50 protein-coding genes (2 of these 50 running past the window's edge) are annotated in these 57671 nt (G+C 49.4%); 18 read left to right on the top strand and 32 right to left on the bottom strand.

Annotation, left to right across the window (positions count from 1 at the left end):
- Positions 1-505, top strand: partial view of a YcnI family copper-binding membrane protein gene (locus tag SB847_RS17270; RefSeq protein WP_007410287.1) — the 3' portion only. The gene continues 107 nt to the left of window position 1, outside the view; 505 of the gene's 612 nt are visible here — the last part of the coding sequence; the start codon falls outside the window, past its left edge; the stop codon is at positions 503-505.
- A 45-nt stretch (positions 506-550) separates the two neighbouring features.
- Here the strand turns inward: SB847_RS17270 and gdh are convergent, their stop codons facing one another.
- From gdh to gabT, 4 genes are all read right to left on the bottom strand, one after another.
- Entirely contained in the window at positions 551-1336 is a 786-nt protein-coding gene (gene gdh / locus SB847_RS17265; protein ID WP_410564640.1) for a glucose 1-dehydrogenase, read from the bottom strand.
- A 20-nt stretch (positions 1337-1356) separates the two neighbouring features.
- Positions 1357-2220: a RhaT/GlcU family sugar-proton symporter gene (locus SB847_RS17260; protein WP_003156317.1), complete on the bottom strand. Its 864-nt coding sequence runs from the start codon at positions 2218-2220 to the stop codon at positions 1357-1359.
- A 154-nt stretch (positions 2221-2374) separates the two neighbouring features.
- A complete protein-coding gene (gene gabD / locus SB847_RS17255) occupies positions 2375-3763 on the bottom strand; it encodes a succinate-semialdehyde dehydrogenase (protein ID WP_101669996.1) in 1389 nt (462 codons plus the stop codon).
- Positions 3764-3868: 105 nt separating this feature from the next.
- Positions 3869-5176, bottom strand: a complete 1308-nt coding sequence (gene gabT / locus SB847_RS17250) for a 4-aminobutyrate--2-oxoglutarate transaminase (RefSeq protein WP_349553297.1) — start codon at positions 5174-5176, stop codon at positions 3869-3871.
- A 107-nt stretch (positions 5177-5283) separates the two neighbouring features.
- On the opposite strand from gabT, the gene gabR reads away from it, so the two are divergent.
- Entirely contained in the window at positions 5284-6693 is a 1410-nt protein-coding gene (gabR, locus tag SB847_RS17245) for a MocR-like transcriptional regulator GabR (RefSeq protein WP_130571613.1), read from the top strand.
- Between the two features lie 27 nt (positions 6694-6720).
- Here gabR and SB847_RS17240 read toward each other — a convergent pair whose 3' ends face one another.
- On the bottom strand, positions 6721-7035 hold the full coding sequence (locus SB847_RS17240; RefSeq protein WP_012116810.1) for an ArsR/SmtB family transcription factor: 315 nt from the start codon (positions 7033-7035) through the stop codon (positions 6721-6723).
- 141 nt (positions 7036-7176) lie between these two features.
- Here SB847_RS17240 and SB847_RS17235 point away from each other — a divergent pair, with 141 nt between their 5' ends.
- The 4 genes from SB847_RS17235 to SB847_RS17220 all read left to right on the top strand — a co-directional run bounded on the left by SB847_RS17235 (position 7177) and on the right by SB847_RS17220 (position 10705).
- Complete coding sequence (locus SB847_RS17235; protein WP_032872892.1) at positions 7177-7464, top strand: putative quinol monooxygenase; 288 nt, start codon at positions 7177-7179, stop codon at positions 7462-7464.
- 16 nt (positions 7465-7480) lie between these two features.
- On the top strand, positions 7481-8227 hold the full coding sequence (gene nfsA / locus SB847_RS17230; RefSeq protein WP_410564634.1) for an oxygen-insensitive NADPH nitroreductase: 747 nt from the start codon (positions 7481-7483) through the stop codon (positions 8225-8227).
- A gap of 160 nt (positions 8228-8387) precedes the next feature.
- Positions 8388-9263 (top strand): TetR/AcrR family transcriptional regulator, encoded by an 876-nt coding sequence (locus SB847_RS17225; protein ID WP_012116807.1) that lies wholly within the window; start codon positions 8388-8390, stop codon positions 9261-9263.
- 17 nt (positions 9264-9280) lie between these two features.
- Positions 9281-10705: an MDR family MFS transporter gene (locus SB847_RS17220; RefSeq protein WP_007609408.1), complete on the top strand. Its 1425-nt coding sequence runs from the start codon at positions 9281-9283 to the stop codon at positions 10703-10705.
- 41 nt (positions 10706-10746) lie between these two features.
- Here SB847_RS17220 and SB847_RS17215 read toward each other — a convergent pair whose 3' ends face one another.
- From SB847_RS17215 to SB847_RS17200, 4 genes are read right to left on the bottom strand one after another with little or no spacing between them, the layout of a single operon-like run.
- Positions 10747-11691, bottom strand: coding sequence for a siderophore ABC transporter substrate-binding protein (locus tag SB847_RS17215; protein ID WP_003156329.1), 945 nt, complete (start codon positions 11689-11691; stop codon positions 10747-10749).
- Between the two features lie 21 nt (positions 11692-11712).
- On the bottom strand, positions 11713-12471 hold the full coding sequence (locus SB847_RS17210) for an iron ABC transporter ATP-binding protein (protein ID WP_410578180.1): 759 nt from the start codon (positions 12469-12471) through the stop codon (positions 11713-11715).
- Positions 12465-13412: an iron chelate uptake ABC transporter family permease subunit gene (locus SB847_RS17205; protein ID WP_014416905.1), complete on the bottom strand. Its 948-nt coding sequence runs from the start codon at positions 13410-13412 to the stop codon at positions 12465-12467. The genes SB847_RS17210 and SB847_RS17205 overlap by 7 nt, the downstream gene beginning before the upstream one ends.
- Entirely contained in the window at positions 13402-14355 is a 954-nt protein-coding gene (locus tag SB847_RS17200; RefSeq protein ID WP_032872883.1) for an ABC transporter permease, read from the bottom strand. Before SB847_RS17200 ends, SB847_RS17205 begins: the two co-directional genes overlap by 11 nt.
- A gap of 412 nt (positions 14356-14767) precedes the next feature.
- Between SB847_RS17200 and SB847_RS17195 the strand changes: the two genes are divergently transcribed.
- Together SB847_RS17195 and SB847_RS17190 are read left to right on the top strand one after the other, a co-directional pair.
- A complete protein-coding gene (locus tag SB847_RS17195) occupies positions 14768-16132 on the top strand; it encodes an aspartate kinase (RefSeq protein ID WP_007609394.1) in 1365 nt (454 codons plus the stop codon).
- 79 nt (positions 16133-16211) lie between these two features.
- A complete protein-coding gene (locus SB847_RS17190) occupies positions 16212-16322 on the top strand; it encodes a YjcZ family sporulation protein (RefSeq protein ID WP_369719092.1) in 111 nt (36 codons plus the stop codon).
- Between the two features lie 148 nt (positions 16323-16470).
- Here SB847_RS17190 and phrC read toward each other — a convergent pair whose 3' ends face one another.
- The 4 genes from phrC to yclJ all read right to left on the bottom strand — a co-directional run bounded on the left by phrC (position 16471) and on the right by yclJ (position 19978).
- The gene (gene phrC, locus SB847_RS17185; protein WP_003156334.1) at positions 16471-16590 is read right to left on the bottom strand and encodes a phosphatase RapC inhibitor PhrC; all 120 of its coding nucleotides are present in this window, start codon (positions 16588-16590) and stop codon (positions 16471-16473) included.
- The gene (locus SB847_RS17180; RefSeq protein WP_007410270.1) at positions 16574-17722 is read right to left on the bottom strand and encodes a Rap family tetratricopeptide repeat protein; all 1149 of its coding nucleotides are present in this window, start codon (positions 17720-17722) and stop codon (positions 16574-16576) included. Before SB847_RS17180 ends, phrC begins: the two co-directional genes overlap by 17 nt.
- A gap of 158 nt (positions 17723-17880) precedes the next feature.
- Positions 17881-19308, bottom strand: coding sequence for a two-component system sensor histidine kinase YclK (gene yclK / locus SB847_RS17175; protein WP_410564626.1), 1428 nt, complete (start codon positions 19306-19308; stop codon positions 17881-17883).
- A complete protein-coding gene (yclJ, locus tag SB847_RS17170; protein ID WP_007609386.1) occupies positions 19295-19978 on the bottom strand; it encodes a two-component system response regulator YclJ in 684 nt (227 codons plus the stop codon). The genes yclK and yclJ overlap by 14 nt, the downstream gene beginning before the upstream one ends.
- A gap of 212 nt (positions 19979-20190) precedes the next feature.
- On the opposite strand from yclJ, the gene SB847_RS17165 reads away from it, so the two are divergent.
- The gene (locus SB847_RS17165) at positions 20191-21621 is read left to right on the top strand and encodes an ABC transporter permease (RefSeq protein WP_410578178.1); all 1431 of its coding nucleotides are present in this window, start codon (positions 20191-20193) and stop codon (positions 21619-21621) included.
- Between the two features lie 14 nt (positions 21622-21635).
- The gene (locus SB847_RS17160) at positions 21636-22319 is read left to right on the top strand and encodes an ABC transporter ATP-binding protein (RefSeq protein ID WP_410564623.1); all 684 of its coding nucleotides are present in this window, start codon (positions 21636-21638) and stop codon (positions 22317-22319) included.
- 103 nt (positions 22320-22422) lie between these two features.
- Here SB847_RS17160 and SB847_RS17155 read toward each other — a convergent pair whose 3' ends face one another.
- The 10 genes from SB847_RS17155 to gerKA form a co-directional block, all read right to left on the bottom strand.
- Entirely contained in the window at positions 22423-23769 is a 1347-nt protein-coding gene (locus SB847_RS17155; RefSeq protein ID WP_410578176.1) for an MmgE/PrpD family protein, read from the bottom strand.
- Positions 23766-24917, bottom strand: coding sequence for a M20 peptidase aminoacylase family protein (locus tag SB847_RS17150; RefSeq protein WP_410564619.1), 1152 nt, complete (start codon positions 24915-24917; stop codon positions 23766-23768). Before SB847_RS17150 ends, SB847_RS17155 begins: the two co-directional genes overlap by 4 nt.
- 17 nt (positions 24918-24934) lie before the next feature.
- On the bottom strand, positions 24935-25684 hold the full coding sequence (locus tag SB847_RS17145; RefSeq protein ID WP_007609376.1) for an amino acid ABC transporter ATP-binding protein: 750 nt from the start codon (positions 25682-25684) through the stop codon (positions 24935-24937).
- Between the two features lie 13 nt (positions 25685-25697).
- The gene (locus tag SB847_RS17140; protein ID WP_007410261.1) at positions 25698-26372 is read right to left on the bottom strand and encodes an amino acid ABC transporter permease; all 675 of its coding nucleotides are present in this window, start codon (positions 26370-26372) and stop codon (positions 25698-25700) included.
- A gap of 22 nt (positions 26373-26394) precedes the next feature.
- Positions 26395-27186, bottom strand: coding sequence for an amino acid ABC transporter substrate-binding protein (locus SB847_RS17135; RefSeq protein WP_410578174.1), 792 nt, complete (start codon positions 27184-27186; stop codon positions 26395-26397).
- Positions 27187-27214: 28 nt separating this feature from the next.
- A complete protein-coding gene (locus tag SB847_RS17130) occupies positions 27215-27706 on the bottom strand; it encodes a GNAT family N-acetyltransferase (protein ID WP_003156352.1) in 492 nt (163 codons plus the stop codon).
- Between the two features lie 13 nt (positions 27707-27719).
- A complete protein-coding gene (locus SB847_RS17125) occupies positions 27720-29045 on the bottom strand; it encodes an LLM class flavin-dependent oxidoreductase (protein WP_029326230.1) in 1326 nt (441 codons plus the stop codon).
- Between the two features lie 167 nt (positions 29046-29212).
- Positions 29213-30331, bottom strand: coding sequence for an endospore germination permease GerKB (gene gerKB, locus SB847_RS17120; RefSeq protein ID WP_101669985.1), 1119 nt, complete (start codon positions 30329-30331; stop codon positions 29213-29215).
- Between the two features lie 24 nt (positions 30332-30355).
- The gene (locus SB847_RS17115; protein WP_082998966.1) at positions 30356-31582 is read right to left on the bottom strand and encodes a Ger(x)C family spore germination protein; all 1227 of its coding nucleotides are present in this window, start codon (positions 31580-31582) and stop codon (positions 30356-30358) included.
- Positions 31569-33209 carry a spore germination protein GerKA gene (gene gerKA / locus SB847_RS17110; protein ID WP_101669984.1) on the bottom strand — a complete coding sequence of 547 codons (1641 nt, stop codon included), beginning with the start codon at positions 33207-33209 and terminating at the stop codon, positions 31569-31571. Before gerKA ends, SB847_RS17115 begins: the two co-directional genes overlap by 14 nt.
- Positions 33210-33330: 121 nt before the next feature.
- Between gerKA and SB847_RS17105 the strand changes: the two genes are divergently transcribed.
- Complete coding sequence (locus SB847_RS17105) at positions 33331-33552, top strand: YczF family membrane protein (RefSeq protein ID WP_032872857.1); 222 nt, start codon at positions 33331-33333, stop codon at positions 33550-33552.
- A gap of 92 nt (positions 33553-33644) precedes the next feature.
- On the opposite strand, the gene SB847_RS17100 is transcribed toward SB847_RS17105, so the two are convergent.
- Positions 33645-35390 carry a right-handed parallel beta-helix repeat-containing protein gene (locus SB847_RS17100; RefSeq protein ID WP_101669983.1) on the bottom strand — a complete coding sequence of 582 codons (1746 nt, stop codon included), beginning with the start codon at positions 35388-35390 and terminating at the stop codon, positions 33645-33647.
- Between the two features lie 278 nt (positions 35391-35668).
- On the opposite strand from SB847_RS17100, the gene SB847_RS17095 reads away from it, so the two are divergent.
- Complete coding sequence (locus SB847_RS17095) at positions 35669-37147, top strand: peptide MFS transporter (RefSeq protein ID WP_032872853.1); 1479 nt, start codon at positions 35669-35671, stop codon at positions 37145-37147.
- Positions 37148-37189: 42 nt separating this feature from the next.
- Here SB847_RS17095 and SB847_RS17090 read toward each other — a convergent pair whose 3' ends face one another.
- Genes SB847_RS17090 through SB847_RS17075 form a run of 4 tightly spaced genes read right to left on the bottom strand, consistent with a single transcriptional unit; the run spans position 37190 to position 39934 of the window.
- On the bottom strand, positions 37190-37651 hold the full coding sequence (locus SB847_RS17090; protein WP_410564607.1) for a pyridoxamine 5'-phosphate oxidase family protein: 462 nt from the start codon (positions 37649-37651) through the stop codon (positions 37190-37192).
- Positions 37651-37878, bottom strand: a complete 228-nt coding sequence (locus SB847_RS17085) for a non-oxidative hydroxyarylic acid decarboxylases subunit D (protein ID WP_007410250.1) — start codon at positions 37876-37878, stop codon at positions 37651-37653. Before SB847_RS17085 ends, SB847_RS17090 begins: the two co-directional genes overlap by 1 nt.
- 17 nt (positions 37879-37895) lie before the next feature.
- Complete coding sequence (gene bsdC, locus SB847_RS17080; protein WP_007609358.1) at positions 37896-39317, bottom strand: phenolic acid decarboxylase BsdC; 1422 nt, start codon at positions 39315-39317, stop codon at positions 37896-37898.
- Positions 39318-39319: 2 nt separating this feature from the next.
- Positions 39320-39934 carry a non-oxidative hydroxyarylic acid decarboxylases subunit B gene (locus tag SB847_RS17075; protein WP_087920750.1) on the bottom strand — a complete coding sequence of 205 codons (615 nt, stop codon included), beginning with the start codon at positions 39932-39934 and terminating at the stop codon, positions 39320-39322.
- 93 nt (positions 39935-40027) lie between these two features.
- Here SB847_RS17075 and bsdA point away from each other — a divergent pair, with 93 nt between their 5' ends.
- From bsdA to SB847_RS17045, 6 genes are all read left to right on the top strand, one after another.
- Positions 40028-40900: a transcriptional regulator BsdA gene (gene bsdA / locus SB847_RS17070; RefSeq protein WP_032872848.1), complete on the top strand. Its 873-nt coding sequence runs from the start codon at positions 40028-40030 to the stop codon at positions 40898-40900.
- A gap of 129 nt (positions 40901-41029) precedes the next feature.
- Positions 41030-41827 carry a cystine ABC transporter substrate-binding lipoprotein TcyA gene (gene tcyA, locus SB847_RS17065; RefSeq protein WP_003156373.1) on the top strand — a complete coding sequence of 266 codons (798 nt, stop codon included), beginning with the start codon at positions 41030-41032 and terminating at the stop codon, positions 41825-41827.
- Positions 41814-42518, top strand: coding sequence for an amino acid ABC transporter permease (locus tag SB847_RS17060; RefSeq protein ID WP_101669981.1), 705 nt, complete (start codon positions 41814-41816; stop codon positions 42516-42518). The genes tcyA and SB847_RS17060 overlap by 14 nt, the downstream gene beginning before the upstream one ends.
- Positions 42519-42530: 12 nt before the next feature.
- Positions 42531-43274, top strand: a complete 744-nt coding sequence (gene tcyC / locus SB847_RS17055) for a cystine ABC transporter ATP-binding protein TcyC (protein WP_007609342.1) — start codon at positions 42531-42533, stop codon at positions 43272-43274.
- A 117-nt stretch (positions 43275-43391) separates the two neighbouring features.
- Positions 43392-44003: a YczE/YyaS/YitT family protein gene (locus SB847_RS17050; protein ID WP_023356699.1), complete on the top strand. Its 612-nt coding sequence runs from the start codon at positions 43392-43394 to the stop codon at positions 44001-44003.
- A 98-nt stretch (positions 44004-44101) separates the two neighbouring features.
- Entirely contained in the window at positions 44102-44776 is a 675-nt protein-coding gene (locus SB847_RS17045; RefSeq protein WP_007410244.1) for a 4'-phosphopantetheinyl transferase family protein, read from the top strand.
- 35 nt (positions 44777-44811) lie between these two features.
- On the opposite strand, the gene SB847_RS17040 is transcribed toward SB847_RS17045, so the two are convergent.
- The 4 genes from SB847_RS17040 to srfAB form a co-directional block, all read right to left on the bottom strand.
- On the bottom strand, positions 44812-46122 hold the full coding sequence (locus tag SB847_RS17040) for an aminotransferase class I/II-fold pyridoxal phosphate-dependent enzyme (RefSeq protein ID WP_101669980.1): 1311 nt from the start codon (positions 46120-46122) through the stop codon (positions 44812-44814).
- Between the two features lie 121 nt (positions 46123-46243).
- Positions 46244-46975: a surfactin biosynthesis thioesterase SrfAD gene (gene srfAD / locus SB847_RS17035; RefSeq protein ID WP_410564595.1), complete on the bottom strand. Its 732-nt coding sequence runs from the start codon at positions 46973-46975 to the stop codon at positions 46244-46246.
- 19 nt (positions 46976-46994) lie between these two features.
- Positions 46995-50831, bottom strand: coding sequence for a surfactin non-ribosomal peptide synthetase SrfAC (srfAC, locus tag SB847_RS17030; protein ID WP_410564593.1), 3837 nt, complete (start codon positions 50829-50831; stop codon positions 46995-46997).
- A 34-nt stretch (positions 50832-50865) separates the two neighbouring features.
- A protein-coding gene (gene srfAB, locus SB847_RS17025; protein ID WP_410564591.1) for a surfactin non-ribosomal peptide synthetase SrfAB crosses the window boundary here: on the bottom strand, positions 50866-57671 show its 3' portion. Its footprint extends 3955 nt past the window's final position; 6806 of the gene's 10761 nt are visible here — the last part of the coding sequence; the start codon falls outside the window, past its right edge — the gene reads right to left on this strand; the stop codon is at positions 50866-50868.

The raw sequence follows: 57671 nt of genomic DNA, 5'->3' as shown, positions 1-57671 counted from the left end.
GGCCGGTTCTTGGGAAACGTACACGATGAAAGTGCCTGTGGAAAAGAATGAGCCGACAACGAAAGTCGTGCTGAAAATGCCCGCCGGCGTTGAATTTCAGCAATATCAGCCGATTCCGGGCTGGAAAACATCCGTATCCAAACATGATGACAAAGCGGTCTCCGTCACTTGGGAAGCAAAGGACGGCGGCATTCAGCCCGGCCAATTCCAGCAGTTCACGTTCGTTGCGAAAAATCCTGAAAAGAGCGGAGATGCCGCTTGGGACGCTTACCAATATTACAAAGACGGCAGCATTGTAGAATGGACGGGTGATGAGAAAGCCGACACGCCCCACTCGATTACGAAAATCACGAAATCAGCCAGCGTGACGGATGCGCACGGAGCTGAACAGTCAAACGAAGAAAGCAAATCCGGCGTATCAGCGCTTGATATTGCGGCCATCGTTCTGTCAGCTGCGGCGATTATCCTTTCCATCGCGGCGCTTGTAAAGAAAAAACGCGCGTAAGCAAAAAGCGATCCGGCTCTAAAGAGCCTGCGATCGCTTTTTTTCTTATCCGCGGCCTGCCTGGAATGACGGATATTTGGTCATTCCTCCGTCAGCAAACAGCGTAATGCCGGTCACGTAGCTTGATTCCTTCGACGCAAGCCAGACGGCGACAGCCGCGATTTCTTCCGGCTCACCGATATATCCCATCGGAATCATGCTTTCCACATCTTTTCTCTGAACGGGATCCGCAAATTTTTCCGCGTTGATCGGCGTATTGATGGCTCCCGGTCCGATATTGTTAACACGGATGCGTTTCGGCGCGTACTCAAGCGCCAGCGTTTCCGTCATCAATTTGATACCGCCTTTACTCGCCGCGTAGTGAACAAACAGCGGCCATGGAATCATTTCATGTACGCTTGACATGTTAATGACGTTTCCTTGAATATCATTCTCTACGTAATATTTAATGGCTTCGCGGCTTCCTAAGAAAGCGCCGGTCAGATTGGTATTGATGACTTTGTTCCAGTCTTTAAGCGGCATTTCATGCGACTGAACCGGATTTTCCATGCCGGCGTTATTGATCATGACATCCAATGTGCCGAATTCCCTCACCGCGGTCTGCACGATGTTTTTGACATCTTCTTCTTTTGTGACGTCTCCTTGAACGATGACCGCTTCGCCTCCCGCTTTTTGAATCTCTTCTTTAACGATTTGGGCGTCTTTTTCATTACTATAGTAGTTAACCACGACTTTCGCCTGCTCCTGTCCGAAGCGGATCGCCATCGCTTTTCCTAATCCTGATGAAGCTCCCGTAATGGCAACGACTTTTCCCTTTAAATCCGTGTACATGTTCAAACCTCCTGCATATGTTATGAATTTGATTTCGCAACGCCTAAGAATACCGCGGCCACAATGATCAGGATAATCCCGATGGCAATCGCGACCAGCTGACGCTTCGTTTTGCTCTCACGGAGAATGAAGATTCCGCCGAGCGTGCTGATGACGATCCCCATTTGAGAGAGGGAAAAACTTGTCGCAACTCCGACGCGCGGCTGTGAGATGAACAGAAACATATTCCCGAGCGCCCAGATGATTCCCGGCAGAATGTTCTTGAGGGCGTACTTATTAAACGGTTTATGCTTGTACGTCAGGAGCAGTCCGCCGATGACCATCCCGATCGCCTGCGGCAGTAGCGCTGACCATCCGGATACGCCGAACAGCCGGGCCACAACGACATAGACCAAATAACCGAGCGTGGAGATCAGCAGGATGACAATGCCTTTTTTTAAGTTTCCCGGTTCTCCGTCCGCCCGCCCCTTTTTATCTTCTAAAGATGTGAGCACAATCCCGATGATGATAAAAATAAGGGCGAGAATACCCAGCGTAATCGCGATCGGGGTTGACCATTCTTTGAATACGATCACACCGAACAAAGAAGTCGAGACGAGCTGCATTCCCGTTGATATCGGCATCGTTTTTGAAACGCCCATCAGCTGTATGCTTTTAAGCTGATTGCTTTGGCCGAGCGACCAAAACAGCCCCGAGATGATGCCGACAATAAAAATGCGCCCAGACAGCACCGGGTGGACAAACAGATACAGCACAAACGAAACGATGAGCGCCCCGATTGTCGTTCCCAGCGTCTGGCTGTAAGGCCCGCCGCCTAATTTGACGTTAAATAACACGATGCTCCCCCAAAATAAAGCCGGGAGAAGAGCCAGTAATATATCCATGATGGCGACCTTCTTTCAATCGTATTTGCTGTTATTTTGTCTGGAATCGAACCGATTATTCCCGCAAGATCAAAAAAGCCTGCCGGCGATATTCACCGGCAGACCGCTCAATAAAAACAGCCCCGCTTAGTAGCGGGGCTTTCTTTTCGGCTCATTAAAGTCCGATAGACATGTATTTGGTTTCCAGGTACGGTTCAATGCCTTCCGTACCGCCTTCACGGCCGATGCCGCTTTCTTTCATTCCTCCGAACGGCGCTTGAACCGCGGACGGACCGCCGTCATTCCAGCCGATGATGCCGTATTCAAGCTGTTCAGAAATATAGATGCCGCGGCGGTAGTTTTCTGTGAAGAAATAAGCCGCAAGCCCGAACGGCGTATCGTTCGCAAGCTTGATCGCTTCATCAATATCTGAGAACGTAACGATCGGCGCAACCGGGCCGAATGTTTCTTCATGCATGATGTTCATGGATGTATCTACATTTGAAAGCACGGTCGGCGTCACGAAATAGCATCCTTTTTCATCGTTTTGGTCATACGTTCCGCCCGTGAGCACTTTTGCGCCTTTTTCCACGGCGTCATTAATTTGGCCGACGATTTTATCGAAGCCTTTTTTGTTGATGACAGGGCCGACGTTTACGCCTTTTTCAAGACCGTTTCCGACTTTGAGTTTCGCAGCTTCTTCACTCAGTTTTTTCGCAAACTCGTCTTTTACGGATTCGTGTACGATCAGCCGGTTCGCACAGACGCAGGTTTGGCCGGCGTTTCTGAATTTAGAGGCCATTGTTTGGGCTACCGCCAGATCAAGATCAGCGTCTTCATCCACGATCAGCGGCGCATGTCCGCCAAGCTCCATTGACATATGTTTTACGGTGTCGGCGCTGTTTTTCATCAGGATTTTGCCGACAGGCGTTGAGCCAGTAAAGGTAATTTTACGGATTTTCGGGCTGCTGGTAAAGACGTTTCCGATTTCGGCTCCGTCACCGATCACCACTTGCAGCACGTCCTTCGGAATTCCCGCTTCATATGCGAGACGCGCAAGGGCGTAAGCGGAAAGCGGCGTATCCTCCGCCGGTTTGATGATGAACGTACAGCCTGCTGCCAAAGCGGGCGCGGCTTTTCTTGTAATCATCGCATTCGGGAAATTCCACGGCGTGATCGCGGCTACCGGGCCGACCGCCTGACGGGTGACGACAATCCGTTTGCCCGTTGTCGGCGCAGGTACGGTTCTGCCGTAAATCCGTTTTGCTTCTTCGGCGAACCATTCAATATAGCCGGCGCCGTATAAAACTTCTCCGACCGCTTCTTCGTACGGTTTGCCGTTTTCTTTCGTAATTAATTCCGCAAGTTCTTCTTTATGTTCAACAATCAGCTCATACCATTTTCTCAAAAGTGAGGCACGTTCTCCCGCTGATGTTTTGGACCATGATTGAAACGCTTGATGTGAACGTTCAATCGCTTTTTCAACATCTTCGGCCGTCTGCTGAGGGATGCTTTCGATCGCCTCTCCCGTTGCCGGATTGTACACTGTTAATTGTTCTGGCATATTGAACATTCCTTTCTCTGCTATAGTAAAGCCATTGAATGCTTGTTGATGTATCTCATACTTTCATGATAGCAGACACATCCGCCGGCATTCCAATAATTGAACTCACAGAGCTGCTTCGATAATAGAAAGGCCTTCTCTGAGCTGCTCATCCGTCACGACAAGCGGCGTCAGGAATCTGATAATGTTGCCGTTTATGCCGGCCGTCAGCAGCAGCAGTCCGTTCTCGTTCGCCGTTTTAGCGATCGCCGCGGCTTTTGCTTTGTCCGGTTCCCGCGTGTCCGGATCTTTGACAATTTCGATGGCCGCCATCGCGCCGAGTCTGCGCACTTCTCCGATGCAGGCATGCTCTTTTTTCCACTCGAGCGCTTGATGCTCGATGATCCGGCCGATCTCCTCGGAACGCTGATTCAGCCCTTCTTCTTCAATAATATCCAAGACCGCAAGCGCAGCCGCACAGCCGAGCGGGCTTCCCGCATATGTGCCTCCAAGTTCCCCCGGCGCGGCGGCATCAAGCATTTCCGCCCGGCCGATGACGCCGCTCAGCGGCAATCCGGCCGCAAGTGATTTGGATACGGTGATCAAATCCGGAACGGCTCCGAAATGTTCAATCGCAAAATACGTTCCCGTTCTGGCAAAACCGGTCTGAATCTCATCCGCTACAAAAACAATGCCGTGTTTTTTACAAAAAGCGGCGACGTGCTGGACGAAACGTTTTGACGGAATGATGAAGCCGCCTTCTCCCTGAACCGGCTCCATTACGACACAGGCGACGGTTTCCGGTGCAACTGCAGCGATAAAGAAATCCTCAAAAGCGCTGATGATAAAGTCGTCATACTGCTCGTCGCTCATGCCGGCCGGCTTTTGATAATAGTAAGGAAACGGCGCCTGATACACCTCTGAGGCAAATGGGCCGAAACCGAATTTATAAGGCTTCACCTTGCTCGTCATGCTCATCGTCATGTTCGTGCGGCCGTGGAACCCTCTTGTAAATGACACGACAGCCTGGCGCTTCGTATATTTTCTGGCGATTTTCACGGCGTTTTCCACCGCTTCCGCCCCCGAATTGAGAAAAATCGCTTTTTTCGCATGATCTCCCGGCGCAAGGGCGCAAAGTTTTTCGGCCAGCTCAATATAAGACGGATACATCATAACGTTAAAACCCGGGTGAATCAGATCCTCCGCCTGTTTCTTCACGGCCTCCACCACTTTCGGATGGGAATGGCCGACATTCAGCGTCCCGATCGCTCCGGCAAAATCAATGAATCGTCTGCCATCCAAATCGTACAAAAGCGCCCCTTCCCCTTTTACCGCCATGCCGCGGTTTCCATTGCCGACCCCCTTGGAAACGAATTGATCCCGTTTTTGCTGCCACTGGGCAGTTGTCACTTCCGATGATGCTGTTCGACTCATAGATTCCATCCCCCTGCATTGTTTTCTTATCATTCTGACTTCTTTTTGGTATGATGAAAAGTACCAAAATCAATTTATCCATGGTATCAGAAAGGAGCAGGGTCTGGATGCTGACGATTTCCATTGATCATTCGGAAACGGCCGATTATATCTATCAGCAGATCTATCAGCACATAAAAGCGGCCGTTTTGAAGCGCAGCCTGATGCCTCACACAAAAGTGCCGTCTAAACGGGAGCTTGCCGAGACGCTGAAGGTCAGCGTGAATTCAGTGAATTCAGCTTATCAGCAGCTGCTTTCGGAAGGTTATTTATATGCGGTCGAAAGAAAAGGTTTTTTCGTGGAGGAAATTGATACGGTTTATCATGAAGAGGCGCCTTCGCTCCTATTGCCTGATGATTTGAAAGAGCGGGAGCCGGATAAGAGCGGCTGGATTTCGTTTTCTCATATGAGCGTGGATACGGCGCATTTCCCCCTGAAAAGCTGGTTCCGCTGTGAGCATAAAGCAGCCGCCCGTTCATTTCATACACTCGGAGAACTCGTCCATCCGCAAGGTTTATATGAAGTCCGTGAAACAATTTCGCGCCTTATTTCCCTGACAAGGGGCGTTACATGCCGCCCGGAACAAATCGTGCTCGGAGCGGGCACGCAAATGCTGGTGCAGCTGCTGACGGAACTGCTGCCAAAAGACGCGCTCTACGCCATGGAGAACCCGGGATATATGAGGATGTACCGGCTGCTGCAAAACCTCGGGAAAAAGACAGCAACGATCGGCCTTGATGAGAAAGGCATGTCCATGGCCGAAATCGAAAAGCGCCGGCCCTCTGTATTGATCACCACGCCTTCCCATCAATTCCCCTCAGGCGTGATCATGCCGGCTTCCCGGCGGATTCAGCTTTTAAACTGGGCCGCCGAACAGAACGGCCGCTTCATCATTGAAGATGATTATGACAGTGAATTTAAATATGACGCCGATACGATACCGGCGCTTCAAAGCCTTGATCGGTTTCAAAATGTCATCTACATGGGGACCTTTTCAAAATCCCTTTTCCCAGGTCTGCGCATCAGCTATATGGTTCTGCCGCCCGGGCTTTTGCGGACGTTCAAAGAGAGAACGTATGACCTGCATACGTGCAGTACGCTTGCCCAGCTCGCGCTGAAAGAATTTATCGATTCAGGTGAATATCAGAAACATATTAAAAAGATGAAGCAGCATTATAAGAACATGCGGGAACGCCTCATTTCGGCTTTGGAAGAAACATTCGGAGAAAGAATAAGTGTAAAGGGCGCCAATGCGGGGCTTCATTTTGTCACGGAGTTTGACTGCGCCCGTTCAGAAAAAGAGATATTGGCACGGGCGGATGCAGAACAGCTCGATCTGTTTGCGATGAGCCGGTTCCGTCTGAAAGCGGGAGGCGATTCAAACAAACCGCAGCTTATCCTGGGGTTCGCCCGTCTGAAGGAGAGCGATATTCAAGAAGGCGTCCTCAGGCTTTACCGGGCAGTTTTCGGCGCATAAAAAAACCCCCGGAATTCGGGGACTTATTTACCAGCGGTCCGGTTCTGTCTGCAAAATCGCCTCCAGCAGGCCGGGAAACGCCGCTTGTAAATCATCTTTGCGCAGGGAATAATAACGGTGCTTCCCGTCTATGCGCACTTGGGCGATCCCCGCTTCCCGCAGCACTTTGAAGTGATGGGACAGCGTTGATTTAGCGACCCGGACATCAGCGCAGGTTCCGCACGTTTTTTCTGTTGTTTCCGCCAATTGTTTGACCAGCTCTAAGCGGAGCGGATCACTCAGAGCATGAAGAACCTTTGTCAGCTGTAAGCGTTCGGTTTCAGGATGGTTTGGAATGTTCATGAGTCAAATGTAACACATAAAAGCGGCGGGTGACAATTTAGGCGGTGAGGGTTTTTCCTTTACCTTTCGCAATGAAACATGTTACATTTAGTTCGATAATATTCGAACTATAACAAATTAACCCAATCAGGAGGAATAACAATGATCGTCTTACAGGCTTACATGAAAGTAAAAGCGGATAAACGCGAGGAATTTTTAGGAGAAGCGCAATCACTTCTTCAGCATTCACGCGCGGAAGAAGGAAATGTGCAATACGATCTTTTCGAAAAAGTCGGTGAGGAGAATACATTCGTCATGCTTGAACAATGGAAAGATGAAGAAGCAATGAAATTCCATAACGCAACTGACCATTTCCAAGGATTCGTGGCAAAAGCAAAAGAAGTGCTGAGTGCGCCGCTTGACGTCGTCCGCACAGAACTGTCAGAGTAACGAAAGGATGAATGACATGAACGAAGTCCTTCAATTATTAACAGACCACCGTTCCATCCGCAGCTACACAGATGAACCTGTATCAGATGAACAGCTGGATCTTATCATCCAAGCCGCTCAGGCAGCGCCGACTTCCATTAACGGTCAGCAATTTACCGTTATTGCGGTGAAAGATAAGGAACGGAAGAAAAAAATATCCGAATTGGCGGGCGGCCAGCCTTGGATTGACCAAGCGCCGGTTTTCCTTTTATTCTGCGCTGATTTTAACCGCGCCAAAATTGCACTTGAAGAATATAATGATACACAGCTTGAGATCACGAACGGTTTAGAGTCCGTTCTAGTCGGAGCCGTAGATGTCGGGATTGCGCTGGGTACGGCAACGGCTGCGGCTGAATCAATGGGACTCGGCACTGTGCCGATCGGCGCCGTGCGCGGCAAGCCGGACGAACTCATTGAATTGCTGAAACTTCCGAAATACGTTTTCCCGGTTTCCGGTCTCGTCATCGGCCATCCGGCAGACCGCTCCGCGAAAAAACCGCGTCTGCCGCAAGCAGCCGTTCTGCATCATGAAACGTATCAAGAAGAAGATTTAAGAACCCATATCGAGGCCTATGACAAGCAGATGTCCGAATACATGAAAAAACGCACCGACGGACAGGAAACAAGAAACTGGTCACAAGGCATCACTTCCTACTATAAGCAGGTTTATTATCCTCACATTCGTGAAATGCTTGAAAAACAAGGATTTAAGACGGATAAATAAACGTATCAGCCTGCCGGAACACTCCGGCAGGTTTTTTCTATTTCTCAAACAAAAGCGTTGACACTATGTAAAAATTTTTGTTAATATTTTCATCATATACTCATTGGTTTTCTGTGAACCGATGGGTTTTCTATTGTGACGAAAGAAGGAATCTGGGCTTATGAATGATAAGAAAACGGATATTCTGCTGGCGGCAAGGAAGCTTTTTTCCGGGAAAAGCTTTTCGTCAGTTTCGATGCAGGCGATCGCAGAGGAGTGCAAAGTCTCCAAAGCGTCTTTATATAAGCTGTTTGAATCAAAGGAAGACCTGCTCCTGGAGCTGCTCGATTTTAACCAGAAACAGATGGTAGCCGCCGCTTCATTATTGAATGAAGAAACAAGCCTCTCCCCTGAGGAACGGTTTGCCAAAAAACTGATGGCTGAGCTTGAAGGCTTCAGGCGCAATCAGCAGTTTTTTAATATGCTGATGTACGGAAGCCCCTCTTCCATTAATGAGCGGGTAAAACGGCATATCCACAGAGCCCGCTCCACCTTTATCTGCTGGCATCGCGATTCACTGATTCAGACGTACGGCGAAGACATTATTCCTTATGTATGGGAGCTGGTGATCGTCCTGCAGGGGCTCCTGAGAGAATGCATCACGCTGATTAAGCTGGAAAAAGAACCGCTCGCCCTGGAGCCGCTCACGGAGTTTATCATCCGCCATCTCAATCTTATCGTCGAAAACAGGACAACCGAAACCGCATTGCCTCAGGAGATGATTGACCTTTATATCGCCTCCGCTTCCTCATTTGAGCCGAAAGACAAAAACGTATTGCTGGCTGAAAGCCTGAAGGAACTGAAAGAAGCGGTCTCAGCCCTTCCGGAGGAAAAATATGACGCCGCAGGACTCGCTTCCGCGGCGGCTATGCTGGAGAAAGAATCAGCGGACAAACAGCCGCGGGATTTTCTTATAAAAGCGCTCATCGGTTATTTGGAGCAGGCCGGACCGCTGCACCAGCCGCTTGCAGCCGTTAAAACATTGCTCAAACTATAAAGAAAGAAGGAATCAGCTTGAATAAGAGTATTGAAACTGCACCATACAAACGCTCTGTCATTGTCGGGATTCTTTTGGCGGGAGCGTTCGTCGCCATTTTGAACCAGACACTGCTTATTACGGCGCTGCCGCACATTATGAATGACTTCAATATAGACGCCAACAAAGCACAATGGCTGACAACATCGTTTATGCTGACGAACGGGATTTTGATTCCGATTACTGCATTTTTAATAGAGAAATTTACGAGCCGCACCCTCTTGATTTCCGCCATGAGTATTTTCACGGCGGGCACCATTGTCGGCGCATTCGCCCCGAATTTTCCGGTGCTCTTAACGGCCCGGATTATTCAGGCGGCCGGCGCCGGGATTATGCTGCCTCTCATGCAGACGGTATTTCTCACGATTTTCCCGATGGAAAAGCGCGGCCGCGCCATGGGTATGGTCGGCTTGGTTATTTCGTTCGCGCCGGCGATCGGCCCGACGCTTTCCGGATGGGCGGTCGAAGCATTCTCTTGGCGGTCTTTGTTTTATATTATCTTCCCGATCGCGGTCATCGATTTGCTTTTAGCGATTATTCTGATGAAAAACGTCACGACATTACGAGAAACACAGATTGATATTTTATCCGTGATCTTATCGACCCTCGGATTCGGCGGTCTGCTTTACGGCTTCTCAAGCGCCGGTTCATCAGGGTGGACCAGTGCTGAAGTGCTGACTTCGCTGCTTGTCGGAGCGGTCGCGCTGATTTTCTTTATCGCAAGACAGATGAAGCTCAAAAAACCGATGCTGGAATTCCGCGTGTTTTCTTTCGGGATTTTCAGCCTGACCACCCTGCTCGGAACGCTTGTCTTCGCGCTGCTGATCGGAACGGAAACCATTCTCCCGCTTTACACGCAAAAAGTCCGGGGCGTATCCGCGTTTGATACCGGATTAATGCTTTTGCCGGGCGCGATTGTGATGGGAATGATGTCTCCGTTTATCGGCCGGGTGTTTGACAGAATCGGCGGAAAAGGCCTTGCGATGACCGGATTCTTCATCATCCTGCTCACGTCCCTGCCGTTTATGAATCTGACAGACTCGACGTCTCTCATTTGGATTGTCGTCGTTTATACCGCGCGGCTTTTGGGAACAGCGATGATTATGATGCCGGTGACGACAGCGGGAATCAACGCCCTGCCGCGCCACTTAATTCCGCACGGCACAGCCATGAACAATACCGTCCGCCAAGTCGGGGGTTCTATCGGTACGGCGCTTTTAGTTTCCGTGATGAGCAGCCAGGCCGCACACGCCAATGCGTCAACTCCGGGAAACGCCGCCCTGCACGGTATGAATGCGGCATTTGTCGTAGCCGCCTGCATCGCGCTGGCCGGCTTCCTCTTATCTTTTACATTAAAGAAAAAACCGCGTCAGCCCGAGCAGCAGCAGGCGGTTACGCGGTAAACCAAAAAGAACCCGATCACATATGTGACCGGGTTCTTTTTTTACTTCTCAATTCCGTCTTTTACTTCTTTCACCATCTGCGCCATGGATTCCAGGCCGCCTCCTGATAAATACCATGTAGCTGAATCAAGGTAGACAACATGGTTGTTTTTCACAGCTTTCACCGATTTTACATAATCATTTTCAACCACTTGTTTTGTTGAAGATTTTGTGCCGATCGCTGTTCCGCGGTCAACGACAAACATGTAATCAGGGTTTGTTTTGGCGATATATTCATAGGAAATGCTTTGTCCGTGCAGTGAGGCTTCGATGTTTTTGTCAGCCGGTTTGACGCCGAACACATCATGAATGAAGCCGTATCTTGATTTAGATCCGAACGCGCTGATTTTGCCGTCGTTCGCCATCACCACTAACCCGTTTTTATCCGTGCTGCTTGTCTTTTTCTTCAGATCGGCAATGGATTTGTCAATTTTCGCAAGCTTATCTTTCACTTCATTTTCTTTGTTGAAGATTTTGCCGATCACTTCGGTGTTTTGCTTGAATCTGTCAACGTAGTTTGTATAGTCATCATCAAGATAAATCGTCGGCGCGATTTTTGAGAACTCTTTATAAGAATCAGATTGTCTGTGAGCGATAATGATTAAATCCGGATCAATATCCGCGACTTTTTCAAAATCCGGTTCTTTTAAACCGCCGGTATTGGCGTATTTATCACTATTATATGAAGATAAGTATTTTGGAAGGTTTTGTTTCGGAAGTCCCGCCACGTGATCCTGTAAACCGAGTTCATCCATCGTGTCCAGCATTCCGAAGTTGAATACGACGACTTTTTTCGGATTCTTCGGCACTTTGACTCCTTCTTTGTTCAGATCATCTTTGATTGTGATTGTTTCTTTTGATTTGCCTGATGTTTTGTCCCCGTTTCCGCATGCAGAAACAACAAAAATCGTAACGAGCGCAATGAATAGCAATGCGAATTTTTTCATGATTTTCACCTCATCTGGTTTTTAAGAAAAGTACACACCGATCCGCTGACTGTCAATCTCTTGAATCGGGATGGTCATATCATAAATATCTTCAAGCACGGAGGTTTCAATGATCTCCTCCGCCGGCCCTTCTTTGACGATCCGTCCGTTTTTCAGTGCGACGATATGGTCTGAATACACGGATGCGAAGTTGATATCGTGAATCACTACGACGACCGTTTTTCCGAAGTCTTCCACAAGCCGCTTCAACAGCTTCATCATTTCAACGGAATGCTTCATATCTAAATTGTTCAGCGGCTCATCGAGAAAAATATAGTCCGTATCCTGAGCGATGATCATCGCGATAAACGCCCTCTGACACTGGCCTCCGCTGAGCTGATCGAGGTATTTATCCTTTAAATCATCCAGCTTCATATAACTGAGGGCCTGGTTGATATGCACCCAATCTTCATCCGTCAGTTTCCCTTGGGAATACGGAAATCTGCCGAAGCTGACCAGGTCTTTAATTGTCAGTCTGATATTGATTTGGTTCGTCTGCTTCAAGATGCTGATTTTTTTCGCCAGATCGTTGCTTTTGCAGGCCCCGATCTCTTGCCCGTCGACCGTGATTTCCCCGGAATCCGTCTTAATCAGCCGGCTCATGATAGACAGCAGCGTACTTTTTCCCGCGCCGTTCGGACCGATAAATGAGGTGAGCCTGCCCTTTTGAATGGATAGAGACGTTTTCTCAAGGACGGTTTTCCCTCCGTATTGTTTGATTACATTTTTGACCTCTACCATGATTTATTCTCCTTTAACAGCAGATAGATAAAATAAATCCCGCCGGCAAAATTAATGATGACGCTCAGCGTCGTGGAAAATGTGAACACTTTCTCCACGACGAACTGGCCCCCGACGAGCGCGACGATGCTGATCAGGACAGAACCCGCGATTAAATACGTGTGCCTGTAGGTTTTTAAAAACTCTCTCGCCAGATTGACGACAAGCAGTCCTAAAAACATAATCGGCCCGACAAGAGCCGTAGAGACAGACACAAGAATGGCGACGACAATGAGCATCTGTTTCACAAGCTTATCGTAATCAATCCCAAGGTTGACGGCGTGCTCCCTGCCGAGCGACAGCACGTCAAAAAACCGCGTGAACCGCCAGACATAAATGCCTGTCAGAAGAAAGACAGCACCGGCAAACCATAAAAGATCGGTGTTGATATTGTTAAAGCTGGCAAACATTTTGTCCTGAACAACCTGGAACTCATTCGGATCAATCAGCATCTGCATAAAGGATGACAGACTGTTGAACAGCGTGCCGAACACGACGCCGACAAGCAGAAGGAAAAACACGTTCCGCCCCTCGCCTTTAAACATGAGCTGATACAAAACGAGTGACAAGAGCACCATCAGCCCGACGGAGATGACGAAATTAAGATTTTTGTTCATCATGACGATATTCATTGAACCGAACAGGAACACGATGACGGTCTGAATGAGCATATACAGGGAATCGAGGCCTAAAATGCCCGGTGTCAGTATGCGGTTATTTGTAATCGTCTGGAAGATGACCGTTGAAAACGCGATCGCTCCTCCGGTGAGCATCATGGCAAGCACTTTGAAGCATCGTCTCGGCAGGGAGTATTCCCAATTGCCCAGTCCGTAGAACAGGAAGAATCCGATACATATCATGGCGAGCGCCGCCAGCAGCGTAATTTTTTTATTATGACTCATATGCTTTTCTCCTTAACAGCATATACAGGAAGATGCCGCTGCCGATAACACCGACCATCAGGCCGATGGAAATTTCGTACGGGAAGATGATCACCCTTCCCAAAATGTCGCAAAACAGCACAAAAACAGCGCCCAGCAGAGCGGTGTGAGGCAGGCTGCTCCTCAGGTTGTCCCCTTTGTAAATCGACACCATATTGGGAATGATCAAACCGAGAAACGGCAGCATCCCGACGGTCAGGATCACCAGTGAAGCGATGAGCGACACGATAATCAGACCGATATTGACGACGCGTTTGTATTTCAGGCCGAGATTGACGGAAAAGCTCTCTCCCATTCCCGCCACCGTAAATTTATCCGCATACACATAAGCGATGATCACCAGCGGGATACTCAGATATAAAAGCTCATACCGGCCTTTGACGACCAGTGAGAAATCCCCCTGCAGCCAGGACGACAGGTTTTGGATCAGGTCGTATTTATATGCGATAAACGTGGCGACTGAACTGACGATATTCCCAAGCATTAAACCGACGAGAGGAATAAAAATCGCATCATTAAACTTGATTCTCTCGAGGATTTTCATGAACAGGAAATTTCCCGCCAACGCGAAAACGAAAGCGATAGACATTTTCACAAGCGGACTGGCTGATGTAAAAAGCATTAATGAAATCAAAATTCCGAGCCTTGCCCAGTCCATCGTTCCCGCAGTCGTCGGCGATACAAATTTATTCCGGCTGATCTGCTGCATGATTAATCCGCAGATGCTCAGGCTCATGCCGGCGATGATAATGCTCACCAAACGCGGCAGCCGGCTGTCAAACAATGTACCTGCCTGTTCTTTATTTAAATGAAAAATATCCAGCGGCGACAAATCTTCTACACCGATAAATATAGAAGTACACGCCAAAACCGCCAGTAGCAAAAGTAAGTAACGTAGCTTCATGCTGCCTCCCTGCACCCATCACAAACGGTATGACTGATTGCCAAACAACTCCCATATACCCCACTCGTAATGATTATCATTATCAACGACAATTATAATCTTATCATCTTTCCAAGCGCAGTCAATACAGTTTTGCTTTCAAAAGCGGTCATCCGCGGGCCGTACACTAAATTGTCTTACAATCAGTCTATCAAGAATTTGCAAGATATTCTATAACCTTCATTTGGCTGCTTATCATTTTTTACACATGATGACACGCTTGAGGGAAACAAATCTGACAAACAGCGGAAAAATTCCTCCATGAAAATACAAATGTTCTCCCCACGCAGAAAAATCCTTGATTTACATGTTTGAAAGAGAGATAATAAAAATTAAATTTGTGAGAAAATTTAAATATTAGGGGATGTAAATCATGAAAGTTGTAAAATTCGGAGGCAGCTCCCTTGCGTCAGGAGCCCAACTTGAGAAAGTGTTTCAAATCGTGACGGCTGATCCCGCGCGGAAAGCCGTCGTCGTATCGGCACCGGGAAAACGCTTCTCGGACGATACAAAGGTGACGGATCTGTTAATCCGCTGTGCGGAGCATTATTTGCAAAAAGGTGCAGCGCCCGAGCTTGCCGAAACGGTCATTGAACGGTACGCAGCCATCGCGCGTGAGCTGAATCTGGATTTCTCTATTATAGAGAGAATCCGCAGTGACCTATTCGCTCTCTTAAACAGCTGTAAAACCAATCCCGAACAATATATGGATGCGGTGAAAGCGAGCGGCGAGGACAACAACGCGAAGCTGATCGCAGCCTACTTCCGGCGGCAGGGCGTGAAAGCGGAATACGTAAGTCCGAAAGAAGCGGGGCTGTTTGTGACGAATGAACCCGGAAGCGCGCAGGTGCTCCCTGAGTCTTATGATCATTTGTACCGCCTGAGAAACCGGGAAGGCTTGATCATTTTTCCGGGATTTTTCGGTTACACGAAGGAGCATGAGATTGTGACGTTTTCCCGGAGCGGTTCTGATATTACCGGCTCCATTCTCGCCAGCGGCTTAAAAGCCGACTTGTACGAAAACTTTACTGATGTGGACGCCGTCTATTCCGTCAACCCGTCAATCGTGCGGCATCCGAAAGAAATTAACGAACTGACGTATCGGGAAATGCGTGAACTCTCCTATGCCGGATTTTCCGTTTTTCATGATGAAGCGCTGATTCCCGCATTTCGGGCCGGCATCCCCGTTCAGATTAAGAATACGAATAATCCGGATGCGAAAGGAACACGCGTCGTCAGCAGCCGTGACAACACGAATGGGCCAGTCATCGGCATCGCAAGCGACACGGGCTTTTGCAGCATTTACATAAGCAAATATTTAATGAACCGGGAAATCGGTTTCGGCCGCAAAGCCCTTCACATTTTGGAGGAAGAAGGATTGACGTATGAACACGTTCCATCCGGCATTGACGACATCACGATCATCCTCCGGCACAATCAGATGGACTCAGAACTGGAACACAGGCTCGTCACCCGTCTGAAGCAGGAACTTCAAGCAGATGAGGTCACAGTCAGGCATAATCTGGCGCTGATTATGGTCGTCGGGGAAGCGATGCGCCATAATGTCGGCACAACCGCCAGGGCATCCAAAGCACTGTCGGAAGCCGGCGTCAACATCGAGATGATCAATCAAGGGTCATCGGAAGTCAGCATGATGTTCGGAGTGAAAGAAGAACAGGAAAGACACGCGGTGCGGGCACTGTATGACGAATTTTTTGCCGGAGTCTTACTCTCATAGGACACCGCCTCTTTTTTCTCTTGTCCACTAATATCCCTTACAAAGCAGCTTCTTTTACATATTGTATGGTATAGACAATATGGAGGTGAAGCTCATGTCAGGATATTCTGGAATCAGCTCTTTCGCTTTGATCGTTGTTTTATTTATCCTGTTGGTTATTGTAGGTACTGCCTATGTTGGCGGTTTCTAAGCATCGCTCCGTCTATATGAGGACGCTGCAGGTTTTGACCTGCGGCGTTTTCTTTTGTTTTCCGCCGCTGTCCGAGTCCGGCCGCGCAAAAAAAGACTGCCGGGAACATTCCCATGCAGTCTTTTCCTTTGTTCAGGCTATTTTCTTCTCACGTCATTCCTCTTTCAGCTACATGGAATTCAGCCTGATCTGTCTGGCCTGCTCCTGTCACTGTAAAAATCGCGGCGGCTGCTAAACAAATAACAAACCATTTAGATTTCAATTTCATACAAACCCTCACTCCTTTGTATTTGTTTCCTTGCCTCTTCGACTTTCAGAAAATAGTCAGAAGAAATCTTAAAGCAATTTTGTTCATAGTAATATTTAGCTGCTTCTAGTGCTAAATCCTCTATATCGGCGTATAAATTTTTATCTTCCAGGTAACGGAAACACGCGCTGATTGTTTCCTCATCCGGTTTCGCCTGATACAGAGCCTGCAGCCATTCGAATTTTACCGTGTAAACGGGATCGTCTGTTTCTTTAGCATATTCATATCCCCGCTTGTGATATTCCGACGCTTTTTCTTTTTTTCCGAGTTTAAAGTAAATGAGTGTGATTAGAAAATATGCTTGAGGAAGAGAATTGACGATTCTTTGTGATTCAAATGTATCAACCGCCCGTTCAAAGTACGGAATCGCTTCGCCGATGCGGTCCTGATTGTAGTAGCACAGTCCGAGGTTATACAGCGCCCTCCCGACAAGCTGCGCTTTTTGTTCTTTTTCGGCCATTTGCAGAGCGTGCTGAAAATGTTTGGCCGCCTGTTCAAAGCGCCTTTCATCCATTAAATTGACGCCGAATACAAAATGGCATTGAATGATCCGGACGTTATATGTGTCCTGCTCTACGTAAATTTCATAAGCGTTTTTTATATGTATCAAAGAAAAATACGTTTGTTTCATATGATAATAAGCTTCGGCCACTTTAAAATAAAACTCCGCCCGTTCCACATGGTCCGATACGAAGGCCAGTTTTTTCTCAGCTTGTTTATAATATGTAATCGCTGAGATAAATTCTCTTTTATCAAATTCAAACATGCCTTTGAAAAAGTTGACGTAATAATCGAGAAGCCCTTTGAGGCCGGCCTGGCTGTTATCAATGTTATCAAGAATTTCCGACAGGGTCGGCTGGTCTTCTATCTTCAGTTTTTCCAGCGGCTCCAAGTAGTCCAGCATCAGCTGATGGCGAAATTCCATGAGGGAATAATAAAGCACTAAGTTCGAATCAGGCTCCATATGGTCAAGCTCTTGTTTGATCTCGGCCTTCAAGATCTCCGCATCCGGCACGCTGAATGTTCTGATGTATCGATACCACTCGTTAATTTTCTGCCCGACTGCTGAAGAAGGAATTAACCCGCTCTTCATTCCTTCACCCTCCCCATCCAAGACCTGTTTACCAGTTATTTTATCACGTTTCCGTCTCTTTCCATCCCGAAAAACACGCAAACTTTGTTTCGGCAGAGCGCAATTTTCCGAGTGGAGTTAAAACAGACGGCGGCCAGACGGGACCGCCGGTTTCAAGATTATTCATTTTTCGTATTCAGCGGAAGGCGGATTGTAAAGGTCGTGCCTTTCCCTTTTTCGCTGTCAATATCTATCGTGCCTTTGTGCATTTCGACGAGCTGCCTGACGATGGAAAGGCCGAGTCCGTATTCGCCGTATGCCGTATTCGTCCGGGACACATCCGCCTTATAAAACCGCTCCCATATATGCTCAATTTCTTCTTTGGAGATGCCGATCCCGGTGTCTTCGATTTCAATCACCGTTTCTTTATAGCCTTCATACCCGCGCAGCGTGATGTCTCCGTTTTGCGTAAATTGTATGCTGTTTTTCGTGATGTTGACGAGAATCTGGATCAGCCTGTCATAATCGGCGTATACTTTGACGCCGTCCTCCACTTGAATCCGCAGCTGATTTTGTTTTTCCTCCGCCTGCTGATTGAGATGCTCTTTAATAATTTCAAACACCTCGATGAGCGGCAGACTGAGCTTGTCCAGTTTGATTTGCTGGGATCTGATTTTTTCATAATCCAGGTTTTCTTTCACGAGCCTGAGCATCCGCTTCGTTTCTTCGCTGATCAGCGAGAAGCATTTCTCTTTATCTTTTTCCGGGATGGTGTTGCTGTTAAGCCCCTCCACAAGTCCGTTAATGGTCGTCAAAGGCGTTCTCAGCTCATGGGAGACATCGGCGATAAATTGGCGCCTCCGCTTTTCAAGGCGGTCAATCTGCTCTCTCGATTGCTTCAGATTTTTGGCCATGATGTTGAAATCGGACGCCAGCATGCCGATTTCATCGCCGCCGCTGTTCTTGAGCGAAATATCGTAATCACCTGATGCCACTTTTCCGGTCGCATCCCTCAATGTCTGAATCCGCTTGACGTGAAATTTAGATAAAAGCCAGCTCAGCAGAATCGTGATGATAAGGGTGCTGATGATCGCGTAAATCATATAGCAGTTGACCTGGCTGATCATCTGCTCGACACCTCTGACGGGAGACACGAGCAGCACCGCGCCTTTAAATTGATCGTTGATAAAAAGCGGTTTTGCGACAAGCGATACTTCCAAGCCTTCCGTATTAAAACGGTTCATCTCCGCTCTGATCTGAACGGTTTTCCCTTGCTTCAGCATGTGCCACTCTTTACTTTTCAGCTTCTCGCGCGGCGGCATATCGTCAGGAAAAAAGTAAGGCCGCTGATGTTCATCAAAAATAATAAACCTGGTCTCGCGCGTTTTTAACATGTCCTGATACGGATACAGGCGGCGCAGATCAAGATCACGGCCGTTCAGCTCACTTGTGATCTGCTGCGCGTAAGATGACAGCTCATCCACTTTATTTTGATACGCAAAATCTTTCACAAAGTGCGAAAACAGGGAAATGATGATGAAAAAGGCCAAAATCAAAATGCTGACATGGCTTAACAGCAGCTGATATAAGTATTTAATCCTCATCAAATTTGTATCCTACCCCCCACACCGTGTATAAAAACGGTTTTTCGTCACTGGACAGTTTTTTGCGCAGCCGTTTAATATGAACATCAACCGTACGTTCATCGCCGTAAAATTGATAGCCCCACACCTGCTCAAGCAGCTGCTCTCTCGAAAAGACCTGGCGCGGGTTTTGTGCGAGATAAAAGAGCAGATCGAATTCCTTCGGCGTCAGATTCTCGACAGGTTTTCCGTGCAGAAACACTTCCCGTGTCTTCTTATTGATTGAAAAACACGACGTTTCGATCAAGTCGTCGCTTTTTACGGCCTGCCCCGTCGCCCGGTATCTTCTGATCACCGCTTTAATCCGCGCTACTAGTGTCAGCGGGCTGAACGGCTTGGTGACATAATCGTCGGCCCCCATTTCAAACCCGATCACCTGATCGGACTCCGTGTCCTTTGCGGTCAGCATAATAATCGGCACACTGCTCGTCTCTCTTATTTTCCGGCAGATCGTCACTCCGTCCATGGATGGAAGCATAATGTCCAGAATGACCAAATCCCAGTCCTCTTCCGTGAACCGCTGATAGCCTTCCACTCCGTCATGGACAAATTCGGCTTCAAACCCTTCTTTAAAAAAGAACATTTCCGTCATGGTGCATACGCTTATATTGTCTTCTATCATTAATATCTTCATTGGTTCCTCCGCTTATCTTGACGCTTTTTCTTATAATAGCACCATTTTACTCGGATGTTTTCGGGTTTCACAATTGTTAGTTTTTATTTCATCACCCGGAAATAGTTTGTTCATATTTTTTTCATACATTTCTCCTACTATATACATATCGGATGACCGGTGCTAAAGAAGGCCGGTTTTACAAGATCTGACACCCACACGGAGGAACAGACATGAACTTTATAAAAAGAGCCTTTTGGAGCATGAAGGAAAAAAAGGGAAAAACATTTTTGCAGCTGGTTGTGTTTTCAGTGATTTGCATTTTTGTCCTGTCCGGTCTTACGATCCAGTCAGCGGCAAAGAAATCAAGCGAACTGGCAAGGCAGCAGCTCGGCGGGAGCGTCACACTCCAGGCTGACCGCCAAAAGCAAATGGCGCAGCAGCAAAAAGACGGTGAAAAGAGGACGTTTGAATCAACGCCGATTTCCGTCTCAGATGCCAAGAAGCTTACATCTTTACAGCATGTTAAAAATTACAACTTCCTCACGACAGCGTCAGCAAATGCAGAAACCTTTGATGCGATAAAAAGCTCAGGCGAATCAGCCAGTTCCGGCGCCGGCCGTTTTCAAGGCGGCGGAAGACAGATGATTTCAGCGGATATCTCGATCGAAGGCGTGCTCTCTACGGCATTGCTTGATGATTTCACAGGCGGGAGTTCAAAAATCACTGACGGCCGCGCCATCACAAAAACAGATGCGGACGCAAAAGTCGCCGTGATTAATGAAACGCTGGCAGATCAAAACAAGCTGAAGGTCGGCGGCTCCATTACCGTTTCCTCAGCAGCGGATGATTCTGTGAAAACGAAGCTTAAAATTGTGGGAATCTATAAAACAACATCATCAGGAGACGATCAGGCACAGCATTTTTCATTCTTAAATCCTGACAATAAAATCTATACGCCTTACACCGCCGCGGCGGCGTTAAAAGGGTCTGATAACAAAAACAAAATCAGCTCAGCCGTTTATTATATGGATGATGCAAAATATATTGACTCGTTCGTTGCGGCTGCAAAAAAAGCATCTATAGATGATAAAACCTACGCGCTGACGACAAATGATCAGGTGTATCAGCAAATGGCCGGTCCGATTGAAAATGTCGCGTCATTTTCTAAAAACGTCGTGTACCTTGTATCCATCGCGGGCGCGGTCATTCTCGGGTTGATCGTGATGATGTCGATCAGGGAACGTAAGTATGAAATGGGTGTCTTGATGGCGATCGGCGAGAAGCGCTGGAAGCTCATCGGACAATTCTTAACGGAAATTCTGGTTGTCGCCGTGATTGCCATCGGGATCGCATCCGTCACGGGCAGCCTTGTGGCGAATCAGCTCGGAAATCAGCTTCTTTCCCAGCAGGTCAGCTCAGCCGATGATTCACAGCAGCAAACAAGCGGCTGGGGCGGAGGAGAAATGCCGCGGGGAGGCGGCTTGTTCGGTCAGCATTCATCCGGCGCGGATGTCATCAGTACAATGCAGGTAAACGTCTCGCTGAATGACCTTCTGATTCTTGGCGGGATCGGCGTCGCAATTGCCGTCATCGCCACATTACTGCCGTCTGTATCAGTCATGCAGCTTCACCCTAAAACGATCCTGACCAAGCAGGAATAAGAGGAGGCAGCATAATGAGCCTATTAACCTTTCAACAGACCGGCTACTGGTACCAAGACAAATCACAGCCGCTGTTTCAGGATATAACGATCAGCTTTGAAAAAGGGAAGTTTTATACAATTCTCGGCGCCTCTGGGACGGGGAAAACAACGTTTCTGTCTCTGGCGGGCGGCCTTGATACACCTAAAGAGGGAAGCATCCTTTATAACGGAGAAGACATCTCCAAAATCGGATTAACCAAATTCAGAAATCAATATGTCTCTATCGTCTTTCAATCTTATCATCTGATCCCGTATATGACGGCGCTCCAGAATGTCACAACGGCGATGGAGATCACCGGCTCTAAGGAGAATAACAAAAATGCGTTCGCGCTCAGCATGCTAAAAAAAGTCGGCATCACCGAACAGCAGGCCCGTCAGCGGGTACTGACATTAAGCGGCGGACAGCAGCAGCGCGTTTCAATTGCGCGGGCTTTCTGCTGTGACACGGATTTGATTTGCGCGGACGAGCCGACGGGAAATCTCGACGAGGATACGTCAAAGGAAATCGTCCGGCTCTTTCAGGATCTGGCACATAAAGACGGCAAATGCGTCATCATGGTTACGCACGACGAACAAATTGCCAAAGTTTCGGATATCAACATCCGCTTATCAAGAGGAAGTTTCACGGTCAAAGAAAACGGCACGGCCGTTTCCTGATACCGCGCCCCTGCCAGCGCAGACAGGGGCGCACCCTATATCCCCCTATTCAATAGAAGTGAACGTAAAAAGAGCGAGGGCTGCATCCCCTCGCTCTTTTTATTTATATCAGCTGTAAATAACGGTCAATATTTGATTGTCCGGCTGCTTTGATCAATTCTTCCGCCTTTTCCTCTTCCCCCGGCAAAGCGAGCCGGAGTTTGTCTTCAATGTCTTTTTCAGAAAGGCCGTTTCCCGGCGCTCCCTTCGGACAGTCGATACGTGTTTCATAGACATGACCGCCGGAAGCCGTAACCCGCACAATTGTAAAACGGCCCTTCGGAACGGCGTTGTCAGCCGGCTGAATTTGGTCATCGCAGCTGCGGTGAATCCGCTCAAATCCTTTTTGAAGGGATTCCGGGATCGGCTCGGAAGTGAAATGTTCAACTGAAAAATCCTTACCGTGCAAAGCTAAGGTGATCACATATTCCACGCTGAATCTTCCCGCTTCGCCTGTTTTCGGACGCCGTTCTGTCAATGCGGCGTCCCCGCCCGGCGGATAAATCACGTCGATCCGTTCCGTTTGGCCGAAAGTGAGACCATGTTCGGCCTTCAGCTTGAGAATGGCGTCCGCCGCATGATGAGCCGCCGAGCAAAACGGATAAACCTTAAACCAAAGTCCCGGGCTCACAATCCGCCAAGGGTTTCCCCACCTGTTTACAAGCAGGGTTTCTGCCCGTTCAAGATCGCCGTACAGTCCGAAAAAACCTTTCTCCCCGTCGAGCGCATGAACTGAGCCGCCGAAACCGGCCTTTGCAAGCTTTACGGCGAACAATCCGGCTTGAGCGGCCAGTCCGGCGTGGAGCGGCTTCATTTCTGTCCCGAATTGCACTCTCATGCCTCCGGAACGGGCAGCCGCAAACCCGATTGCTTTCTGCAATTGGATTTGATTCAGATTCTCCGCGAATCCGACGGCGCATGCGGCCGCAATGGCACCTAACGTTCCTGTATTGTGCCAGCCTTTCTCGTAATGATGCCTTCCAGCTGACTCGCCGAGCCGCGCCATCACTTCGATTCCCGTCACATAAGCACCGAGAAAGCGGCTCTTGTCTATCCGGCCGGCTGATGCGGCTGCAATCAAAGCCGGAAGGATGACTGCGCTCGGATGTCCTCTTACATCAGAATGAACATCGTCAAAATCAAGCGCATGTGCGATGAATCCGTTAATGAGCGCGGATTGGGACGGCGTGGTTTTTTGATTTCTGCCGATAAGCGGCGCTATCGGCGCCCCGCCTTCTTCTTCGGCCAGTTTTACCAGCTTTTCAACTCCTTTATCCCGTCTCCCCGCAAAAGCTGCCGCTGTAAAATCAAGCAGTCCTTTGCGCGCTTCTTTCATCGCTTCAGCGGATGTTTCCGGCACAGACGACATGACGGCCTGAGCAAGCCCGGCCGTCAGATTTTCCGTATTCATTCCGTCTGCTCCAATACATTGACGGCAAGCCGGGCGAAAAATTCAGCCGCTGCCGGGAGCGCTTTTTCGTCGAGTGTGAAGGCGGGATGGTGCCATTCTTCCGTTCCGTTTGTTCCCATCCAGACGAAGAAGCCGGGGATTTTTTCTTGATATAACGCGAAGTCTTCGCCGCCCGGCGACTGTTCTGCCCGAACGGTTTGAAGCCCGAGATCTTCAGCCGTTTGTTCCGCCGCCTGTATGAAACGGGCGTCGTTCATCACTGACGGCAGGTAAGGAAACCAACGGAAATCGGCTTCTGCCCCGAATCCGGCCGCGATTCCTTCTGCAACCCGCTTCATATGTTGCGGAACAGCGTCACGCGCTTCCTTTTGAAACGTCCGGACGGTGCCTTCCATTTCAACATGGTCCGGGATGACATTCCAAGAGCTGCCGCCTTGAACTCTTGTGATGCTGACGACGGCATTGTGAAGCGAGCTGATATTTCTGCTGACAACCGATTGCAGGCCGCCGATAATCTGCCCTGCCGCCTGAATCGGATCAATGCTGTTATCAGGGATTCCGGCGTGGCCGCCTTTTCCTTTAACGGTGATTTCAAAGCGGTCGACACTCGCCATCAGCGGGCCTTCTTTCAGACCGACCGTGCCGACGGGGAGGTCAGGTTTGTTATGCATGCCGAATATCACCGATACACCGTCAAGCGCGCCGGCTTCAATGACCTGTCTTGCTCCGGCGGCGATTTCTTCCGCGGGCTGAAAAATAAACCGCACCGTTCCTTTCAGCTCATGCTTTCTCTCATTTAATAAAAAAGCCGTGCCGAGGATAGATGCCGTATGGAAATCATGGCCGCAGGCGTGCATCACGCCGCTGTTGCGCGAAGCAAACGGAAGGTTTGTTTTCTCTTCGATCGGCAATGCGTCGATGTCCGCTCTGACGGCGATGACGGGGCCGCTTTTGTCTCCTTTGATTTCAGCGATCACTCCGGTTTGAAGTTTCGGCATATCAAGAACCGTGATTCCTTCTTCCTCCAGCCAGCGGCGGATTTTATTCGTCGTTTCGAATTCCTCGCCTGACAGCTCAGGGTATTCATGAAGGTCGCGGCGGATATTGATTAAACGTTTGTTTAATGATTCATACGTTTCATTTGCCATTTCTTCTTCTTCCCTTCTTAGACAAGTTCGGCGGGCTCTCCCACTTGCTTAATGAATTTTTTCGTCCGTTCGTTCTGCGGATTGTCAAACAGCTCTTCCGGCGTTCCCTGTTCGATGATGCGTCCGTCTGCCATAAAAATAACTTTGTCGGCCACTTCACGAGCAAAAGCCATCTCATGCGTGACGATGATCATGGTTGTCTGTTTTTCGGCAATTGATTTGATGACTTGGAGCACCCCGGCTACAAGCTCAGGGTCAAGGGCCGAAGTCGGTTCATCCAGTAAAATCGCGTGAGGATCAACGGCCAAGGCGCGCGCAATCCCGATCCGCTGCTGCTGCCCGCCCGACATCGTAATCGGGTAGCTGTCCGCTTTGTGTTCTAAACCGACTTGCCGCAGCAGATCCATACCGATCTGTTCCGCTTCTTTTTTCGGTTTCTTTTGCGCGGTGATCAGCGCCTCTGTCACATTTTGCAGGGCGGTTTTGTTTTTGAACAGGTTGTAATTCTGAAACACCATCGCCGTCTGCTGGCGAAGCTTATGAACGTCTTTGCGCGAATAGGACACTGCATTCAGTTTTGCATCACCGATTTCAATGATGCCGTCATCCGGGCGCTCCAGCAGATTCAAACAACGGAGGAGCGTTGATTTTCCCGAGCCTGACGGGCCGATGATGGCCGTGACTTCGCCGCTTTTGATCTCAAGGTCGATCCCGTCAAGTACGGTAAGGTCTTTAAATGCTTTTCGAATATGTCTGACTTGTATCATCCTGAGCCTCCTCCTATGTGCGATAAGGCTTGCTGATCGCCCGTTCGAGCAGATCCTGCAGCACACTGTAAATAATCGTAAGAATCCAGTACATGACCGCGACGGCTAAATACGTCTCAAAATATTTGAGGTTGCCTGATGCGTACATTTTTCCTTGGGCGAACATTTCCATCACTCCTAATGTAAAGGCGAGCGATGTTTCCTTTAACAGGCCGATAAACGTATTTCCCGTCGCGGGAAGCGCGTTTCTGACGGCTTGCGGGAAAATGATCCGTCTGTACGCCTGGGATTTTGTCATTCCGACAGACAGACAGGCTTCAAGCTGCCCCTCATCGACTGAGTTGAGCGCCGCGCGGAAGATTTCAGCCAAGTAGGCGGCATTCTTCAGGCTTAACCCGATAATCGCCGCAGTTAACGCCGTCATCTTGCTCATTCCGGGAAAGAGCTGGGGCAGGCCGTAATAAATTAAGAAAAGCTGCACGAGCGTCGGCACGCCCCGAAAAAATGAAATATACACCTTTGACAGCTGGTGAAGCACAGGAACACGATTTTTTGTGATAAGCGCTAATATAAGGCCGCCGATCACGGCAAATACCATGGCCGCGACGGCCATTAGTAATGTGATCGGCAAGGCTTCGATTAACGCGGGAAAAGCTGAAAACATAAATCCCCAATCAATGCTGTTCATTCTCGATTTTCACCGCCGTTTCTTAATGCTTTGCTTCCGTTGTGATGTCTTCTTTAAAATACTTTTCAGACAGCTTTTTCAGCGTGCCTTCTTTTCGCAGGTCTTCAATGGCTTTGTTTACTTTTTTGCGGATTTTATCGTGAGCCGCATCTTTCGCAAACGGGAAAGCGACTTTTTCATAGACAATCGGGTCTCCTGCTAATTTCAGAGGCAGACCGGTCTTTTTGATCTGGGCGATCAGGACGCTGCGGCTGTTTACATAAGCGTCAACCCGTCCGTAAGCCACGTCTTTCAGCGTGCCTTCTTGTGTTTCATACGTTTTAATGTTGATTTTTTTATCCGGGTCCTTGCTCTCAAGGTTTTTCGCGTGGTTTGAGCCCAGAACGGCCGCCACTGTTTTTCCTTTTAGATCGTTGACTGATTTGATGTCTTTGTTATCGTTTTTGACGACGATTTGAGTGCCCGCATACGAATACGGTTCTGTGAAGTTATACGTTTTCTTGCGTTCGTCCGTGACAGCGACCTGGTTAGAGATGGTGTCGAGTTTGCCGGTCTGGAGCTCTCCCATCAGACCGCTGAATTCAAGCAGCTTCCAGTCCAGTTTCATGTTGATTTTTTTCGCGACGGCTTCCATGACATCCACGTCAAAGCCGGTCAGCTTGCCATTTTCTTTATATGCAAACGGATAGCTTTGTCCCGTGGCGCCTACATGCAGTACGTTATCGCCGCCTTCGTTTTCTTTTCCGTTTCCGCATGCTGATAAAACCGCCAAAAGCGCGGCAGACAGCAGCAAAGCCCATGTTTTCTTCTTCATTGAAATCCCGCCTTTTCCTATTAAAATGTTAATCCTGCAATTGTTTTTTTAAATAAATGGTGATGTGCCCTTTTCCTAAATCCTTTTCGCCTGCACGAACGTAGCCTTTCCGCTCGTACATGCCGATCAGCCACGGATGCTTGTCCGCTGTGCCCAGTGACACGAAAGGCGCTTTTAATGTATCGCGGAGCACTGTATTCTCCAGCCACTCCAGCATGTCTGAGCCCGTCCCTTTTTTTCCGGTTTCAGGATCGACGGCGAACCACCAAATATGAGGGACACCGTACGGCCCGGGATTCGGCCCCCACGGCATCCGCAGAGAAATCGTCGCCAGAATCCGTCCGTCTTCCTCCAAAACGTAACAGGCGTTTTTTTGTATGTTATTTAAAACGAGTTCTTTATCCGCCGTGGCAGCGGCAAAGTTGATGCCGAGCTTGCGGATCGGTTCATACGCCCGCAGTGTCAGTGAAAGCAGCTCATCAGCGTCTGCCTCCGTTGCGAGCCGGTATTGTCTTGACATGATGAGCCCTCCTTTAGTCGGCATATCGGTTTGCTGGTTTTTCCAGTCCGAAATGTTCTCTGAGCGTCGTTCCTTCATACTCTTTTCTGAACACGCCCCGTTCTTGTAAAATCGGAATCACTTTGTCTACAAAAAGAGTGAGACCTTCAGGCAAAAGCGGCGGCATGATGTTGAAACCGTCACAAGCTTGTTTTCCGACCCATTCTTCCATCTTATCGGCAAGCTGTTCTGGCGTTCCGACAAAGATATGATGGCCTCTTGAACCCGCCACATATTTGTACAGCTCGCGGATGGTCATGTTATCGCGTTTAGCCATCTCCTGAACGAGCTTGAACCGGCTTTTAACGGCATTCGACGCATCAGCATCCAATTCAGGCAGCGGGCCGTCAAGCGGGCAGGCGGAAAGGTCGACGCCGCCCAGATAGTTTTGCAGAATGTTCAGGCCGACAGACGGAATGATGAGGTCTTGGAGCTCTTCATATTTTGCCTGCGCTTCTTCTTCAGTATCGGCGATAACGGGAAAAATTCCCGGCATGATCGCGATTTTTTCAGGATCACGGCCGAAAGAAGCCGCTTGTTCTTTAATAGATTGATAGAATTCCTGCGCGGACTCCAAATGATTTTGCGCGGTGAAAATGACCTCCGCCGTTTTGGCGGCCAGCGCTTTTCCGTCTCCTGATGATCCGGCCTGAATAATGACCGGGCGCCCTTGTGGTGTGCGGGCGACATTTAACGGCCCTCTCACGGAGAAATATGTTCCTTTATGGTTCAATTCATGCATTTTGTCTTTATCGAAAAAAGCTCCTGATTCTTTGTCACGGATAAAGGCGTCTTCCTCCCACGAATCCCATAATCCTTTGACGACTTCAACGAATTCTTCCGCGCGCTGATATCTGAGATGGTGCTCAAGATGCTTTTCGCCGCTGAAATTAAGCGCGGTCGATTCAATCGAAGATGTGACGACATTCCAGCCCGCGCGGCCGTTGGAAAGATGATCAAGCGATGCAAATTGTCTCGCGATATGGAACGGTTCGCTGTATGTGGTAGATGCGGTCGCCGTCAGACCGATGCGGGATGTGACCTGAGCGAGCGCCGACAGCAGCGTAAACGGCTCAAAGCGCGTCAGCACATTCGGATGTGATTTGCCGTCTATTGATAAACTGTCCGCCAAAAACAGCATGTCCAATTTCCCCCGCTCAGCTGTTTTCGCCAGTTCTTTGAAATAATCCAAATTCATGCTCGCGTCCGCCGGTGCCTGAGGATGTCTCCAAGAAGCGACATGATGGCCGGTGCCGGCGAGAAACACACCGAGTTTGATTTCTTTTTTCTTTGTCATGATGGATCTCCTTCTATTCTGAAATACGGTTCGGAAAATATTAACACGACTAAACCTATATTTCCTAGTAATTTTATAAGAATAAATCAAAATGTACAATTGTCAGGCAAGTTTGTCAATGCATTAAGCCAAAAATCATGATATTTAAAAAACCCGGCGCACCGGCCGGGTTATTTCTTCGAAACGGTATAGACGGTCCCTTTGACCTTTTTCTTAATAACGGCAATGATAAGCAGCAAAACGGGGAACAGCACTTGAAACGGAAGATGAATATAGATCGGCACAATGTTTAAGCCTTCATTCATGTGTTCCGAAAAATTGCTTGCGATGCTGATGGAGAGAATCAGCACCCCCAATCCGACCGGGAAGGCCAGCTGGGACGGATTTTTTTCTTTAAACAGCGTGGACACGCCCACGACAACCGCATATGTAAAAAGGCTGACTTTGAAAAAACCGCCGATGACGAGCACGAGCATGAAAAAGACATCCAGCCGGTCTAAAAACTCTTCCACTTTAATTGTCTGTATGGTGCTCAGCAGCGGAAATTGAGAGCGGAGCATTAAGTTGACGTCCAGCACACAAATATTAATCGCCACTGACATCGCCAAAAACAGCCCGCTGATGATAATCGCCATAAATCCGGTTTTCTTCACCTTTTTCCGATCTTTTAAATAAGGGAAAATCATGACAAAAACGATTAATTCACCGAACGGGATGAACATCGTCTGTTTAAACACGGAATAAATGACCGTTCCTGCACCCTCCGCTAAAACGGGCTGGAGAAATCTGAGGTTTATCGTGCCTGAGCTGATAATGAGGATCAGCCCGACGGCTGTCAGGAAATACATAATACCAAACAGCAGCTCGCCGGCTCTCGCTATCACTTCAATTCCCTTTCTGACCGCAAATATCGCGGCGATCATCAGCATGGCATTCACAATTAAAATCGGCGTGTCCTGATAGGCGAAGGTGACCAGCATTTCGCCAAAATCCCGCAATACGCGGGCGGCGATATAAGCAAAATAGAGAATATAAAGAAGGGAGACCGCCCAGCTCAGATGTCTGCCGATCAGTTCGTTCATGTAATCTCTCGGAGAAGACTCAGGAAAAAATTGATACAGCGCCTGATAAACGCAGAAAAGTCCGAGACCGATAACGCACCCGAGAAGCACGGACAGCCATGCATCCCGCCCGGCCATCGTGCCCGGCGGGATCAATAACGAACTGCCCAATTCAAACAAAATGATCATAATAAACAGCTGACGCGTGCCGATTTTCGCATTTTCCATACGCTTCGCTCCTTTCTCCTCAAATCAATCATGCTCAAGCTTGTCTGAGAGAGGATTATTCCGCAAGCCCGTTCTTCTGATAATGACTTCCGTTTTGACATCTACGGGGAGATTGGGGAAATATTCTTCATCCCACTTCCCTTTGAACTTTTTCCATTTGTCTGGATGCTTCCGATAGATCAGGTCTCCGAAGCCGACGAAGTCATTCTTATGGGCTTTTATATCTTCAATCGATTTGGTGATATCTTTCTCAAGCTGTACGCTGAGCGCCTTTTGCATCGTCATCAGCACTTGCGGATCAGACAGATGGAAAGGGTATCTGACAGCGTCCACCAGCCCCTCGACCTGAGCATGCACGTGAATATGCGGTTTTCCGTTCGGAAAAGTGGCCGTCACCTTTGTATTCTGGCGGGTGACCTGCAGACTGATTGCGTGCTTCACGTTCTTCCAATCCGCATTGATGAACGTATGCTTGATCCTATTGAGAAGCCATACAGCCCCCACACTGTCGTCATCCTCAATCCAGTAATCCAGCCTCCCATCCTTTTTGAACACCGCCAGTCCGTCCGCTGACAGCACTGCTTTCGGTTCAGTTGTCTGCGTATTTTCCATCGTAGGACCGGCTTTATCGTCTCCGTGCATTTCATAACCAGGAATAAACGGCGACCCGGTCGGAGAAGCGAGATCAATCAGAACGTCCTGAAGGCTGGTTTTAATGACTCTGCCGTATTGTTCCTGCGTGAAGCTGAGCGTCTTGTTCACTTTATTGGAAGGGATTTTATCAATCGGCGTCAGCACTTTAATAATGTCTTCAGCCTTGCAATTATGCGCGATCACAACGGTTGCGGTCGTCCTGAATTCGGTGTCGCGGTCAAGATTGTCCAGAATAAAACTGAGCCCTTCCTCTTTCGCCAGTTTTTCACTGAACACCACGAGATTCGTATGCGCAAAATAGAGCCTTCTGGACACTTTCATCGAGCCTTTTCTCAAAGCTTCCGTCAAATTGTCTCCGGACACCGAATAGACGGAAACCGGAGGCCGGTCTCCCGCTCCGCCGCCCTGCAGACCGCCGGCCACGTTTCCCGGATTGATAATTTGAAAGTGAAGGACGTATTTTCCCGTTTCAGTCCGGTCAATACCGATGGCGGAGATCACCGCTAAATCGGTCAGCTCCCTTTTATCCCAGCATCCGGATACAAACATAAGGGAAACCATCGTACAAAGGATAAGCATCCATTTACGTCTTTTCATTACCGTCGCCCTCTTCTACATCTTTATTAACCATTCCTCTGGATGTCTCCGGTTTCGGTCTTTGATGTTCCCCTTGGCGCCTGTTGTTTTCCTGCACGAGCAGTCCCGGCCTTTTTTCATCCGCCCATAACGGAGCGCGGAGGAGAGAATCCTTCAGTCCGCCCGGGGTTAAAGGAGCGAGCGGGGACATATACGGAAATCCGAATGAACGCAGGCCGCACAGATGGACAAACATCATGATAATGCCCAGAATCAGCCCGTAAAATCCCATGACCGCCGCCGACAGAATAAAGAGAAACCGGATCAGGCGCGCAGATATCGCCATGTCAAAAGCCGGGGTCGCAAAGCTGGCAATCGCCGTCAGCGCGACGACGATAACCATGGCCGGGGAAACGATGCCGGCCTGTACGGCGGCCTGGCCGATGACAAGCGCTCCGACTATGGAAACGGCGGAGCCGACAACTCTCGGAAGCCGGACACCCGCCTCCCTGAGAATCTCAAAAGCCACTTCCATCGTCAGCGCTTCAATCACGGCCGGGAACGGCACCGTCTCCCGCTGGGCCGCGATGACAATCAGCAGCTGCGTCGGAATCATTTCCTGGTGAAAGGTCGTCGCCGCCACATAAATCCCCGGCGCCACCAGTGAAATGAAGAAGATCAAAACCCGCAGCACCCTGATGCTGGTGGCGATATCAAATCGTGAATAATAATCCTCAACCGATTGAAAAAATTGAATAAATAAGGCCGGCGCGAGGAGAACGAACGGCGTTCCGTCCACGATAATCGCAAATCGTCCTTCCAGCAGATTCCCCGCCACAACGTCCGGCCGCTCCGTATGATATACGGTGGGAAACACGGAAAACGGCGCGTCTTCAATGAGCTGTTCAATGTAGCCGGATTCCAGAATGCTGTCGATGTCAATGTGCTTCAGCCGCTTGCGGACTTCCTTAATCAGCTTTTTATCGCAAATTCCGTTAATATACATCAGCGCGACATCCGTATTCGTTTCGTGTCCGATCTCCATTTTTTCAACCCATACATCAGGCGTTTTTACATACCTGCGGATCATGGAAATATTGGTTTGCAGAGATTCAGTGAATCCCTGCCGCGGGCCGCGGAAAGAGACCTGAGTGCTCGGCTCTTGAATGGACCGGTGCTCTCCCCCTTCCGTGCTGGCGATCAGCGCCTTGTCAGCCCCGTCGACAAAAATGAGCGTGCTGCCCGCCACCAGCCCGGCATAAAGACTTTTCCACTTCTCTTCCTCTTTCACCCCGCCGATCGCAAGCGTTTTATCGTATATCAGGCAGACCGCTTGTTCCGGCTGAACGGACGGGATGTCGATTAAATCCTCCAGAAGGGATTGGCTGACAAGCTGTTCGTCTACCAAACCGGCGATATACACAATTGCGGCCGGAAGCTCTTCTTTTCCGATTTTCAGCCGGCGGATGACGACATCGGCACTGTTGCCGAACCTCTCAGACAGCTTCTTCATATTTTCTTTTAAGCTGAGGGAGATCGGCTCATCCCGCTCTTTGTCCGGCTGGCTGGCCGCTTCTTTTCTGTCTTCATTGTCACGGTCGTTTTGATCGGCTTTTTTTTGTTTCTTCTGCTTGAAAAATGGCGGCATATCGCAAAAAACCTTTCCTCGTTTTTTTCATATTCTTCCTGTAAGGCAAAAGATTATGCACGGCGGAAAGTCTGTATAAGTTTTGCGTAATCGAAAAGGATAAAAAGGGAGAGTGTTGCTCATGAAAATATTGGGAGTTTCATTTTTTTTGCTGGCTGCCTTGCTGGTGATTTCACTCGCGATGGATATGCTGCAAGGTTTCAGTTTCTATGGAGCGGTCCAAAACAACCTGTCCGCTTTTAAATTGACCACCTTCTCAGAATGGCTGATGCTGTTTTTATTCGCCCTCTTTTTAATCAGAGAAATGATCGCTTTATATAAATCAGGTAAAAAAGATGCCTGACAGGCGCACGGCTGTATTGTGTCAAAAAAGAACACATCCCTCCTTCTTTCGGAGTTCATGTGTTCTTTTTATTTTTCCGGCGCAGATTGTTTTCAGATGACGATATTTCCGCTTTCCGTATCTGTCGTGTGTTTCACAATGACGCCTCTGATTATGTGGTTGCCGATGATTTTGGTGCTTGCGGAGGAATTGGTTTGGATGGCGGAAGCAGAAGCGGCGGAAAGGTTGTTGATGGTATTGCCCGACACGAGGGAATTGGAGGCTCCGTTCAGATAGATGCCGATCGGGCTGCCCGCCGTTCGGTTGATCGTGAGCGTATTGTCTATGACTTCATGCGTGCCTGAGTTCAGATACACGGTAACGATAAGCGGTGATGATTCAAAGCGGTTGCTGATGACAGAGGTTCCCGAGGATGTTGAACTGAATACGGGATAGTTTTTATAGTTCTTAAAGAGATTGCCTTTGATGACAGCCCTGGCGTCATTTGTTACAGATACGGCATAGGACTCCGCGGCGCCCTGATACGCATTCGGAATGAGCGTATTTCCTTCAATAACGGCATTTCCGCCTGTGACCCATATGCCCCGGCTGAACGATGTCAGCACATTTTGTTTTACGGTGATATTGCCGGCCGACATGCTGATTCCGTCTGTCACCTGATTCAGAGTGTTATTCGTAAAAACGGCGTTTTCCGACAGCGTCGCCCGCATCCCCGTGCTTCGTCTCGTTTCGGAACGTCCGTTTTCAATGACATTGCCGTCAACGGTCACATCTTCTGCCTGATAGACGGAGATGCCCGTATTTTCAAATTGATTGATTTTGTTGTGGGTGACGAGGACGCTTTTTCCCCTTACATCTATTCCGGTGGAAAACCCGGTAATCAGATTGTTGGAAATGACGGCATTGCTGCTGTCCTGTCCTTGTGACACACCTTGTCCGGCGACTGCGGTTCTTGAGCCGCCGTCTGACCGAAAGAAGACATTCCCCGAAATGACGGTATGTGCCCCATACCCGTAGCTGATCGTGTTATCGGAATGATTTCCTTCAATTAACACATTATATCCGTTAAAATTGGTGACTGAGCTTGCGGCGTTGCCGGAGAAGAAGTTGTTGCGGACCGTAATATGAAGAGCTTCTTCATAATCAATATCGCCTTCTCCGTACGATTCAATATCGATTCCGAATTTCGGAGCCGTTCCGTTCCCTTGCCCGGCGTCTTCAATCACGCATTCTTCCACCGTAACGGTATGGCAGCCGGTGATTGAAATGTTGTTCCGCCTTGACTGCCTGATCTCACAGCGGCGGATGGTCACGTGTTCTGAAGTTTCGTAATCACTGTTTGTTTTTAACCCAAGCGGGCTGACAATTATGCCGTCTCCCGTAAAATCCGAAATCTTCACATTTTCGATCAGCACATTGCTGCTGCCTTCAATACAGATTCCAAACCCCCATTCATGGGTCGACCGCAAAGGGACATTGGTATACGTGTGTTCATCCCGTTCCCCGATGATCCGGCCGCCGGTGATGGTGACATTTTCACGCCTGCCTATATAGAAAGCCGAGTAGCCCCAGGAGCTGTTCGGCGCCACTTTAATCGTGCATTCCGGATCTAAAACGATGGTGAGATGGCTCGGCACGTTAATCCCGGCGTTCCGAAACGGCTGGCTTCTGTCCCCGCCAAGCGTGCCGTTGATTTTATACGTTCCGGGCGGAAAAAACACCGTATGACAGCCTTCGCTTACGGCCCTGGCCAAGCATTGATTGATGGCGCCCGTCACGTCGGTTTTTCCGTCTGCCGCCACACCGCAATCCGTAATATCCAATATACGATTCGGCAAGTAATAATCTCCTCCTTCCTCTCTTATTGTCATCTTATTCCGCTCTATCCCGCTCCGCCTGTACATACTTTAAATTTTATTAAAAAAGTTTATAAAGATAGTTTCGTCAGATAATATAACAAAATAAGTCATTGGAATTAGGAAGATTCGTCTATATTCAACGTTTTAATATCTTTTCATTCTGGAATTTTTTGAATTCAGTATAAATTATATTGACACAAGTATTATATAAGAATATGATTTTTGTAATACACTTTTTTAAGAAAGGGTTGGCTCAGGTGGCATCTATTGATAAGGACTCTATAACAGAAACTGTGCCGCAAAGAGGCTTTTTCGGTCATCCCCGCGGCTTGTTTACACTGTTTTTCACCGAATTTTGGGAGCGTTTCTCCTACTATGGTATGAGAGCCATATTGCTTTACTATTTATACACGGAAGTCGCTCATGGCGGTCTCGGCTTTGATAAAACGACCGCAGTTGCCATCATGTCCATATACGGGTCTCTCGTATACATGTCGAGCGTCATCGGCGGATGGCTGGCCGACCGGGTATTCGGCACGGCAAACACCGTATTTTACGGCGGGATTTTAATTATGTTCGGGCACATCGCTCTTGCCTTCCCTGGCAGCACGGCGGCGTTTTTTACCAGCATGGCTCTGATCATTATCGGAACCGGCCTGCTTAAACCAAACGTATCCAGCGTTGTCGGAGATTTATATACGAAGGAAGACGAGCGCCGCGACTCAGGTTTCAGCATCTTTTACATGGGGATCAACCTCGGCGGATTGCTTGCGCCGCTAATTGTCGGAACACTCGGACAGAAGTACAACTACCACTTAGGCTTCGGATGCGCCGCGGCCGGTATGTTCCTCGGACTGATTGTTTTCGCTCTTACGAGAAAGAAATACCTCGGCAAAGCAGGCTCCAATGTACCGAATCCGATTTCTAAATCATCAGTGATCGGCACGGGAATCGGAGTGGTCATCGCAGCAGCCGTTATCGTCGTTCTGATTCAAACCGGCTGGCTGACGATCCAGCGTGTGATTGACACCGTCAGTATCCTCGGCATTGTCATTCCGGTTATTTACTTTATCGTGATGTTCACGAGCAAAAAAGCGACGAAAACGGAAAAATCACGGCTTGCGGCTTATGTTCCGCTGTTTATTGCAGCCGCAATGTTCTGGGCGATTCAGGAGCAGGGCGCGACGATTCTTGCTTTATATGCGGATCAGCGCACGAGACTTTCCTTTGCGGGCATGCATCTTGAGTCTTCATGGTTCCAGTCTCTGAACCCGTTATTCATCGTTATTTTCGCGCCGGTGTTCGCGTGGATCTGGATGAAGCTCGGCAAACGCCAGCCTTCAACACCGATTAAATTCGCGATCGGCATTATCCTTGCCGGATTATCATTTTTAGTCATGGTGCTTCCGGTTATGGGCGGAAGCGGCGAGCTTGTGAGCCCGCTTTGGCTTGTGCTCAGCTTCCTTTTGGTTGTGCTTGGTGAGCTTTGCCTTTCACCGGTCGGTTTATCCGTCACAACGAAACTTGCGCCTGCCGCTTTCTCAGCGCAGACGATGAGCATGTGGTTTTTAACAAACGCCTGCGGTCAAGCCTTGAACGCAAAAGTAGTCGGTTTGTTTGATAAGATTTCTGAAGCGGCCTACTTCGGCTCAATCGGTCTTATTTCGATCATTCTTGGTATTATTTTGATTCTTCTATCTCCCGTTATTAAACGGGCGATGAAAGGCGTACAATAAAAGAAAAGCCTGCGGAATCGTCCGCAGGCTTTTTTTATGCGTCTATCGTTTTAACTCCTCAAGTGTTTCTCTCCATCTCTTCAAGACATCTTCCGGTTCGTGGAGCTGGATGGCCGGTCCGGATGTCAGATCCGCGTATTTCGCCCGATCTTCCTTGACGGTGATCACGCGGCAGCTGAACCGTTCCCGCTCGTGTTTCGCCTCTTTCAGCGGCGGAAGCGCCTCACATTCCAATGTGACGTAATATGCGGCTCCTCCGTGCCAGGCGATGAAAAGCGCTTGTCCCGAATGCAGCAGGCTTTTTACGGTCGTCGTGTTTTTCCATAAGGCGAGCCGGAGATTCGTGCTGCTCACGGCCACGATTTCACCGGCGCTGATCATGGCCGCGTGCGGACGGCCTTCTTTTGTCACAGATTGCAGCACAAACGCGTCGTGCTGCTTTTTTTCTAGCTCCGTCCCATCTATAAGCGTGTAAAGCGCCTCCGGCAAGTGCTCCGTCAGCATTACGCTTTTCTTTCCGGAACAGCGGGAACATGTGCGGCCGTCTCCGTTTCTTTCGGATCAATTTTAAATGCCGGGTTGAATGCCGCCGGATTCGTGATGCTTTCCGGTTCACAGGATCTCCATGTGAAAAAGCAGGTTTGGCATTGGTAAATTTCCCAAGCGCCTTTGACCGGCGATTGGCTGACGGTTTCTCCTTTTTTCGATTCACAGCGCGGGCATGTTTTCATTGCAACCTCATCCTTTCTTATTGATTCATTAAGTCCATCAGTTTTTGTTCCCACTCTTTCGTTGTCAGCGGAGAATCAAGCGGCTGCGAATAATGGCCTCTTGTTTCCGGCGCGACAGGCGTTGTGGCGTCAAGAATCATTTTGTGTGTCATCCCTGCCGGATCAGACCCCGGGTCAAGCGGAAGGACGGACAGGTCAGGAATGATGACTGCATCGTGTTTCGGATGCATTTTCGTTGAGAGCGCCCACATGACTTGCGGCAGGTTAAACGGATCGACATCTTCATCCACGACAATGACCATTTTGCAGTAGCCGAGTCCGTGCGGCGTGGTCAGGGCGCGCATGCCGACCGCCTTGGCAAATCCGCCGTAGCGCGTTTTCGTGGAAATAATGGCGATCAGCCCGTGCGTATACATCGCATTCACGGCGACAATTTCGTTCGGATAAGCTTCCTTGAGCTGCTGGTAAAGCGGCACGCACGTATTAATGCCGATCATATAATCGCACTCCGTCCACGGCATGCCTAAGTATAAATGTTCAAAAATCGGATTGTTTCTATGATATACCCGTTTGATTTTGATCACCGGCATGCTGCGGCCGCCTGAATAATGGCCCGTGAACTCACCGAAAGGTCCTTCGTATTCCCGTTTTCCCGCAAGGATCTCTCCTTCCAGAACGACTTCAGCGCCCCAAGGGATGTCTAAATCAGACAATTTAGATTTGACGATTCTGTAGGGCTCCCCTTGAATCGCGCCGGCCATTTCATACTCGGATTGATCGTATAACAGTGGAGTTGACGCAGCCGTCGTAATCACCGGCTCACAGCCAAGCGCTATCGTAACGGGAAGATTCACGCCGCGTTCTTCAGCTTGGCGAAGATGAATCGCAATATCATGCTGAGGCACGGGCTGAATGCCGAGGCGGTCTTTTCCCTTTACCTGCATTCTGTAAATGCCGACATTCTGCTTGCCGAAATTGTCCGGATCTTCAAGATCGCGGGAAATGACACACGCTTTATCCAAATAGTAGCCGCCGTCCCCCTGGTTGATTCTGAATAGCGGAAGGATGTCAAATAGATTGATATCTTCCGTTATTTCATTTTCATGAAACGGCGCGGTTTCTTCCCGTTTGACCGGCACCGGAAATGCATCGTACCGTTTGGCAAACTCAAAGAATTGTTCTTTAACAGGCGTATCTTTCGGCATTCCGAGCATCATCGCGTGATTCGGCCACGAGCCGATGACATTCAGAGCCACCTGCGCATGGTGATGTCCGTAAATATTGTTAAACAAAAGCGCAGGGGTTTTATCCCCGAGATTGCTGGCTGCACGCGCTGCGGCGCCCAGATCCGGCTCCGGTTTTACCTCTTCGTTGACTGTTAAGAGCTGCCCTTCTTTTTCAAGAGCGGCGAGAAATTCCCTAAAATCCTGATAGGCCATTATCAGATTCCTCCTTTTTGTTTTTCAATTCCGTACCACCGTTTCGCTTCCGGCAGACGGATGCCGAACTGATCGAGCGTCCGGAACACAATATGGTCGATCAATTCATCCATGTCAGCCGGCTTGTTATAAAATGCCGGCATCGGCGGAAGAATGACGGAACCCATTTTTGTAAGCGCTAGCATATTTTCTAAATGAATTTGGCTGAGCGGCGTTTCTCTTGTCAGCAGCACAAGTTTTTTCCGCTCCTTTAGGATGACGTCAGCCGACCTTGTCAGCAGATTGTCAGCCATTCCAGTGCGGATGCTTGCCAGTGATTTCATGCTGCACGGAGCGATGATCATCCCGTCCGTTTCAAACGAACCGCTTGAAATCGCCGCTGCCTGGTCTTTGTGAGAATACGTATAGGATGCGAGTTTCTCGACATCTTTTAACGTATAATCGGTTTCATGTGTAATGGTGACATTTGCCCAAGGAGACACGACAAGATGGGTTTCGATCTCCGCGGCTTTTAAATATTCTAAAAGCCTGATCCCGAATATGGCTCCCGTTGCCCCGGTCATTCCGATGACGAGCTTCATATTGACCCCTCCTTTACGCTTGAAATGTGGTGTCAAAACCATCATACTCCTGATATATCCATATGAAAAATATTCGTTAAATCTATGTATCATACCTTAAAGGTATAAAAGAAAGGAGCGAGCGTTCTCATGGATATCCGGCAATTGCGTTATTTCATCACCATTGCCCAAGAGCAGAAAATCACGACGGCCGCCAAAAAGCTCCATATGGCACAGCCGCCTTTAAGCAGACAGCTGAAACAGCTCGAAGAAGAATTGGGCGTCATTCTGTTTGACCGCAATAAAAAGAAACAAATGACCCTTACATATGAAGGAAATGTCTTTTTGAAAAGAGCGAAAGAGATTCTTCATAAGTTTGAGGATGCCATTATCGAGGTACAAGAGCTGAAGGAAGAGGTGGCCGGGACACTTGCCGTCGGGTCAACCATTTACTGCGCAGCGCTCATGCTTGAGAAAGTGTCACAGATGAAAGAGCGGTTTCCGCATCTCACCTTTAACATTTGGGAAGATGAACCCGTCTCACTGCTTGAGCTTCTGGAAACCCGGCAGATTGACGCCGCCGTCACCACCACCTTGATTAAAAACGACGGCATTGAATCGAAGGAGCTTGAAGACATTCCGTGTGTATTGGTGCTGTCCGAGCATTCAAAACGAATGTGCGGAGAAACGATTAAACTGAATGACATCGCCTCTTTGCCTCTGATCCTTTTGCGCACCGTCAATGGAAGAGGTGTGTATGACCAAGTCCTCCAAGTTTGTGAACAGTACGGTCTCGACCTCCAGGTTGTCTGTGAATGCCATGACTCCGCGACGCTCTTGAGCCTCGTATCATCAGGGTTCGGCGCCACAATTCTGCCTTTGACGATGATTCCCGTCCATATGCGCTCGCATGTCAAAACGGTTATCATCGAAGACAACCCGTTTGTCATGACACCGGCCGTCATCTGGAGGAAAGACAGCTACCTGCCGAAGCCGGTCAGACAGTTTTTGGAATTATTTTGATCCCGGAACACGAAGAATTCCCGCTCATGAAAACCAATTACTTGACTCATACTAAAAAAAAGTTATCCTTTACAATTGGGAGCTATTTTTTCTCAATAAAACTACTCAGAAAAGTGGGGAATAAAGAAGATGAAAAAAGCATTATTCGCTTTGTTCATGATGGTCAGCATCGCAATGCTTGCAGCCTGCGGAAACTCACAGGACAGCGGATCTAAGTCAAAAGACGGCGATCTTTGGGCTTCTGTCAAGAAAAAAGGCGTACTGACCGTCGGCACAGAAGGAACGTACGAACCGTTTACCTTCCATGATAAAAAGACTGACAAACTGACCGGATATGATGTGGAAGTGATTCAAGAAGTGGCGAAACGCCTCGGTCTGAAAGCTGACTTCAAAGAAACGCAATGGGACAGCATGTTTGCCGGATTAAACGCGAAACGGTTTGACGTCGTCGCCAACCAAGTCGGCAAAACAGGCCGTGAGAACCAATATGATTTTTCTGATAAATACACAACGTCAAATGCAGTCGTCGTGACGAAAAAAGACAGCACGATTGCGAAAGAGGCTGATGTCAAAGGAAAAACAGCGGCTCAGTCATTAACAAGCAATTACAATAAATTAGCGAAAGAAGCCGGCGCGAAAATTGAAGGCGTTGAAGGCATGGCGCAATCCCTTCAGCTCATTCAGCAGGGCCGCGCTGATCTGACTTACAACGATAAGCTTGCCGTACTGAACTACTTAAAAACGTCCGGCAATAAAAACGTGAAAATCGCGTTTGAAGCAGGCCAGCCTCAGCAGACGTATTTCGCATTCCGAAAAGGAAGCGGCGAACTTGTGACTCACGTCAACAAGGCGTTAAAAGAAATGAAAGAGGACGGGACTCTTTCTAAAATAGCGAAAAAATGGTTCGGCGAAGATGTTTCTAAGTAACATGCCGGAGCCCGTGATTGCAACAGCCATTCCATGGGATTTGGTGCAGCAGTCATTCTGGCCGATTCTTTCCGGGGGAATCTATTACTCGATTCCCCTTACCATTCTTTCCTTTATTTTCGGAATGATCATCGCGCTGATGACGGCGCTCGCCAGAATGTCAAATATGAAACCATTGAGATGGGTGTTCAGCGTATACGTATCAGCGGTGCGCGGCACTCCTCTTCTCGTTCAATTGTTCATCATTTTTTATCTGTTCCCGACATTTAATATTACGCTGGACCCTTTCCCAAGCGCAGTCATCGCGTTTTCATTAAACGTGGGCGCCTACGCTTCTGAAATCATCCGGGCATCTATTTCATCCGTGCCGAAAGGGCAATGGGAAGCCGGTTATACGATCGGCATGACCTATCGCAAGACATTGTTCCGCGTGATCCTGCCGCAGGCGTTTCGCGTGTCCATTCCGCCATTATCAAATACATTTATCAGCCTGATCAAGGATACATCTCTCGCGTCACAGATTCTCGTCGCGGAGCTGTTCAGAAAAGCGCAGGAAATCGGCGCGCAAAACCTTGATCAAATCTTGGTCATCTATATTGAAGCCGCCTTTATTTATTGGATCATCTGCTTCTTGCTGTCAATCGTACAGCACGTGATCGAACGGCGTCTCGACCGTTATGTGGCCAAATAAGGAGGTTTCGATATGCTTTCCGTCAAAGGATTAAATAAATCATTCGGACAGAATGAAATTTTAAAAAAGATAGATATGGAGATAGAAAAAGGGAAAGTCATCGCCATTCTGGGGCCGTCCGGTTCAGGAAAAACGACGCTTCTGCGCTGTCTGAACGCGCTTGAGATTCCCAATCGCGGCGAGCTGGCATTCTCCGATTTTTCAATAGATTTCTCCAAAAAAGTGAAGCAGGCTGATATTCTTCGCCTCCGCCGCAAATCAGGCATGGTCTTTCAGGCGTATCATCTGTTTCCTCACCGCACGGCGCTTGAAAACGTCATGGAAGGACCCGTTCAAGTGCAAAAGCGCGACAAGGAGCAAGTCAGAAAAGAAGCGATAGAGCTTCTGGAAAAAGTCGGACTGAAAGACAAAATGGATTTATATCCGTTCCAGCTTTCCGGCGGTCAGCAGCAGCGGGTCGGCATCGCCCGCGCGCTTGCGATTCAGCCCGAGCTGATGCTGTTTGACGAACCGACGTCAGCGCTCGATCCGGAGCTGGTCGGCGAGGTGCTCAAAGTGATTAAGGATCTGGCGAACGAAGGCTGGACGATGGTCGTCGTCACCCATGAAATCAAATTCGCGCAGGAAGTGGCCGATGAAGTCATCTTCATTGACGGCGGCGTCATTGTGGAACAAGGACCGCCGGCCCACATTTTTTCCGCGCCGAAAGAAGAACGCACGCAGCGGTTTTTAAATCGTATACTGAATCCTTTGTAGGAGCGGGAGAAGAAGCGAAACACTGATTTCGCTTCTTCTTTTTTTTGGCGGTTATGCTACAATGACAATTAATGAAATTTTATGAAAGAAGGGACCTCTTTGAAGCGGGAATTCTTGATGCGCTGGACGTTTTATTTTGCCGGTCTGTTGATTTTGTCTTTCGGGGTATCGTTAACCATTAAAGGAAAAGCTCTCGGCATCAGCCCTTGGGATGCCTTTCATTATGGGCTTTTTCAGCATTTCGGGCTTTCTGTCGGCCAATGGTCCATCGTGGTCGGCGCGGTCATTGTGGCTTTAACCTGCCTGTTCACGAGGACACTCCCGAAAATCGGCGCTATCTTAAACATGGTGCTGATGGGAATGTTTATTGATTTCTTTTCGTTTCTGCTTCCTGAGACGCACGCTTTTTCCTTAGCGGCCGTGTGTTTTTCTATCGGATTGCTGCTGATCGGGTGCGGCGTCGGTATTTACGTATCAGCAGGGCTCGGCGCGGGCCCCCGGGACTCTCTGATGATGCTGATATCTGAAAAAACGGGCTGGAACGTGCAATGGGTGCGGAACGGCATTGAGCTGACGATTCTTGCCGCAGCCTGGATGATGGGCGGACCGATCGGCGCCGGAACCATTATTACGGCTGTTTTGACGGGGCTGATTCTGCGTTTTTCTTTGCCGCAGTCCTCTAAACTGTTAACATACGCGATCTCCGGGCGGGCAACGTCCGTTCATTAAAAACAAAGCCGAAACGGTTTTGTTTTTTTATTTTCGGACAGCTTTCGTCTGATATGATAGGATGGTTTTGACAATATTTTCAGACGGAGGATCTGGACATGAAGATTTACGGAGTATATATGGACCGCCCGCTTTCTGCAGGGGAAGAGGATCGGATGATGGCGGCCGTGTCCGCCGAAAAGCGGGAAAAATGCCGGCGCTTTTACCATAAGGAGGATGCTCACCGCACCTTGATCGGCGACATGCTGATCCGCACCGCTGCGGCGAAGGCTTACGGACTTGATCCGGCCGGGATTTCATTCAGCGTTCAGGAATACGGAAAGCCGTACATCCCCGCGCTTCCGGACATGCACTTTAATATTTCCCACTCCGGTCGCTGGATCGTGTGCGCCGTTGATTCAAAACCGATCGGCATTGATATTGAAAAAATGAAGCCCGGCACGATTGATATCGCCAAACGGTTTTTTTCGCCGACGGAATACAGTGATCTGCAAGCGAAACACCCCGATCAGCAGACCGATTATTTTTACCACCTGTGGTCGATGAAAGAAAGCTTTATCAAACAGGCCGGAAAAGGGCTTTCCCTGCCGCTTGATTCATTCAGCGTCCGCCTCAAAGACGACGGCCATGTGTCCATTGAGCTTCCGGACGGGCATGAACCTTGTTTCATCCGCACATATGAGGCTGACGAGGAGTATAAGCTGGCCGTTTGTGCGGCGCATCCCGATTTTTGTGACGGGATTGAGATGAAAACGTATGAAGAGCTGCTGTAAGCATAGAAAAAGGAGGGTGTCCCCCTCCTTTTTTGTCAGCCTGATATTTCCGCCTGTTTCTGCAGCTGCTTTGCTTCTTGATAAATTTCTTCGAACAGATCCGCGATGTGTTCCTCTTCAACACATGAAAATGCGATTCGCAAATCGGTTTCATTAATGGATATCGTCCCGATTCCTCTCTTTTCAAGCAACGAGACTCTTAATTCGCCGGCGTTTATGTCTTTCAGCCGGACACACATGAAATAACCCGAGTTAAACGGGTAAGGCGTCCATACGTCATCATAGTGCTTGTTTTCTGCAAGAACGGCTTTCACTTTGTCAGCCCGTTTTTTCATGATGTTATATTTCAGCGATTTTTCTTTCTCGTATTCCGGTGACTGCATCGCCCGCAGCATAAACGTTTGGGACGGATGCGGGGCGCTCGAAATCGTTCCCCTGATAATCCCTTTTGTTTTTTCCTCGAGCACGCGCAGCGCTTTTTCGCTTTTTGTGCTGTACGTAATAAAACCGACGCGGAAGCCCCACGCGTAATTTTCCTTCGTCGCGCCGTCTATTTTCACGCAAAGCACCCGGTCGTGCACTTGGGCGAGTTTGCTGAAGATGGATTCCTGAATGGCCGTTTCATCGTAAAACAGATTGTAATACGCATCGTCTACGAGCACGACAATCTCTTTGCCGGCCTCCGCCGCCTCCAGGATCACGCTGACGATTTCTGCCGCTTCCTCTTCTCCCGGCGTGTAGCCTGTCGGATTATTCGGGAAATTCAGCACGACAATCGCCTTTTCTTCCTGCTTTTTCAGCAGCTCGGACAGCCCCGCCGCATTAAAACGCCCATTCTGCTGAAAAAGCGGGTACGTCTCAATGGATGCCTTGCGCCGGACACCGAAAATGAAATTGTAATTTCCCCAATATTTATCAGGCAGAAGCAGCGTATCCCCTTCATTGACGAACAAGTCGGCGGCGATGCTCAGCCCATGTGTTAAAGCGTTTGTCACGATCGGCGTGCTGATGTCTTTGCCGGCTAATGAAGGATTTTCGAGACGCATTTTTTTCAGCCATTCCTGTCTGAGCGGCTCTTTTCCCTGCGGCGGAGCATAATCGTAGATATCATCGGGGTTATAGGCGGACAGTGTCTCTTGAATATGGGAAAAGTGCATGGACTCGCCTTGTGAGGTGGCAATCCCGATCGTGGCATTATACTTTCCGGCCTTGGCTTTCGCTTCCGCCGATTGTGTCAGCACCCCTTTCGGATAAAACAACTCTCTGCCCAAATCAGAAAGCATATGAAGCACGTGCGGGTTTTCTTCAGATAATGTTCTGTTCAGCTCTTTTGCTGCATCATTCATGTACGACAATCCCTTCAAAATTATATTCCATCAAATCATAACATAAAATTTTTGATAAATGAGAAAACGCGCGGGCAGATTTTGTTACAAAAAACAGACAGCGAATGCTGTCTGTCATATCCTATAACAATTGGCCTGCCGTGCTCCTGTTAATAATCTCATAGATTCGTTCCGCCACTTTTTCAGTTTCACTTAATATGAACATGTGGCCGTCCGAAAACTCATGAAATACGGGATTGTCGGCCCATTTTTTCCATTCGTCCGCATCTTTGATACATTTTTTATCCTTCCGCCCGTTAAATATATGGACGGGTGATTGAATCATGTGAGAATCAGACGGACGGAAGCTTTCAAGCGCGCGGTAGTCGGATCTGAAAGAAGGCAGGAAAAATGACATGACCTCCTTATTCTCCACTAACTCCTGCGGCATTCCGCCAAGCTCGATAATATGGGCGAGAAATTTTTCATCATCAAGATGAGACACTTTTTTCCTTTCCACGTGCGGCGGCTGAATGGCTGAGATGATCACGGCCTGCGGGTAAATGCCCTCCCGCTCCAGCTTTTGCGCCAGCCTGAAAGCGACCATGCCTCCCATACTGTGGCCGAACAGCACAAACGGGCGGTCAGGATGGAGATTCAACTCCTGCTTGTATAAACTGACAAGCTGTTCAAAATCCTCAACGGGGGACATTTGATTTGTTCCGTGTCCCGGCGGTTCCGCGGCAAGCATCTCACACTCACCTTGAAGATAGGTGTGGAGCGGGCGGAATGATGCGGAATAGCCTCCTGCGAACGGAAAACAGATAAGCTGCGTTTTTTCTGTGGTATCGAACGATTTAAAGAGCTGGACCATTGGCGGGCTTCCTCCTTTTCTATCGTGAAGTTGTCAGCTTCAGATGTTCCTTCCTTAGGAATTCGAGCAAATATGCCGCATTCCTTTCGAGACATTCTCCCTGAAGCATTTCTGCGTGCGTGCCGCAGCCTTTTTTCACACGGTATTCACCTGTCGTGGCTTCCTCCCACGAAGCGAGCCACGGCGGCATCGCAAAGTCCGGTTCTGACGTTAATAGATCTATATCCGCTTTGACCGTGCCGGTGCTGACGGTATGCACGAAATAAGAATAAAACGCGTTTGTTTTTTTGGCGAGACCTTCTTTGACGGCTTCGTTATTCAGCGCTTCATTGTCCCGGTTTACCTTCATCAGCGCCTGGACATCACTTTCTACGGTGCGGCCTTCTAAGTCGCTGATGCCTTGTTTTTTATAAGAATCAACCATGATCAGCCGCTCCACTTTACGTCCTTCGGCTTCAAGCCGTTTGGCCGTTTCAAAGGCGAGCGTGCAGCCTGCCGAGTATCCAAACATCTTGACCGGTCCTTCCGGCTGGAGCTGATTGATCAGCTCTGTGTAGCGTTCGATGCGGTTGTCTTCCTCGATAAAATCAAACGCACAAATTCTATAGCCGGACAGCTGTTTTGCCAGCGGCTGGTACATCAGCCCGTAACCGAGAACCGGCGGGAACGCAAACAGTGTGTCAGACTGATTTTTATTCATGATGGTGAGATCTTTCATACCTTTTTCTTCACCGTGAAGCAGATAACCGGCAATGTCTGCGATTGTCGTCGCTTCGAATAACAGCTGCACCGGAATGTCCGTACCGAGCTCTTTTTTAATGCGCGACGCTGCCGTCATCGCTTTTAAGGAATGGCCTCCGAGCGCGAAGAAATCATCATGAATCCCAATCTGCTGTCTGCCGAGGATGTCGGACCAGATGTGTGCAATTGTTTCTTCCGTCGCGTTTCGAGGCCCGATCCATTCTTTCGCCAGCTGAGTCTGATCCGGTTTCGGCAGCTCCCGTTTATTGACCTTCCCGTTTGTCGTTAACGGAAGCTCCTCTAAGAAAGTAAAGGTTTGCGGCACCATGTAAGCAGGAAGCTGTTTTTTCAAGTGCCTCTTTACGTCTTCAGCTGAAAGCGGCGTCCGGTTCACGAGGTAGGCGTTGATTGATGCATCTCCGGACTCATGAAGGTCCGCAACAACGATCGCATCTTTCACACCCGGGTATTCCTGCAGCTGCTTTTCGATTTCTTCAAGCTCAATCCGGTGTCCGCGTATTTTGACCTGGTCGTCAATGCGGCCTGCGTATTCAATTGTTCCATTCGGCAGCCAGCGTGCTAAATCCCCTGTGCGGTAAAGCGTTTCTCCCGGCTTGAACGGATTTGGGATAAACGTTTGCTTCGTCAGGTCATGACGGTTCAGATACCCTTTTGATACACCCATTCCGCTGATGCACAGTTCACCGACAGCCCCAAATGGCTGAAGCTGATTTTGCCCGTTAAGAATATAAACACTTGCATTGCTGATCGGCTTTCCGATCGGCAATGAGGGAATGGAATCCGGGATATCATGCACGACGTGAGCTGTCGCAAACACCGTTCCCTCAGTCGGCCCGTAGCAATTAATCAGCTTACCAGGCCCCATGATCTCAAGCGCCTTTCTGACGTGAGGCACAGACGCGCGCTCACCCCCGAATAACACACAGCGAAGCCCCTTCAGCCACTCCTCTCCCGCATCGGTGAGAAGATTAAAAAGTGCGGTTGTCGCAAACATGACATTGACATTCTCCTGCCGGATCAGATCAGTGAGCCGTTCTGTATCAAGCAGTGTATGTTCATCTGCGATAATGAGCCGTGCCGCATTCAGTATTGATGCGTAGAAATCAAAGGTAAATGCGTCAAAGGCGTAATTGGAAACAGATAAGAACGTATCTTTTTCAGAAAATGCCATGTAGTCTACATGCTTGACCAATCCTTGAATATTGGCATGAGTGGTGATATTGCCCTTCGGCTTTCCGGTTGTGCCGGACGTATACATAATATACGCCGGATCATCGGGATCAATTGCGGCTGCAGGATCGCTTGCCTGTTCCTCAAACCGTGCTTGATCATCGATGATGAGTGTTGTTCCTGTATACGGCAGCTGAGCCGCTTTTTCTTTCATCTCCTGATGTGTCAGCAGACAGGCTGCCGCACTGTCAGCCAGCATGTACGAGATTCGGTCTTCCGGCAGCTTCGGATCAACCGGCAGATAAGCCGCTCCCGCTTTTAATACGCCGAGAATGCCGATCACCAGTTCAAGCGAGCGCTTCGTGTACAACGCGACAACGGAGCCTTTGCCCGCACCTTGCTTTTGCAAACGGCGCGCAAGACGGTTCGCTTCCTCATCTAATTCACGATAGGAAAGAGTCTGGCCGGAATACGTAAGCGACGGCGCATCAGGATTTACATTCACCGCTTCCTTGAACCAATCCGTCAGAGGCTTCGCCTGATGAGTCTGAGCCGGCGGGTTTAAGCCGGTAAGCAGAAGCTCTCTTTCCTTTTCATCAACAAGTCTGATCGTATTGACAGGATGATCCGGCTTCTGGATGAGCTGCTGAATCGCAGTGAGAAGCTGAGATTTTAAGCGCAGGATAAACGCCTCATCAAACACATTCCCGTTATAGGCAAGCTTAATCAGCATCTCATCACCTGGAGAAGCCATCAGGTTGAGATCATAATTCGATTTCTCAAAAACATGGACGTCCTCCATATCAAAGCCGTTTTCACTGTTCTCTTCATTTTTTGCATCCTGAAGCGGATAATTTTCAAACACAATGATGTGGTCAATCAGCTTTGGCTGATCGGCCTGGCTTTGGATGTCATAGAGCGGCACATATTGATGCGGCTCAGACTGCAGCGATTGCTCCTGCAGCTGCTTGAGCAAGCCGTTAAATGTGGTATCCTCAGACAGCTTCACCCGCCTCGGAACAGCATTGATAAACAGCCCGACCATATGTTCAACGCCTTTGATTTCTGCGGGACGCCCGGAAACGACTGTGCCGAAGATCAAATCGCCAGACTGCTGGTAGCGGCTGATTAATACACTCCAAACCGCCTGCAGCGCCGTACTCAAAGTGGTATGCTGCGATTTTGCAAGCTCGGTAAATGCTTTTGTTTCCTCCTCCGGCAGTGAGAAGAGCAGCTCATTCGGCTCATAGCCGTCCTTTTGTTTCTTTCTTTGCTCCGCAAATGTCGTTTGTCCTTCAAAATCTTCTAAGTACCCGCGCCAGTAATGCAGTGATGCTTGTTTATCCTGCTTTTCAAGCCACTTGATATAGTCTTTATACGGTTTGACCGGCGGCAGGCTGTACGGCTTTTGTTCGCGCAGGGCATTGTATACCTTAAACAGATCCTGCACGACGATGCCGAAGCACCAGCCGTCCAAAATGATGTGGTGGTAGCTCCACACCCATTCAAAGCTTTCTTCCGATTTTTTAAAAATGGCTGCCCGCATCGGAATATCCCGCGTCAAATCAAAGCCCTTGATCTTATCCTGTTCTTTGTATTCATTGATTTTGGCTGTTTGCTCGCTGTCCGTTACATGTGTCAGATCGATTTCTTCTATCTGAAACTGCCGTTTTTTCAATACGACTTGGACCGGCCTTTTTACTTTTTCGTGAATGAACACGGTACGAAATACATCGTATCGGTCCATGATCACATTCATGCTTTCTTCAAGGCATTTGATATTCAAGCTGCCTTTTACTTTCATTGTCATTTGTTCGATGTAAAAGCTTTGGCCGGGATTCAGGAGAGTATGAAACAGCATTCCCTCCTGCATCGGCGACAAATAATACATGTCCTGAACTTGATCTTTTTTGAACTGGCTCATCTGCTCCGCTCCCCCCTTCTGTGATCTGTTTTTGTCACGTTAAATTCTCCTCAAGCATGTCAAAGATGTCTCCCATTTCATCCATCTCAAGATCCTGCGCGCTGAAATCGCTCGGCGTAAATTCTTTCTCCTCTTTGGCCGTGCAATGGCGGATGATCATTAAGAGATTGTCTTTAAACCGCTGCATCTGTGTTTCGACGGTGCTTCTTTCATATTCTTGCTGATTGTATGAGCAAGAAATGACGAAGCGGCCGCCTGTAACCATCCCGCTGAAGCTCAGTGCGTATAACGCCTCTGACTCTTCGCTGACTTGACGTCCCATATCATATGGAGACGGCTCAAACCATTCCGTTTTCACTTCATTGTCAAACTGCCCCAAGTAGTTAAAACTGATTTCAGGCGTGACGCCTCTTTCTGTTTTATCGGATGACAGATACCGGAGAATCCCGTATCCTACACCTTTATCAGGAACGCGCCGCACCGTCTCTTTTACCGTTTTAATAACGGAAGAGACGCCGTCTTCCTTGCTGATCTGCAGAATCAAAGGATATTGGGCCGTAAACCAGCCGACCGTCCGTGAAATATTGACATTCGGTATGATTTCTTCCCGGCCGTGTCCTTCTAAGTTGATGCCGACTTTGCCGTTTTCCGTCCATTCACCGATCGTTAAGCCGAGCGCGCTGAGCAGAATGTCGTTGATTTCCGTTCCGTACGGATGATGAACATCTGTGAGCAGCTGCGCCGTTTCTTCCTCAGTCAATTCACATTTCACGGCCGCCGTATGTTTGACGAGCCGTTTGTTCGGATCATGATCTTTCGGCAGCGGCTGGAGTTCTTCCGCATCTGCCTGCGCCCAATAATCCGCCTGCTTTTTCAGCTCTTCTGATTGCGCAAATGTGTTCAGCGCCTCCGCCCAATCTTTAAAGGAGTGGGTTTTCTGCGGGAGGACGATGCTGTTTTGCTGCTGCGCCTGTTTATAACCTGAAGCGAAATCCTCAAGCAGAATTCTCCATGAAACCCCGTCCACGACGAGATGGTGAATCGCGATTAACAGATGATCGCCTTGTTCTGTCCGGTATTGCTCCGCTTTTAACAGCGGACCGTTCTCCAGATCAAGACTTCCCTGAAGATGATCGGCAAGCCGCTGAATCTGGCTTTTCAGCATATCCTCGTCAGTTCCGTACAGATCAACGATGTCAAAGCTTGCCTTGCATTCTGTGGCAGGGAGGTATGTCTGAATGATGCCTTCCCTTTCTTCACGGTAAACCATGCGGAGCGCATCATGGTGTTCAATCAATGCTTGCAGGGTTTTTTCCACCAGGTCCGGATCAAAGCCGTCTTTCGCGTGAAGCATGACGGATTGGTTCCAGTGGTGTTTGTCGGTAAAGTTTCGTTCAAAGAACCAGCGCTGGATCGGCGTTAACTCCGCTTCGCCTTCGACAGGTCCCTGGTCGGCCTGCTTGCCTTCCGTCCGCTCCACATAAGAGACGAGCTCTTCGATGGTCGGATGCTGGAAGAGATCCTTCATCTCCAGCTTGTAGCCGTGCTGGTTCAGACGGCTCGCCATTTGGATGCCTTTGATCGAGTCGCCGCCGAGCGTGAAGAAATTATCGCTTACGCCGATCTGGTCAAGACCGAGCACTTCCTGCCAAATGTCTGAAAGCAGCGTCTCCATCTCCGTTTCCGGTGCTTTGTAAGCGGCGCTTCCCGCTTCAATGTCAGGCGCCGGCAGGGCTTTTTTGTCAATCTTTCCGTTTGCGGTGACCGGAAGCTCGTCCATCTCCACCCAGAATGCCGGCACCATGTAGTCAGGCAGCGTGTCTTTCAGCGCGGCTTTGAGCGCTTCAATATCGTCCTGCTGAGGCGCGACATAGGCGCAAAGCGCGGTATTGCCCGCTTTGTCTTCCACGGCCGTCACCGCTGCGTCATGAACGTCCGCAAGCTGGGCGAGGCGGACTTCGATTTCTGAAAGCTCGATCCGGTAGCCCCGCACTTTGACCTGCTGGTCAATACGCCCGATGTATTCGATGCCGCACTGCGCGTTCCATTTGACGAGGTCGCCGGTCCGGTACATGCGCTCGCCGGGCACGAACGGATCTGCGGTAAACCGCTTCGCCGTTTCTTCTTCACGGTTCAGGTATCCGCGCGCCAGACCGCGGCCGGCCACACACAATTCACCGGCAATGCCTTCCGGCTGCACCTGATCGCCGTCGCCGAGAATATAAACTCTCGTATTGGCAATCGCCCGTCCGATCGAAAGCGATCCTTCCTCCGGATTGATGACGCCGCTTGTCGCGACGACGGTGTTTTCCGTCGGGCCGTAGTTGTTGACGATCGTGTACGGCTGTTTCACCGCCCGCTTCAGCTTGTCACCGCCGACGAGAAGCATACGGAGAGAGGTATTTTCCAGCTCCATAAATTGTTCGGCCAGCTGCGTCGGCAGGAAGGTGATGGTCACGCCGTTCTCCTCGAAATAGTGATTTAAGCGGGTGATATCCAGCCGGATCGCTTCGTCAATGACGTGAAGCTCCGCGCCGATGGTCCATGCCGGGAACATTTCCCAGATGGAGGCGTCAAAACCGAAGCCCGCGTATTTGGCGCTCTTATCATCCGCCGTCATGGCGAATGCGTCGTGATGCCAGAAGCACAGGTTTACCAGCGCATGGTGTTCGACCATGACACCCTTCGGCTGTCCGGTCGTTCCTGACGTGTAAATCATATAAGCGAGATGATCCGCCGTTGTTTCCGTCTGCGGGTTCGCTTCATCGTTTTCATCAAGCGGCAGGCTCAGAATGGAGCGTCCGCCGTCAAGCAGAATCGTTTCTCCGTTGTAGCTGTCCGGCACGTCCAGCGCTTCCTGTGTGAGAAGAAGCTTGGCGCCGCTGTCCTGCAGAATGTAGCTGATCCGCTCTTCCGGGTAGTCGGGGTCAATCGGCACAAATGCCGCGCCCGCTTTCAGGACGCCGAGTACGCCCGCGGCCATTTCCAAGGACGGCTTCGTCAAAATGCCGACACGTTCGTCAGCCGTGACGCCGCAGTCCATGAGAATGCGCGCGATGCGGTTCGCCCTTGCGTTCAGCTCGCCGTACGTCCACTTCGCGCCGTTGTATGCCGCGGCCGGCCGGTTCGCGTGGCGGGCGGCCGTTTCTTCAAAGAGACGGTGAACCGTTTTGTCCCGCGGCACAGAAATTGTTTTTCCTTTCCATGCGTTGAGGAGAGCTTGTTTTTCAGCATCGCTGATCAGTGAAATCTCAGGCAGCTTTCTGTCCGGGCTTTCTGCCGCTTGCTTCAGAATCCGCAGGAACCCGGCGCTCCACTTTTCAATTGTTTCTTTTTTAAACAGATCAGCCGCATATTCAAACTGAAGGCCGAGGCCTTCTTGATCCGTAAAGCCGCCGAGTGTCAGATCGAATTTCGCCGTGCCTTGGTTCGACTCATACGGAGTGATGCGCAGGTTCTCCAGTTCCAGTGTTTCTTTATCCGGATCTTCTGTCGTCATCATGACTTGGAACAATGGGTTGCGACTCATGTCTCTCGGCAGGTCAAGCTTTCCGATCAGATCCTCAAACGGATAATCCTGATGCGCCAGCGCGTCGAGATTGGTTTGTTTCACCCGTTCGAGCAGCCCGGCGAAGGTCTGCTCTTTGCGCGTTTCATTGCGAAGCGCAAGCGTATTGACAAACATTCCCGGCATTTCCTGAACTTCGGCGCTCGTTCTTCCGGCGGTCACCGAGCCGATAATGATATCGCGCTGCCCCGTGATTTTGCTCAAAAAGACATGGAACGCGGCGTGAAGCACCATATGAAGAGTCGCTCCCGATGATTCCATTAATTCACGCACCGCTTTTTCCGTTTCACGCCCCGCTCTGAAACGGACGGATTGTCCTTTAAAACTTTGGACCGGCGGACGGGGAAAATCAGTCGGCAGATTCAATTCAGGAAGCTCGCCGGAAAATGCGGAGAGCCAATAACGCTCATGGTCTTTCATCCGTTCGGCCTGCTCAGGTTCATTCTGCCAGACGGCGAAGTCTTTATAGTGCAGGTTCGGCGACGGCAGACTTCCCCCTTTATAAAGGTGAGCGAGCTCTTTGACCAGCATGCTTCTGGACACGCCGTCGGCAATAATATGATGCATATCCAGCAGCAGCAGGTGTTTCTTTTCATTCAGTCTGACAAGAGCGGCCCGAATGAGCGGAGCCGCGCTCAGATCAAACGGCTTAATGAATGCCTGAATGATTAGATTTGCTTTCTCCTCGTCCGCTGCTTCAAAGATATGCAGGTCAATGTCAGCCTGTTCTGCGATCTGCTGCATCGGGCGGCCGTTTTGATCGATAAAGGACGTCCGCAAAGATTCGTGGCGATTGATCATCTGATTGAGGGCTTCCTGAAGCCTTGAAATATTGACTTCTCCTTCCATCAGAAGAACGGACGGCATATTATAGCTGATTGTCTCCCGGTCAAGCTGGTTCAGGACGTACATCCGTTTTTGGGCGGATGATAACGGGTACGCGTTTGCACTGTCGGCCGGCGTGATCATCCGATATCCCTCAGATACCGCCGATTTTTCGATATATGCGGCAAGCAGGCGGACAGTCGGCTGTTCGAACAGCGCTTTTAACGGAACCGTTTTGTCCAGTTCAGCCTGAATATTGGCGAGGAGCATCATGCCTTTTAAAGAGTGCCCGCCGTAATCGAAGAAATTATCGGCGATGCCGAGCGTATCCGTACCGAGTGTCTGTTTCCAAATGCGGCACAGCTTTTCCTCCAATTCCGTTTCCGGCAAGGCTGAAGCTGTTTGCGCCGTTTGGCTGACGCCCGGTTTCGGGAGGGCGTTTTTATCGGTTTTTCCGTTGGCTGTGAGCGGAATGTGGTCTACTTGCACGAAATAAGCCGGAAGCATGTGAGACGGCAATGTTTCGGAAAGCCGTTTGCGAAGCTCAGAGCCTTTCAGCTCGCTGCCGGCTTTATAGTACGCGCACAGTTCCGGCAGCCCGCCTTCGCTGACTGCGAGAACGACCGCCTCCTGAATGCCGTTTACGCTTAACAGCACGGTTTCAACCTCTTTTAATTCAATGCGGTAGCCCCGGATTTTCACCTGATCATCCGCACGGCCGATAAATTCAATCGTCCCGTCAGGAAGCCTGCGGACGACATCTCCCGTTTTGTACATCAGGCTGTCCGGTGAAAAAGGATTTGAGAGAAATTTCTCCGCCGTCAGCTGCGGACGGTGAAGATATCCTCTGGCAAGCCCCTTCCCGGTAATATAAAGCTCGCCGCTTGCGCCCGGAGGAACGAGCTGCATTGCTCCGTCCAATACAAGCGCGCCGGTATTCGCGATCGGGCGGCCGATGACGGGACGCTGCTCATATTGATCGAGGCGCTCCATATTGATCCGTCCGGCAATGGCGCCGATCGTCGTTTCCGTCGGCCCGTAGTGATTGATGAAGTCGGTATGGGCGTATACGTCATGAAACTTGCGGACATCGGACGTGATGATCTTTTCTCCGCCGAGCACCACTAAACGAAGCGGGCTGAAACGGCGTTCTGCCGCAAAACGGGCTGTATTGACGATCATATGGAACAATGACGGCGTCAGTTTCATATACGTAATGCCATTTTTCTGTACATACTCACCAAGCTGATCAGGCGCGGTGTACGTCTCTTTCGGCACAATGTGCAGCTCGCCGCCCGCCTGAAGAATCGGGAATATAGCCGTATAGCCGAGATCAAATGCGTAAGAAGACAGCAGCACAGATTTGTCAGCTTCGGTCAAACCGGCTTCACGGCTGAACCATGTGACATAATTGATTAGATTGCGGTGCTCCAGCTGGACGCCTTTCGGTTTGCCCGTTGTTCCCGAGGTATAAATGATATAGGCAAGCTGGTCGGCGCCGGGATTCGTTTCAAGCCGGCCGGCGCTTTCGTTCTGCCATTCTCCGTCTTCCATTACGACCGTTTTTCCTTTATAAACGGCGGCCGCGGTCATGTTTCTCTCATTGACGACCAGAAGCTTCGTTCCGCTGTCTTCAAGAGAGTAGCGGATTCTCTCTTCAGGAGTCTCCGGATCAATCGGGAGAAATGCCGCTCCGGCTTTCATGACGCCGAGAATCGCGGTAATCAAGTCGGCCGAACGATCCATCATAATGGCCACGATGTCCTCACTGCCCGTTCCGCAAGCCTGAAGGTGGCGGGCAAACCGGTTCGAGCGTTCATCAAGCTCACGATATGTCAGACTTGTTCCGCCCGCAACCGCCGTGAGATCAGGCGTTTTTTGCGCTTGCCGTTCAAACAGCGAAACAAAAGTGCCCTCAGGCAGATCCGCTTCTGTACGTTTTTCATCAGAAAGGAGCGCTTCCCGTTCAGGAGCGGACAGCAGGCTTGCGTCGGCCAGCTGAATATCCGGATTTTCAGCGCAGGCTTTAATCAGATTGACAAAATGAGCGCTCCAGCGGCGGATGGTTTCGTCCGCAAATAAGGCTTTCGCGTAATCAAAGCTCAATCCGACCTCTTCTCCGCGTTCAGCCGCTTCTAAGGAAAGATCAAATTTAGCGACATGATGATGCATGGAGTATGAAGAAATCTCCAAATCTCCGAGCCGCAGGGCCGGGATCTCCATGTTCTGCATATTAAATAACACGCTGAACAGCGGACTCCGGCTTGTATCCCTCGTTAACGGCAGTTTTTCAATTAATTCTTCAAGCGGATAGCTTTGATGCTCAAAAGCTTGAAGGCTCGCCGTTTTCACCTCATCCAGAAATTGTTTGAACGTTTTTTTGCCGGCAGGATGCGACCGTAGCGCAACTGTGTTGACAAACATGCCCGGCACGTCTTGGAGATCAG

Source organism: Bacillus sp. SIMBA_026 (genome assembly GCF_046535335.1).
In the GTDB taxonomy this organism is placed as follows: domain Bacteria; phylum Bacillota; class Bacilli; order Bacillales; family Bacillaceae; genus Bacillus; species Bacillus velezensis.
Note: the sequence above shows the minus strand (reverse complement) of the source record. Positions and strands in the feature narration are given on the sequence as shown.

What these genes read in the sequence shown, in the direction of transcription:
- gdh (WP_410564640.1), bottom strand. Translation starts at nt 1,336, where the DNA reads ATGTACACGGATTTAAAGGGAAAAGTCGTTGCCATTACGGGAGCTTCA.
- SB847_RS17260 (WP_003156317.1), bottom strand. Translation starts at nt 2,220, where the DNA reads ATGGATATATTACTGGCTCTTCTCCCGGCTTTATTTTGGGGGAGCATC.
- gabD (WP_101669996.1), bottom strand. Translation starts at nt 3,763, where the DNA reads ATGCCAGAACAATTAACAGTGTACAATCCGGCAACGGGAGAGGCGATC.
- gabT (WP_349553297.1), bottom strand. Translation starts at nt 5,176, where the DNA reads ATGAGTCGAACAGCATCATCGGAAGTGACAACTGCCCAGTGGCAGCAA.
- gabR (WP_130571613.1), top strand. Translation starts at nt 5,284, where the DNA reads ATGCTGACGATTTCCATTGATCATTCGGAAACGGCCGATTATATCTAT.
- SB847_RS17240 (WP_012116810.1), bottom strand. Translation starts at nt 7,035, where the DNA reads ATGAACATTCCAAACCATCCTGAAACCGAACGCTTACAGCTGACAAAG.
- SB847_RS17235 (WP_032872892.1), top strand. Translation starts at nt 7,177, where the DNA reads ATGATCGTCTTACAGGCTTACATGAAAGTAAAAGCGGATAAACGCGAG.
- nfsA (WP_410564634.1), top strand. Translation starts at nt 7,481, where the DNA reads ATGAACGAAGTCCTTCAATTATTAACAGACCACCGTTCCATCCGCAGC.
- SB847_RS17225 (WP_012116807.1), top strand. Translation starts at nt 8,388, where the DNA reads ATGAATGATAAGAAAACGGATATTCTGCTGGCGGCAAGGAAGCTTTTT.
- SB847_RS17215 (WP_003156329.1), bottom strand. Translation starts at nt 11,691, where the DNA reads ATGAAAAAATTCGCATTGCTATTCATTGCGCTCGTTACGATTTTTGTT.
- SB847_RS17210 (WP_410578180.1), bottom strand. Translation starts at nt 12,471, where the DNA reads ATGGTAGAGGTCAAAAATGTAATCAAACAATACGGAGGGAAAACCGTC.
- SB847_RS17205 (WP_014416905.1), bottom strand. Translation starts at nt 13,412, where the DNA reads ATGAGTCATAATAAAAAAATTACGCTGCTGGCGGCGCTCGCCATGATA.
- SB847_RS17200 (WP_032872883.1), bottom strand. Translation starts at nt 14,355, where the DNA reads ATGAAGCTACGTTACTTACTTTTGCTACTGGCGGTTTTGGCGTGTACT.
- SB847_RS17195 (WP_007609394.1), top strand. Translation starts at nt 14,768, where the DNA reads ATGAAAGTTGTAAAATTCGGAGGCAGCTCCCTTGCGTCAGGAGCCCAA.
- SB847_RS17190 (WP_369719092.1), top strand. Translation starts at nt 16,212, where the DNA reads ATGGAGGTGAAGCTCATGTCAGGATATTCTGGAATCAGCTCTTTCGCT.
- phrC (WP_003156334.1), bottom strand. Translation starts at nt 16,590, where the DNA reads ATGAAATTGAAATCTAAATGGTTTGTTATTTGTTTAGCAGCCGCCGCG.
- SB847_RS17180 (WP_007410270.1), bottom strand. Translation starts at nt 17,722, where the DNA reads ATGAAGAGCGGGTTAATTCCTTCTTCAGCAGTCGGGCAGAAAATTAAC.
- yclJ (WP_007609386.1), bottom strand. Translation starts at nt 19,978, where the DNA reads ATGAAGATATTAATGATAGAAGACAATATAAGCGTATGCACCATGACG.
- SB847_RS17165 (WP_410578178.1), top strand. Translation starts at nt 20,191, where the DNA reads ATGAACTTTATAAAAAGAGCCTTTTGGAGCATGAAGGAAAAAAAGGGA.
- SB847_RS17160 (WP_410564623.1), top strand. Translation starts at nt 21,636, where the DNA reads ATGAGCCTATTAACCTTTCAACAGACCGGCTACTGGTACCAAGACAAA.
- SB847_RS17155 (WP_410578176.1), bottom strand. Translation starts at nt 23,769, where the DNA reads ATGAATACGGAAAATCTGACGGCCGGGCTTGCTCAGGCCGTCATGTCG.
- SB847_RS17150 (WP_410564619.1), bottom strand. Translation starts at nt 24,917, where the DNA reads ATGGCAAATGAAACGTATGAATCATTAAACAAACGTTTAATCAATATC.
- SB847_RS17145 (WP_007609376.1), bottom strand. Translation starts at nt 25,684, where the DNA reads ATGATACAAGTCAGACATATTCGAAAAGCATTTAAAGACCTTACCGTA.
- SB847_RS17140 (WP_007410261.1), bottom strand. Translation starts at nt 26,372, where the DNA reads ATGAACAGCATTGATTGGGGATTTATGTTTTCAGCTTTTCCCGCGTTA.
- SB847_RS17135 (WP_410578174.1), bottom strand. Translation starts at nt 27,186, where the DNA reads ATGAAGAAGAAAACATGGGCTTTGCTGCTGTCTGCCGCGCTTTTGGCG.
- SB847_RS17130 (WP_003156352.1), bottom strand. Translation starts at nt 27,706, where the DNA reads ATGTCAAGACAATACCGGCTCGCAACGGAGGCAGACGCTGATGAGCTG.
- gerKB (WP_101669985.1), bottom strand. Translation starts at nt 30,331, where the DNA reads ATGGAAAATGCGAAAATCGGCACGCGTCAGCTGTTTATTATGATCATT.
- SB847_RS17115 (WP_082998966.1), bottom strand. Translation starts at nt 31,582, where the DNA reads ATGAAAAGACGTAAATGGATGCTTATCCTTTGTACGATGGTTTCCCTT.
- gerKA (WP_101669984.1), bottom strand. Translation starts at nt 33,209, where the DNA reads ATGCCGCCATTTTTCAAGCAGAAGAAACAAAAAAAAGCCGATCAAAAC.
- SB847_RS17105 (WP_032872857.1), top strand. Translation starts at nt 33,331, where the DNA reads ATGAAAATATTGGGAGTTTCATTTTTTTTGCTGGCTGCCTTGCTGGTG.
- SB847_RS17090 (WP_410564607.1), bottom strand. Translation starts at nt 37,651, where the DNA reads ATGCTGACGGAGCACTTGCCGGAGGCGCTTTACACGCTTATAGATGGG.
- SB847_RS17085 (WP_007410250.1), bottom strand. Translation starts at nt 37,878, where the DNA reads ATGAAAACATGCCCGCGCTGTGAATCGAAAAAAGGAGAAACCGTCAGC.
- bsdC (WP_007609358.1), bottom strand. Translation starts at nt 39,317, where the DNA reads ATGGCCTATCAGGATTTTAGGGAATTTCTCGCCGCTCTTGAAAAAGAA.
- bsdA (WP_032872848.1), top strand. Translation starts at nt 40,028, where the DNA reads ATGGATATCCGGCAATTGCGTTATTTCATCACCATTGCCCAAGAGCAG.
- tcyA (WP_003156373.1), top strand. Translation starts at nt 41,030, where the DNA reads ATGAAAAAAGCATTATTCGCTTTGTTCATGATGGTCAGCATCGCAATG.
- SB847_RS17060 (WP_101669981.1), top strand. Translation starts at nt 41,814, where the DNA reads ATGTTTCTAAGTAACATGCCGGAGCCCGTGATTGCAACAGCCATTCCA.
- tcyC (WP_007609342.1), top strand. Translation starts at nt 42,531, where the DNA reads ATGCTTTCCGTCAAAGGATTAAATAAATCATTCGGACAGAATGAAATT.
- SB847_RS17050 (WP_023356699.1), top strand. Translation starts at nt 43,392, where the DNA reads ATGCGCTGGACGTTTTATTTTGCCGGTCTGTTGATTTTGTCTTTCGGG.
- SB847_RS17045 (WP_007410244.1), top strand. Translation starts at nt 44,102, where the DNA reads ATGAAGATTTACGGAGTATATATGGACCGCCCGCTTTCTGCAGGGGAA.
- SB847_RS17040 (WP_101669980.1), bottom strand. Translation starts at nt 46,122, where the DNA reads ATGAATGATGCAGCAAAAGAGCTGAACAGAACATTATCTGAAGAAAAC.
- srfAD (WP_410564595.1), bottom strand. Translation starts at nt 46,975, where the DNA reads ATGGTCCAGCTCTTTAAATCGTTCGATACCACAGAAAAAACGCAGCTT.
- srfAC (WP_410564593.1), bottom strand. Translation starts at nt 50,831, where the DNA reads ATGAGCCAGTTCAAAAAAGATCAAGTTCAGGACATGTATTATTTGTCG.